The organism is Kastovskya adunca, assembly GCF_059505785.1.
Genome location: NZ_JCACLG010000052.1, coordinates 1 through 57,671, shown reverse-complemented (window position 1 = coordinate 57,671; position 57,671 = coordinate 1). Strand labels below are relative to the sequence as shown.

General features: G+C 46.7%; 44 protein-coding genes (1 of these 44 running past the window's edge). 20 read left to right on the top strand and 24 right to left on the bottom strand.

Translation table 11 applies throughout. The features are described from left to right. Positions 1-471: the start of a DNA repair protein RecN gene (recN, locus tag AC5JR3_RS20135; RefSeq protein WP_495848348.1), read on the bottom strand. Its footprint begins 1,392 nt before the window's first position; only the first 471 of its 1,863 coding nucleotides appear in the window; the start codon lies at positions 469-471; its stop codon lies beyond the left edge, outside the window. 64 nt (positions 472-535) lie between these two features. On the opposite strand from recN, the gene AC5JR3_RS20130 reads away from it, so the two are divergent. The 3 genes from AC5JR3_RS20130 to AC5JR3_RS20120 all read left to right on the top strand — a co-directional run bounded on the left by AC5JR3_RS20130 (position 536) and on the right by AC5JR3_RS20120 (position 5,936). Next, positions 536-700, top strand: coding sequence for a hypothetical protein (locus AC5JR3_RS20130; protein WP_495848347.1), 165 nt, complete (start codon positions 536-538; stop codon positions 698-700). 49 nt (positions 701-749) lie between these two features. Continuing rightward, complete coding sequence (locus tag AC5JR3_RS20125) at positions 750-2,810, top strand: ABC1 kinase family protein (RefSeq protein WP_495848346.1); 2,061 nt, start codon at positions 750-752, stop codon at positions 2,808-2,810. Between the two features lie 291 nt (positions 2,811-3,101). Further along, positions 3,102-5,936, top strand: a complete 2,835-nt coding sequence (locus AC5JR3_RS20120) for a tetratricopeptide repeat protein (protein WP_495848345.1) — start codon at positions 3,102-3,104, stop codon at positions 5,934-5,936. Positions 5,937-6,116: 180 nt separating this feature from the next. Here the strand turns inward: AC5JR3_RS20120 and AC5JR3_RS20115 are convergent, their stop codons facing one another. Further along, a complete protein-coding gene (locus tag AC5JR3_RS20115; protein WP_495848344.1) occupies positions 6,117-7,073 on the bottom strand; it encodes a hypothetical protein in 957 nt (318 codons plus the stop codon). A gap of 534 nt (positions 7,074-7,607) precedes the next feature. On the opposite strand from AC5JR3_RS20115, the gene AC5JR3_RS20110 reads away from it, so the two are divergent. Beyond that, positions 7,608-8,342, top strand: coding sequence for a glutathione peroxidase (locus tag AC5JR3_RS20110; protein ID WP_495848343.1), 735 nt, complete (start codon positions 7,608-7,610; stop codon positions 8,340-8,342). Between the two features lie 106 nt (positions 8,343-8,448). Here the strand turns inward: AC5JR3_RS20110 and AC5JR3_RS20105 are convergent, their stop codons facing one another. The 3 genes from AC5JR3_RS20105 to AC5JR3_RS20095 all read right to left on the bottom strand — a co-directional run bounded on the left by AC5JR3_RS20105 (position 8,449) and on the right by AC5JR3_RS20095 (position 17,887). After that, positions 8,449-15,522 carry an ATP-binding protein gene (locus AC5JR3_RS20105; protein WP_495848342.1) on the bottom strand — a complete coding sequence of 2,358 codons (7,074 nt, stop codon included), beginning with the start codon at positions 15,520-15,522 and terminating at the stop codon, positions 8,449-8,451. Positions 15,523-15,587: 65 nt separating this feature from the next. After that, complete coding sequence (locus tag AC5JR3_RS20100; protein WP_495848341.1) at positions 15,588-16,865, bottom strand: class I SAM-dependent methyltransferase; 1,278 nt, start codon at positions 16,863-16,865, stop codon at positions 15,588-15,590. Between the two features lie 110 nt (positions 16,866-16,975). Next, the gene (locus tag AC5JR3_RS20095) at positions 16,976-17,887 is read right to left on the bottom strand and encodes an acyl-CoA desaturase (protein ID WP_495848340.1); all 912 of its coding nucleotides are present in this window, start codon (positions 17,885-17,887) and stop codon (positions 16,976-16,978) included. Between the two features lie 387 nt (positions 17,888-18,274). Between AC5JR3_RS20095 and AC5JR3_RS20090 the strand changes: the two genes are divergently transcribed. From AC5JR3_RS20090 to AC5JR3_RS20075, 4 genes are all read left to right on the top strand, one after another. After that, positions 18,275-19,447, top strand: coding sequence for a pyridoxal phosphate-dependent aminotransferase (locus AC5JR3_RS20090; protein ID WP_495848339.1), 1,173 nt, complete (start codon positions 18,275-18,277; stop codon positions 19,445-19,447). A 116-nt stretch (positions 19,448-19,563) separates the two neighbouring features. Beyond that, complete coding sequence (locus AC5JR3_RS20085; protein ID WP_495848338.1) at positions 19,564-20,004, top strand: secondary thiamine-phosphate synthase enzyme YjbQ; 441 nt, start codon at positions 19,564-19,566, stop codon at positions 20,002-20,004. 111 nt (positions 20,005-20,115) lie between these two features. Beyond that, positions 20,116-20,535 carry a hypothetical protein gene (locus tag AC5JR3_RS20080; RefSeq protein WP_495848337.1) on the top strand — a complete coding sequence of 140 codons (420 nt, stop codon included), beginning with the start codon at positions 20,116-20,118 and terminating at the stop codon, positions 20,533-20,535. A gap of 128 nt (positions 20,536-20,663) precedes the next feature. Then, a complete protein-coding gene (locus AC5JR3_RS20075; protein ID WP_495848336.1) occupies positions 20,664-21,554 on the top strand; it encodes a fatty acid desaturase family protein in 891 nt (296 codons plus the stop codon). Here the strand turns inward: AC5JR3_RS20075 and AC5JR3_RS20070 are convergent. The 3 genes from AC5JR3_RS20070 to rpsF form a co-directional block, all read right to left on the bottom strand. Beyond that, positions 21,547-24,207: a DEAD/DEAH box helicase gene (locus AC5JR3_RS20070; RefSeq protein WP_495848335.1), complete on the bottom strand. Its 2,661-nt coding sequence runs from the start codon at positions 24,205-24,207 to the stop codon at positions 21,547-21,549. The genes AC5JR3_RS20075 and AC5JR3_RS20070 overlap by 8 nt on opposite strands. Before the next feature lie 290 nt (positions 24,208-24,497). Next, complete coding sequence (locus AC5JR3_RS20065; RefSeq protein WP_495848334.1) at positions 24,498-26,513, bottom strand: tetratricopeptide repeat protein; 2,016 nt, start codon at positions 26,511-26,513, stop codon at positions 24,498-24,500. Between the two features lie 586 nt (positions 26,514-27,099). Continuing rightward, on the bottom strand, positions 27,100-27,600 hold the full coding sequence (gene rpsF / locus AC5JR3_RS20060; protein ID WP_495848333.1) for a 30S ribosomal protein S6: 501 nt from the start codon (positions 27,598-27,600) through the stop codon (positions 27,100-27,102). 212 nt (positions 27,601-27,812) lie between these two features. On the opposite strand from rpsF, the gene AC5JR3_RS20055 reads away from it, so the two are divergent. Further along, positions 27,813-28,604 carry a fumarylacetoacetate hydrolase family protein gene (locus tag AC5JR3_RS20055; RefSeq protein ID WP_495848332.1) on the top strand — a complete coding sequence of 264 codons (792 nt, stop codon included), beginning with the start codon at positions 27,813-27,815 and terminating at the stop codon, positions 28,602-28,604. Between the two features lie 55 nt (positions 28,605-28,659). Here AC5JR3_RS20055 and AC5JR3_RS20050 read toward each other — a convergent pair whose 3' ends face one another. Further along, positions 28,660-29,133, bottom strand: coding sequence for a Tic20 family protein (locus tag AC5JR3_RS20050; protein ID WP_495848331.1), 474 nt, complete (start codon positions 29,131-29,133; stop codon positions 28,660-28,662). Between the two features lie 134 nt (positions 29,134-29,267). Continuing rightward, a complete protein-coding gene (locus AC5JR3_RS20045) occupies positions 29,268-29,465 on the bottom strand; it encodes a hypothetical protein (protein WP_495848330.1) in 198 nt (65 codons plus the stop codon). Positions 29,466-29,951: 486 nt separating this feature from the next. On the opposite strand from AC5JR3_RS20045, the gene glyA reads away from it, so the two are divergent. Together glyA and AC5JR3_RS20035 are read left to right on the top strand one after the other, a co-directional pair. After that, positions 29,952-31,235 carry a serine hydroxymethyltransferase gene (gene glyA, locus AC5JR3_RS20040; protein WP_495848329.1) on the top strand — a complete coding sequence of 428 codons (1,284 nt, stop codon included), beginning with the start codon at positions 29,952-29,954 and terminating at the stop codon, positions 31,233-31,235. A gap of 109 nt (positions 31,236-31,344) precedes the next feature. After that, on the top strand, positions 31,345-32,403 hold the full coding sequence (locus AC5JR3_RS20035) for a glycosyltransferase family 4 protein (RefSeq protein WP_495848442.1): 1,059 nt from the start codon (positions 31,345-31,347) through the stop codon (positions 32,401-32,403). A gap of 358 nt (positions 32,404-32,761) precedes the next feature. On the opposite strand, the gene AC5JR3_RS20030 is transcribed toward AC5JR3_RS20035, so the two are convergent. From AC5JR3_RS20030 to AC5JR3_RS19995, 8 genes are all read right to left on the bottom strand, one after another. Continuing rightward, positions 32,762-33,454 (bottom strand): TIGR04283 family arsenosugar biosynthesis glycosyltransferase, encoded by a 693-nt coding sequence (locus AC5JR3_RS20030; protein WP_495848328.1) that lies wholly within the window; start codon positions 33,452-33,454, stop codon positions 32,762-32,764. A 66-nt stretch (positions 33,455-33,520) separates the two neighbouring features. Then, the gene (locus AC5JR3_RS20025) at positions 33,521-34,114 is read right to left on the bottom strand and encodes a TIGR04282 family arsenosugar biosynthesis glycosyltransferase (protein ID WP_495848441.1); all 594 of its coding nucleotides are present in this window, start codon (positions 34,112-34,114) and stop codon (positions 33,521-33,523) included. Positions 34,115-34,143: 29 nt separating this feature from the next. Continuing rightward, entirely contained in the window at positions 34,144-34,416 is a 273-nt protein-coding gene (locus tag AC5JR3_RS20020; protein ID WP_495848327.1) for a DUF1830 domain-containing protein, read from the bottom strand. Between the two features lie 117 nt (positions 34,417-34,533). Continuing rightward, a complete protein-coding gene (locus tag AC5JR3_RS20015; protein ID WP_495848326.1) occupies positions 34,534-34,968 on the bottom strand; it encodes a pentapeptide repeat-containing protein in 435 nt (144 codons plus the stop codon). Between the two features lie 413 nt (positions 34,969-35,381). Continuing rightward, a complete protein-coding gene (locus AC5JR3_RS20010) occupies positions 35,382-35,975 on the bottom strand; it encodes a winged helix-turn-helix domain-containing protein (RefSeq protein ID WP_495848325.1) in 594 nt (197 codons plus the stop codon). Between the two features lie 83 nt (positions 35,976-36,058). Then, a complete protein-coding gene (locus tag AC5JR3_RS20005) occupies positions 36,059-36,736 on the bottom strand; it encodes a response regulator transcription factor (protein WP_495848324.1) in 678 nt (225 codons plus the stop codon). 341 nt (positions 36,737-37,077) lie between these two features. Continuing rightward, the gene (locus AC5JR3_RS20000) at positions 37,078-37,890 is read right to left on the bottom strand and encodes a superoxide dismutase (protein WP_495848323.1); all 813 of its coding nucleotides are present in this window, start codon (positions 37,888-37,890) and stop codon (positions 37,078-37,080) included. Positions 37,891-37,907: 17 nt separating this feature from the next. After that, entirely contained in the window at positions 37,908-38,102 is a 195-nt protein-coding gene (locus AC5JR3_RS19995) for a hypothetical protein (RefSeq protein WP_495848322.1), read from the bottom strand. Positions 38,103-38,285: 183 nt separating this feature from the next. On the opposite strand from AC5JR3_RS19995, the gene AC5JR3_RS19990 reads away from it, so the two are divergent. Next, positions 38,286-39,278, top strand: coding sequence for an ABC transporter ATP-binding protein (locus AC5JR3_RS19990; protein WP_495848321.1), 993 nt, complete (start codon positions 38,286-38,288; stop codon positions 39,276-39,278). Between the two features lie 416 nt (positions 39,279-39,694). After that, positions 39,695-40,108, top strand: a complete 414-nt coding sequence (locus AC5JR3_RS19985; RefSeq protein ID WP_495848320.1) for a fasciclin domain-containing protein — start codon at positions 39,695-39,697, stop codon at positions 40,106-40,108. 39 nt (positions 40,109-40,147) lie between these two features. Here the strand turns inward: AC5JR3_RS19985 and AC5JR3_RS19980 are convergent, their stop codons facing one another. Next, the gene (locus AC5JR3_RS19980; protein WP_495848319.1) at positions 40,148-40,339 is read right to left on the bottom strand and encodes a hypothetical protein; all 192 of its coding nucleotides are present in this window, start codon (positions 40,337-40,339) and stop codon (positions 40,148-40,150) included. 175 nt (positions 40,340-40,514) lie between these two features. Between AC5JR3_RS19980 and AC5JR3_RS19975 the strand changes: the two genes are divergently transcribed. From AC5JR3_RS19975 to AC5JR3_RS19960, 4 genes are all read left to right on the top strand, one after another. After that, on the top strand, positions 40,515-42,359 hold the full coding sequence (locus tag AC5JR3_RS19975; RefSeq protein WP_495848318.1) for an ABC transporter ATP-binding protein: 1,845 nt from the start codon (positions 40,515-40,517) through the stop codon (positions 42,357-42,359). 202 nt (positions 42,360-42,561) lie between these two features. Next, positions 42,562-43,233, top strand: coding sequence for a fasciclin domain-containing protein (locus tag AC5JR3_RS19970; protein WP_495848317.1), 672 nt, complete (start codon positions 42,562-42,564; stop codon positions 43,231-43,233). Between the two features lie 242 nt (positions 43,234-43,475). Next, on the top strand, positions 43,476-43,874 hold the full coding sequence (locus AC5JR3_RS19965; RefSeq protein WP_495848316.1) for a hypothetical protein: 399 nt from the start codon (positions 43,476-43,478) through the stop codon (positions 43,872-43,874). A gap of 446 nt (positions 43,875-44,320) precedes the next feature. Then, on the top strand, positions 44,321-44,944 hold the full coding sequence (locus AC5JR3_RS19960) for a DUF4352 domain-containing protein (RefSeq protein WP_495848315.1): 624 nt from the start codon (positions 44,321-44,323) through the stop codon (positions 44,942-44,944). Positions 44,945-44,989: 45 nt separating this feature from the next. Here AC5JR3_RS19960 and larE read toward each other — a convergent pair whose 3' ends face one another. The 4 genes from larE to AC5JR3_RS19940 all read right to left on the bottom strand — a co-directional run bounded on the left by larE (position 44,990) and on the right by AC5JR3_RS19940 (position 50,586). Continuing rightward, a complete protein-coding gene (gene larE, locus AC5JR3_RS19955) occupies positions 44,990-45,814 on the bottom strand; it encodes an ATP-dependent sacrificial sulfur transferase LarE (protein ID WP_495848440.1) in 825 nt (274 codons plus the stop codon). A 127-nt stretch (positions 45,815-45,941) separates the two neighbouring features. After that, a complete protein-coding gene (locus tag AC5JR3_RS19950) occupies positions 45,942-47,024 on the bottom strand; it encodes a hypothetical protein (protein ID WP_495848314.1) in 1,083 nt (360 codons plus the stop codon). Between the two features lie 49 nt (positions 47,025-47,073). Next, positions 47,074-50,202, bottom strand: coding sequence for a phosphoenolpyruvate carboxylase (gene ppc, locus AC5JR3_RS19945; RefSeq protein ID WP_495848313.1), 3,129 nt, complete (start codon positions 50,200-50,202; stop codon positions 47,074-47,076). A 153-nt stretch (positions 50,203-50,355) separates the two neighbouring features. Then, the gene (locus tag AC5JR3_RS19940) at positions 50,356-50,586 is read right to left on the bottom strand and encodes a hypothetical protein (protein WP_495848312.1); all 231 of its coding nucleotides are present in this window, start codon (positions 50,584-50,586) and stop codon (positions 50,356-50,358) included. A gap of 318 nt (positions 50,587-50,904) precedes the next feature. On the opposite strand from AC5JR3_RS19940, the gene AC5JR3_RS19935 reads away from it, so the two are divergent. Both AC5JR3_RS19935 and AC5JR3_RS19930 read left to right on the top strand, forming a co-directional pair. Beyond that, positions 50,905-53,958, top strand: coding sequence for a DUF1574 domain-containing protein (locus AC5JR3_RS19935; protein WP_495848311.1), 3,054 nt, complete (start codon positions 50,905-50,907; stop codon positions 53,956-53,958). A 67-nt stretch (positions 53,959-54,025) separates the two neighbouring features. Then, positions 54,026-55,546: an MBOAT family O-acyltransferase gene (locus tag AC5JR3_RS19930; RefSeq protein WP_495848310.1), complete on the top strand. Its 1,521-nt coding sequence runs from the start codon at positions 54,026-54,028 to the stop codon at positions 55,544-55,546. 72 nt (positions 55,547-55,618) lie between these two features. On the opposite strand, the gene tnpA is transcribed toward AC5JR3_RS19930, so the two are convergent. Next, positions 55,619-56,035: an IS200/IS605 family transposase gene (gene tnpA, locus AC5JR3_RS19925; protein ID WP_495848309.1), complete on the bottom strand. Its 417-nt coding sequence runs from the start codon at positions 56,033-56,035 to the stop codon at positions 55,619-55,621. A gap of 26 nt (positions 56,036-56,061) precedes the next feature. On the opposite strand from tnpA, the gene AC5JR3_RS19920 reads away from it, so the two are divergent. Further along, a complete protein-coding gene (locus AC5JR3_RS19920; protein WP_495848308.1) occupies positions 56,062-57,411 on the top strand; it encodes an RNA-guided endonuclease InsQ/TnpB family protein in 1,350 nt (449 codons plus the stop codon). Positions 57,412-57,671: the final 260 nt, after the last annotated feature.

The window sequence follows — 57,671 nt, the reverse complement described above, 5'->3', positions numbered from 1 at the left end:
TGTGGCAGTGCCCCCGTAGAGGTCGATCAGACCGCGTTGGAGGGCGGGAGCCATGAGTTGCACCGTTTGACCTTGGGCGGTGATTTCTACTAAGCGATCGCGCAATTGCTCCAGCAGTTGCCGATTGACTAAGACGCCATTGACACGGGATCGCGATCGCAAACTGCTTTGTCCAATTGCCAACTCGCGACTGCAAACCACTGATTCTTCATCTAGCCGTTCAATTTCCTGTTCGCTCAACCACGCCAGCAATGCCGGATCGCCACGAAATGTCGCTTCCACCATTGCCCGTTGGCTACCCGTGCGAATAAACCGCGAGCTGGCTTTTCCACCTAAGACAACATCAATTGCGTCCAAGATAATCGACTTACCTGCACCAGTTTCGCCAGTCAAAACGTTCAATCCGGCACCGAAGTCTAGTTCCAACTGGTCAATTAACGCAAAATTATTAATTCGTAGAGAGAGAAGCATGGAATAAAATTCACGACTGAGGGAAGAGGCAAGAATTGTTTGACTCAGTGAATACTTTTAAAGGATGAGTGTTGATGATATCAGCACCCAATGCGATCGCGTCCGACTATCCCAACTAAGTGTAGTTTTAGTAGCCAATTGCCAGCACACCCTAATTTTTACAGTTGAGGGCGATTTATGGCATCAACAAGGCACGCACCCGCCGGAATTGGAAGTAGTGCCAATCTGAGTTGACGTTACAATATGTTACAGAGTCGCCCTCGTCGAACCTTACATTTATGAATCCCAAAACCGTTTCTCAAAATTCTCATCGGTCAGACTCATCAGTTATTGTCACGGAGCCGATTACACCCGTGCCAGCCGAGTCAGTAGCCGAGCTGTATGAGTTAGATTCAATGCCGCTCCCAGCAGCACCCCCTAAGGCAGCTACCGTTGCTGAGCCAGCCGCATTGCGCTACGACCCTGTAGAGATCGAAGCCTACTATCGGCGGCGTCCCTTTGAGGTTTTGGCTCGATTAATCAAGATTATCTCGCGATTTCTCTGGTTTGTCGTGGGTATACGGTGGGACAAATTCACAAATCGAGACATTCAAAATAGGCGACGACGAGCGATTCAATTGCGGGAGCTGTTGACCAACCTCGGCCCGGCATATATTAAGGTGGGGCAGGCGCTCTCAACCCGACCTGACTTAGTACCCAGCGCTTACTTAGAAGAACTTGCCCTACTACAAGACCAGTTACCCCCGTTTCCCAACGAACTGGCGTATCAATTTATTGAAGAAGAATTAGGCGATCGCCCGGATCGGATTTACGCGGAACTCACTCCCCAACCTGTGGCGGCTGCCTCTTTGGGACAAGTTTACAAAGGCAAACTGAAAACAGGCGAAACCGTCGCGGTGAAGGTACAACGACCAGGATTAGCCGGACGAATTGCCCTCGATATTTATATCCTGCGGCGCTTGTCGCAGTGGACGCAAAATAACCTCAAGCAGGTGCGAAGCGATTTAGTGGCGATCATGGACGAATTTGGCAGTCGCATCTTTGAAGAGATGGACTACCAGCATGAGGGACAAAACGCCGAGCGTTTCGCCGAGCTTTACGGGCACTTGCAAGATGTCCACGTTCCCCGCATTTACTGGGACTATTCTGGGCGTCGCGTTCTCACCATGGAATGGGTGGCGGGGACAAAACTCACTAACATGGAAGCCATCAAAGAGCAAAACATTGATGCACGGCACCTGATTAATGTAGGGGTGCAATGTTCCCTGCGGCAGTTGTTGGAACATGGCTTCTTCCACGCCGATCCCCATCCGGGTAACTTGCTAGCGACAACGGACGGCAAGCTGGCTTATATCGACTTTGGCATGATGAGCGAAGTCAAGCCCTATCAACGCTACGGATTGATTGAGGCAGTGGTTCACTTAGTAAATCGTGACTTCGCCGGTTTAGCCCGTGACTATATAAATCTAGATTTTCTCACCCCAGACACTGACCTCACCCCAATTATTCCTGCCCTAGGCAATGTGTTTAACGATGCTTTGGGTGCCAGTGTGGCGGAACTGAACTTTAAAAGCATTACTGACCAGCTATCAGAGTTGATGTACGAGTATCCCTTCCGGGTACCTGCTTACTATGCGCTGATTATTCGCTCCCTCGTGACCTTGGAAGGGATTGCCATCAATGTTGACCCCGAGTTCAAAGTACTGAGTAAGGCTTATCCTTATGTCGCTAAGCGACTCTTAACTGACGATTCTCCCCGACTCCGGGCTTCTCTGAGGGACTTACTCTTCCGGGAGGGGCAATTTCGCTGGAATCGCTTGGAGAACCTCCTCCGCAATGCTTCCAGCGGTCAGGATTTTGACCTCAATCAGACTCTCAATCAAACGTTGGATTTTCTGTTTTCTGAACGCGGTACTTTCATCCGCGAACCCTTAATCGATGAAATTGTCAAAGCCATTGATCTGCTGGGGCGTCGTACCTTGCACAATGTCTCCTATTCCTTGCGGGAACGCGTAGGATTGGCGGTTAACGAGACACCCAATAGAACGCCAGAAACAGCGCAGACAGCAGAGCATATTCAACGAATTTGGGAAATCCTTAAAGACACTCCTGGCTTCGATCCTATGCAGTTGGTGCCAATTATTCCCCAGTTACTACTCAAGCCGGAAACACAACGCATGGGACAAAAGATTGCTAACGGTTTAGCCCAAAAGGCGATCGCCCGCCTAATCCGTGAAACCCTCCTCAAGGATGCCCCCCCAGAGGTGCCGCAGAATCGTTACAGAAAAACCGGGACATCACCTAGGTTAGTGTTGCCACCTGCGGCGGCAATTCAGTAGTAGGAGATGGGCTGAAAAGTGAAAGCCCATCACTAGTCTCTCCCCTTTTTTTGATGGGGGAGAGTAGAAAATATCTGATGGGATTCAGAGCCATTTGGGCGTCGAAGTACTAAACCTCTGGTACAGGGTTGCACTCAAAAATCAACATCAGCAATTATTGATAAGAATTTAGTTCAGCTACTATGTGGGGAAGATTGGAAAGAAGGTAGGCGATAAAAATTACTCTCGTGCTGCTTTGTTTGGAATCTAGGGTGGTTTGGTGCTAGCAGGACAAAAACCTTAAGTCGTGCAATGACGGATACGCTGGGCAAAATCAAAGAATTCGTTAATTATGCTCGTTATACCCTCAAAGGTGATGAAAAGGGTGAAGATCAGTTTTTCTACGAAGCCCTCTTCAAAGCTTTTGGACATAAGGGATGCAGGGAGGCGGGAGCACAGACGGAGTTTAGGGTTAAGTCACCAGGGCAGCACACAAAATTCGCAGACTTAGTATGGCGTCCACGGCTTCTACTGGAAATGAAGAGTCGTGGTGAGAAGCTTGAAAAACACCATCAACAAGTTTTTGAATATTGGGACAAGTTAATACCCCAGCCTCGATTTGTTGTCCTCTGCAACTTCGATGAATTCTGGATTTACGACACTACGCTTCAGATTGAGGAACCAGTAAATCGGGTGAAGTTGGAAGAGTTGCCGCAACGATATGCTGCTCTAAATTTTCTCTTCCCTGGAAATAGTGCTGTTGATGATGGCAAGGATAATTATTACGAGAATATTCCTTCCAGTGGTGCAGTGCAGTTGTTCGGGCGCGATCGCGAACTAGAAAGGCTGCGTCAGTTGTTGACTCCCTCTACTCACCCTATCAAGGGGACAGAACAACAGAATAAGCTGACAATTGCCGCAATTGTAGGCATGGGCGGCGTTGGCAAAACGGAACTGGCGATTCAATATGCGTGGCAACATTTACAGAGTTTGGGTGATGGTGCAGGTGGTGTTTGCTGGGTTGATGCCAGAGATGGCGATGTTGGGATTCAACTGGTTAATTTTGCGCGTAGCCTCTTAAACCTGAACCCGCCGGAGGATTGGGATTTACCAACTCAACTGAAGTACTGCTGGCGAAATTGGCAACCGGGAGACTGGCTGATTGTTATCGATGATGTCACCAACTACAGGCAACAGGTAAATCCTTATAAGCCGCCGGAATCATCCCAGTTTAAGGTGTTGATCACAACGCGGGAAGAGTTGGGGCGACCTGTAGAACACCTAGCGCTCGATAAACTGCAACCAGAGGCAGCACTGGATTTATTAACGTCGCTAGTTGGCGTTCAACGAATTCAACAGGAATCAGATATTGCTGAACAACTCTGTCAATGGCTGGACTATTTGCCTTTGGGGTTGGAGTTGGTAGGGCGCTATCTGGAACGCGATCCGGATTTGTCGCTTAAGGCAATGCTGTCTCTACTGGAGAAAAAGCGGCTCAGGCACAGATCGGTTCTCGAAGCTGACTCGATGATGACTGCTCGACTGGGGGTAGCTGACGCCTTTGAGTTGAGTTGGGAGCGATTAGATGAAGATGCTCAATTTTTGGGCTGTTTACTCAGTTTGTTTGCCTCGGCTGATATTCCTTGGGATTTGGTGAAACTGGCTTACAGCAATATGCCCTCCTCAGAAGAAGAGGAAATTGACCTAGATATCCTGGAAGAAGCCAGAGATGAGTTAGTGTATTTCAACCTATTACAGCGTACAGGGAAGAACACGTATCGGGTACATCAGTTGATTCGAGAGTTTTTTCGAGAGAAGCGAGAACAGCCAACTCAGGTCAATGATTTTAAGGGATGGTTCGTAACAACGATAGTGGCAGAGGCAGTTCAAATTCCAAAATCGTCCACTTGGCAAGAGATTAAAGACTTCGCTCCCTTAATACCTCATGTAATAGAGGTAGCCAAAGATAGAGATTTAACAGACTTTATAATTGATGAGCTTTTAATTTGGCTCTTTATTGGTTTGGGCAGCTTCTATGAACATCAAGGTTTATATGCACAAGCAGAACCTTGGTTTGAGCAATGTCTATCTGTTTCTCAAGCTCGCTTTGGAGCGGAGCATCCCGACGTGGCAACCACCCTCAACCACCTGGCAAATGTCTATCACCTTCAAGGTCACTATAGCGAGGCTGAATCCCTGTGTAGGCAAGCTTTGGAACTCCGCAAACGTCTATATGGAGATGAGCATCTTGACATAGTAGCGAGCCTGAACAACCTAGCAAATATGTACTACGCTCAAGGTCGCTATGGCGAAGCTGAATTTCTTTGTCTGCAAGCTCTAGAGCTGGGCACACACCTAATAGGTGAGGAGCATTCCATTGTGAGTACCAGCCTGAATACTCTGGCAGTTCTATATTATTCTCAGGGTCGTTATGATGACGCTGAACCTGTATACGTAAAAGCTTTGGAACTAGGAAAACGCTTGCTGGGAGAGAATCATCCTGATCTGGTTCTAAATATTACTAATCTGGGTACACTTTATGAATCTCAAGGTCGCTATGTTGAAGCTGAATCTCTGTATGGACAAGCTTTAGAACTGAACAAACGCTTCCTAGGTGAAAACCATCCTAATTTAGCTCAAAGTTTGAACTGTCTAGCTAATGTGTACGAATCTCAGAAGCGCTACACTGAAGCAGAAACTCTTTACAAAAAATCCCTAGAACTCCGCATTCGCCTACTAGGTGAAAAACATCCTGATACTGCAACTAGCTTAAATAACCTAGCATATCTTTACTGCGTTCAAAACCGTTATGAGGAAGCTGAACCCTTGCATCGCAAGGCATTAGAACTTAGAAAATATTTGCTAGGAGAGAATCATCCTGATGTAGCTCAATCTCTGAAAAATATGGCAGGATTATATCTATTTCAGAGCCGCTACAGCGAAGCTGAATCCCTATTGGTGCAAGCTTTAAAAATTTATCAGCCACTGTTAATGTCAGATCATCCTCATGCTGTTGATTGTCGTGAAAGTCTTGCTATGCTTCGTAGTCAAATCTTCAATTCCACAGCAACAGACTTGCCTAATTTTAAACAGAAAGCCAAGAAAGGTGGCTCTAAGAAGAAGCCCAAAGGTTTTGGTAAAGGATAAGTGCCTAAATGAAGAGGATTCAGACAAATAGCACTACAGCCGATCGCATATTCCCATCATGAGATTAGAACTACGACAACTGGTTGGTGAGGCGTTTTCCCAACTCTGGCTGGAATCTCAACAGTGGGATTTGCCTGAATGCGATCGCTCCTCCTCAGCAACGAAAAGAGCGATCGCTCATCACATAGCGTCAAATATTAAGTCTTTTTGCTCAATATTCTGTGTAAATTTTTCTAATTCCTTAGTAATTCCAAAAAGCTTATCGGCACGGCTGACGATTTCCCAAGCACGAACGCTCATGAATCCGATGCCAACAATTGCAAGAGGGATGGCAGCGTAACCAAGTAGGGCAGCAATGGGTGGAAAAATCATACAGATAGACATCAAAATGCCTGTAATTACACCACCAGCAACTCCAGCTTTTGCTGTTGCAATTGCCACCTCTCGAATTAGCTCGTCTTGAGTAATTTTACCTTCAGCTAAAGACAGCGAGTTTTCCAAAAGTGAGAATACAAGTTCAATAACTGCTGCTACCAGCGCACCTTGAATAACTGCTCCAGCCACTTGCTGCACACTAGTCTTGAAAGCTGCATCACCAAGTACTTTACGTGCTGCTGCAAGTTCTTCAGGAGTCATATCAACTCCACCACGAGCTCGGTTGATTCGGAAGTTCTCGAAGACCCCATTTGAAGCTTCCGCTCCTCCACCGTTGACGTGGGCTTTTATATGGCTCCAATCTTTATCGTTGCAAAACTCGCGAATCGCTTCATGTCCTTGAGCGCGAATTTGAGCTGGAATCGTCTCATAGACTTTAGCAGCTTCTTGAAAATTGCGAATACCTTCGCGTACTCCAGCTCGCGCAAATTTCAGTTGCAAGTTTTGAGGTAAGTTTTCAAATTTAATGTTGTAAGCAACTTTGAATGACTCTTGTACAGCAATTGTTGCAGCACCAACGACTGAGCTAGAAGCCTGTTGAGCCTCAATTATTACATTACTCGCAGCTTCTTGCGTCGTTGAGAACGCTTCTGATACTGCACTTTGAGTAGCCGACACAACTCCTGATGCTGTTTCTTGAAACGTAGAAGCTACAGATTCTATTTCTTTGATGTTAATTTTGAACATTTGCTTGTCAAACATAAAAATTATTTAGACAATTAGTAACGCTGACTAGTGACCGTACAAATCAGCTCAGATTTAATGGACGCGATCGCCTCTTACTCTTTCCTGAAACTACTATGCAATTACACTCTAGCTTTGTAGCTTTTAACATACGTTAAATCTATTGAAGGCTAGTATTTGTGAAGCAGTCAAGTACGGCAACCAGAACTTCATTAAAACTTCTAAAATATTGAATTTTGTAGGCAAATTTTCACATAAAGAGAATTGCGATCGCATCTCCCCTCTTGGGCAACGAAAAGAGCGATCGCTTCTTGTATAGGATGAGATTTTCTTTCCTTCCCCCCTCACACACTGCCATAGTCAAGTCCCAGCCGTTGGGGCATGCATTAAGTTCCTATCTGGAGCGAAACCAAAGATACTCCTAGACAACTCAGTCTCCGTCGGAAGTTTCAGATTTTATTTTTTGTATTGACATTTCATACTCATAATGACTACGCTTTAAAGAGTTACAATTACAATGCGTAACACTTAACCAACTGAGGAGCCAAATTCATGTTGCCTAATAAAGAAGGACAGAGAGTCCCCAATGTCACCTTCCGAATTCGTCATAACAATGAATGGATGGACGTGACCACAGATGACCTGTTTGCAGGTAAAACGGTGATTGTCTTCTCTTTACCCGGTGCATTTACGCCAACCTGTTCATCGACTCACCTACCGGGCTACAACGAGTTGGCTCCAGTGTTTAAAGAAAACGGAGTGGATGACATTGTCTGCATTTCCGTCAACGATACCTTTGTGATGAATGAATGGGCAAAGGCTCAAGAGGCAGAAAATCTCGCTTTGATTCCCGATGGCAATGGTAGGTTTTCTGAAGGGATGGGAATGCTGGTTGATAAAGCGGATCTAGGTTTTGGCAAGCGCTCGTGGCGCTATTCCATGCTGGTGAAGGATGGCACAATTGAAAAGATGTTCATTGAGCCAGAAGAGCCAGGCGATCCCTTCAAGGTTTCTGATGCAGAAACTATGCTCAAATACATTAACCCTGGGGCAGCAAAGCCTAAAACTATTTCTCTATTTACGAAAGAGGGTTGCCCATTCTGTGGGCGTGCTAAGGAGATGCTGAAGGAGCATGGCTTAAATTACGAAGAAATCATTGTCGGTAAGAATGCCAATATGCGCTCTTTGCGGGCGGTCAGCGGAGCAGATACAGTGCCCCAAGTCTTTGTTGATGGCAAGTTAATTGGCGGTTCTGAGAAGCTCGCAGAGTACCTAGGTGCTAGATAGATAGAGTTGGCAAGGGGGATTGCTCACCTAGATGAAAGTGGGTGAGCGATCGCATGTTGTTTAGTTCACGAAAGGGGAGCGATCGCTCCTCCTCTAACACGGGGTTTTATCCTTGCTGGAGTGGAATCTCAACTATAAATTCCGTTCCCTCTCCGGGTGCAGTTTGACAAGAAAGCTGACCCCCGTGACGCTCCACAACCACTGAATAACTGATACTCAACCCCAAGCCAGTTCCAGAACCCACAGGCTTTGTTGTAAAGAAGGGGTCAAAAATTTTCGCCAGCACCTCCGAATTCATCCCTGGGCCCTGATCAGCAATTCGGATTTGCACAGTATTATTATCTGTCAGTAAGGTGGTAATTCTAATAACTGGGGTTGCCAGGGTTTGATTATTTAGTATTGATTGTTCGTTGTCCGTTACTAGTATCTCTCTTAAAGCATCAATCGCATTAGCGATAATATTCATAAATACTTGATTGAGCTGACCGGGATAACACTCTACTTTGGGCAGGTCGCCATACTCCTTAATCACCTTAATCTCTGGAGTATTATTTCCTTTCAGTTGACCCTGCAAAATCACCAAAGTGCTATCAATTCCCTCATGAATATCTACCCGTTTCATTTGCGACTCATCAAGCCGGGAAAAATTCTTCAGAGAAACTACGGTTTGATTGATCCGTTCGGCTCCCATCTGCATGGAAGCGATGATTTTTGGTAAGTCGCCGCTGATATATTCTATTTCTATTGCCTCAGCTTCTGCTTTAATCTCTGGTACAGGATCGGGATAGTATTGCTGATACAACCTCAACAAATGAAGCAACTGTTGAGAGTATTGTTCGGCATAGTCAAGATTGCCATAAATGAAAGTAACGGGATTATTAATCTCGTGTGCCACCCCTGCTACTAACTGCCCTAAACTAGACATCTTTTCAGATTGAATAAGCTGTGCTTGAGTTTGTCGCAGTTTGCTCAAAACGAGTTCTAACTGAGTTGCTTTTTCTCGTTCTCGTGCTTCTGCCTGCCGTAATGCCTCTAAATTTGCTAGCTGAATATGCAGTTTAATTCTCGCTAGCAGTTCATTCTTGAGGATCGGTTTAACTAGATAATCATTGGCTCCACAATTAAATGCTTCTACCAAATCTGAGACTTGATTTTTGGCAGTTAGCATTAAAATTGGCAATTCATCAAGAGAGTACTGTTCGCGGATTTTTTGGCTAACTTCATACCCCGTCATCCGGGGCATCATCACATCAATTAGCATCAAGTCAGGTTTTAGTCCCTGCTCAATCATTGATAAAGCTTCCATACCACTGAACGCTTGTTCTAAATGATAGTTTTGCTCTGAAAGATAGTTAACCAACACCTGCACGTTAATCGGCTCATCATCCACAATCAAAATTGTCAGTTCACTGCTCGCCGCTGTTTTATTGGGTAGAGTGGGAAAAACTCTTGTCTGAGTTGAGGGGCTTTGGATTGCTAAGGCGAGTGTTTTTGATGGCTCTTGTAGTGTTTGTAGGGTTGGGGTTCTTGAAAAAGATGTTTTGGTAAATTCGGCATCCGCCGCTAGTGGCAAAGTAAAGGTAAATTGGGAACCAACGTTAAGGGTAGATTTGACGCCAATTGTCCCACCATGCAATTCTACTAACTGCTTGGTAATCGCTAAACCCAGTCCTGTTCCTCCATAAGCTCTACCTGTACTACCATCGACTTGTTCAAAGGATTCAAAAATGCTTTCTAGTTGCGAGGAGGGAATGCCGATTCCGGTATCAGAAACAGTAATTGCTAAATGATTTTTTTCGTCTGCTAGTGAGTGGCGATCGCTAACAATCTCAGCCGAAACTTCAACAGTTCCAGTATCGGTAAATTTAATTGCATTGCCGATCAAGTTATAAAGAATCTGTTGCACTCGGTCTTCATCCGCCGCAACAGGTGGAGTATCTGGATCAATTTTATTAACAAGCTGTAAAGGTCTCTGGTTGATTGAAGTCTGGCTGAGAGTCAGCACCATCTCTGTGGCTTCTCGCATCCCCACTGGCTTGATGTTCAGTGGTAGATTTCCATGTTTGAGTTTGGAAAAATCTAGGATGTCGTTAATCAAGTTTGACAATCGACGAGCGCTGGATACGATCATTAAAAGATTGGCGATCGCTTTCTGGGGAAGTTCGCCTGTGACACCATCAAGCAGCGACTCAGTAATGCCAATAATGCCATTGAGCGGGGTGCGGAGTTCGTGAGAAGTGTTGGCGAGAAACTCATCTTTGAGGGCTTCGATTCGCTTGCGATCGTTAATGTCAGTGAAGGCGCTGAGATACGTTTGTTCGCTATCAAATATTAGCGGACGCACAGATAGAGCGATCCATAATGGGGTGCCATCTGCCTTCTTTGTCAGTAATTCGTAATTTTGAAGAGAGCCATCTCTCGCCAACTTTTCTAGAAGCGGAGGTCTATCGGTTATCGGGTTGTAGTAAAAGTCTGGAGTCTTGCGACCAACTAACTCCTCAACAGATAAGCCCATAGTAGAGCCATAGGCTGGATTTGCATACACAATTGAGCCATCAGATACGCGGCTGATCATTACTGGGAGAGGAGAAGTTTCGGCGATCGCGCGAAAGCGTTCTTCACTCTCGTGCAATCGCGCTTGAGCTTTTTTGCGAGTACTAACTTCTTGTAAAAGTTCTGTATTTAAGCTTGTTAGATTTTCATAAAGTTTGGCATTTTCTAAAGAAATAGCAATTTGAGACGATAAGAGTTCCAAAACTTTTAGTCGATCTTGGGTAAAAGCATTGGGAGTCAAATTATTTTCAAGATAGAGCAGACCAATTAGCTGTTCTTGTTTAATAATTGGAGTACATAAAACCGATTTAGGTAGGTATTGTAAAATATAGGGATCAAAACGGAAGTGGTCTTCCTCCACTGCATTCCCTAAAACTAAAGGAATCCGTGTTCTTTTTACATAGTTAATAATGGCAGAAGAAATCTTTTGACTTTGCTTTACCTTCGGGAAAGGTTGAATTTTTATCTCATCCTGCTCAACAGTTCCCTCAACGGCAATGACTAAATTGTCAGATTCTTCTATAAGCAGAAAGCCTTTTTGAGCGCCAGCATTCTCAATCACAATCTGCATTAGTTTTTGCAGCAGTTTATCTAAAACTATTTCACCCGCTAGGGCTTGATTGGCTTTGACTACTGTTGTGACATCCAAGACGTCTGAGTTGCTAACGGAGGTGCTACCAATCGTTTCAGCCTCAGTTGTCTCTTGGCTCAAGGTGCTGGAAACAAGCTGGGGATATTTTTCCTCTAAGGCTTTGACTTTAGCGATCGCCCCCCACTTTGTGTAACCGTACTGGGCTTCTGTAAAGTAGGCTTTGGCGATTAAATCAAATCCTTCGGCTAAGTAAAATTTAGCGGCTAGTTCATTGGCGATCGCTTCTTTTTGAATATACTTATTTTCCCTCGCCGATTTGATCGCTTGTTCGTATAATTGCATCGCCTCTTGCTTTTGCCCGGAAATTCTCGCCATCTCCGCTGTTACCAATAAATATTTATGCTGAAAGTTTTCAGCACAGTTATCAGTCCAAATTTTTAGCTGTTCTTTATTTTGGGTTAAGGTTTCCCAATATTCTGCTTTTTTTTCAACACTAGCATTCTCAAAAACAGCCGTTAAAATAACCGAATAGTAAAAATAATGCTCTACTAATTGCGCTTGTCCCAGTGAAACCGATTTTATCTGCTCTGAGGCAATTGCCATTTCCAGAGCGGCATTATAATCTTCAAATAAATATAAAATTTTGGCTTTAGTAACGTAGTACCAGTGAAGAGCATTTTTGTTGCTACTTCTTTCTAACTCCGTCACAAACTGGCTTTCAGAAAAATCATCATCACTCAGACTAAAACAATCTTTAGTTTTTCCTTTTAGGTTTAAAACTAATCGTTGAGTGACTATATAATAATAGGTTTGATCTTTATATTTATTTTGATTAGCAAATGTCAGATATTGCGAAGCCTTTTTATAAACTTCATCTAGTGGAGTTCCTAAAATTAGCAACTGTCTAATAATGACACCCAGGCAAAAAGTAGCATAGACTAAATCACCACATTCTAGCCCCAGCTGATAGCCCTCTCGTAAAATTTCGATGCCGGTTTTTAGGTGTTTACGCCAATAATTAATAAAGCCACCAAATACTAAATTTATCTTGCTTTTTAAACTAACGTTATTAAATTTCTCATTAAGGGCTACAGCTAATCTACCCAGCTCATAAGCAGATTCAAACTCACCTAATCTTGCGCCCCAAATTATCCCTAGAGTCACATAACCAAAAGAAGAAACTCTTGAATTTCCATACTCCAAGGAAATCAGAGCCATCTTCAACACGATTAGAAAGAATAAGCTCGGATTAAAAAAATAGGCAGGTGCGCTCAACTCACCTAAAAGCTTTATTATTACAATCTTGTCCGGTTCAGACATTTCTGGCAACTGGATTAATGTCTCAATCTTCCTGTTATCCAGTTTTGCTTTTACCTGTCCAATTTCTAACTGGGTTGCCATTTGAATTTCTGCGACGTCTTCTGGTAAATAAATACCAAAAAAACCTAAACCTTTCTTTCCTTGTGCAATTGCTTCTCTGTAGTTCCCCTTCGTTGTGTACAATTGCATTCTTATACAGTAAACCTTCGCCTTGTCTTGATTACTTTTAGCACAAAGTAAGATTTTAGAAAATAAGCGATCTGCTTCATCGAAATTGGCAGCCAAATACTCGCACTCAGCAAGTTCAACATGCAAATTAAAGGTTAAATCATAGTGATTTTTCCAGCTATTTTCTGCTAATAATTGCCAAGCAGCTCTGAAGTAGTTTAAAGCGGATTCATAAGCGCTTGAGGATTTAGCTTTATTTCCCGCTATGAAATTTAAATTAGCAATTTTATATTTTTCGTCTCGATCAATAATCAGAGAGATGCCAAAATTTATATGATTAACAATATTAAAAACATTGTCTTCCAAATTATCAATATTAATTTTGCCTAAGAGCCTTTGTCCAATCTGAAGATGGATTTTTTGCTTGTTTGATTCTGGAATTAAAGAATAAGCCGCTTGTTGAATACGGTCATGAAGAAATTTATAAATGATTGTAAAATCATTAAAGTCTAGATTTTGATTACCAATATAAATCAAATCGTAAGAATCTTTAAGAGGAATAATCAATCCCTCTTGAATAGCCTCCCAAAGGGCATTAACAGTTTCACCTTCCGTTTTTTGAAAAGTAGCTGCAAGGCTTTGTACATCAAATGAGCTACCGATACAAGCGGCAAACTTCAAAACGGTTTGTGTCTCTAGTGAGAATTTTTGAATTTTGCCGACCATTAATTCGACAACATTATCTGTAATTTGTCTATCTTGAATTTGAGCTAAATCCCATTTCCACTCTCCCGGTACTCCCTCATCTTTAAGAGCTGCAAAATCAAAATATAAAAGTTCTTCGTCATAAAGCGACTGCAAAAACTGAGTTAAGAAAAAAGGATTTCCTTTTGTTTTATCTAAAACCAACTCAGCCAGGGGCATCGCTTTTTCCTGGTCACATTTCAGGGTGTCAGCGATCAGACAATTGATGTCCTCAATTGTCAAGGGATCTAAAACAATATTATTAAATATGCAGTTAGTTTTTTTAATTTCTTCTAAAATTAAAGTTAAAGGATGAGCCGCACTTACTTCATTTTTACGATAAGTCCCAATCATTAATAAATAATGTCGTTCTGAGTCTGTCATCAACAGCTCAATTAATTTCAGTGAGGCAGAGTCTGCCCATTGTAAATCGTCTAAAAATAGAATGAAGGGATGTTCTTTCGTGGTAAAAACGTTAATAAATTTTTGAAAGACTAAATTAAATCGGTTCTGTGATTCTGTTATTCCCAGTTCTGGTACAGGTTGTTGTTTGCCGATTATTAATTCAATTTCAGGAATAACATTGACAATTATCTGGGCGTTCGTGCCAAGAGCTTCTAATAGCTGGGCTTTTTTGGTCGCGATTTGTTTTTCGCTTTCTGTGAGGAGTTGTTGTACTAATTCTCGAAAAGCTTGGATCAGCGAATTGTAAGGAATATTGCGCTTAAGATGCTCAAACTTCCCCCAGATAAAGTAACTGTTTTTTCTGACAGCAGGCTTTTGAATTTCATTTACCAAAGCCGACTTGCCAATCCCGGAAAAACCAGAAACTAGCACCATTTCGGTTGAGCCAAGGCTAACTCGTTCAACAGCAGCGATTAGAGAGTTAACGGCGGCGTCTCGCCCATAAAGTTTTTGCGGAATCTGAAATTTGTCAGAGATATCTTGTCTAGCCAGGGAAAAGCTTTCAACCTTTCCCGTTGTTTGTAATTGGGTAAAACAGGCTTCTAGGTCAGCTTTGATCCCAAAAGCACTCTGATAGCGGTCTTCTGCATTTTTTGCCAGTAGTTTTGTGACAATGTCAGATACCACCTGCGGAACTGGAATTAAATTCTGGAGGGGTATGGGTTGTTTAGCAATATGACAGTGAACCAATTCCATCGGATCGTTAGACTGAAATGGCACTTCTCCGGTGAGCATTTCGTAGAAGGTGATACCGAGGGAATAAAAGTCGGTGCGGTAGTCGATTGCTCGATTCATTCGCCCCGTTTGCTCTGGTGACATATAGGCAAGGGTGCCTTGAAGGAAGTTAGGATTGCGGATAATGGGGTTTTCTCTTGATAAACGAGAGGCGATGCTAAAGTCGGTAACTTTTACTAATCCCTCTGAGTTGATAATGATGTTTTTGGGCTTAATGTCTTTATGAATAATATTATTTTGGTGAATTTGCCCCAGGGTTTCAGTAATCTGGAGTGCAAGTCGCAAAAATTCTTCTAGGGGGATAGGCTGATTTTTCAGAATATAGTTAAGGGACTCACCACCAATATCTTCTATGATTAGAGCTAAAGAGTTTTGATAATTTATTAGGTCTAATACTTTGATAATTCCAGGAATATCTAAGTTTTTAACCAGTTCATATTGCTGTTGAAATTTGGCAAGTTCCGTTAAGCCTGGATACTCGTTCCGAAGCGTTTTAATAATGACAGATTTTTGAGTTTGATTATCGTATCCTCGATAAACAGTAGTATGAATAGATTCGTTGATTTTGGCTACAAGTGTGTAGCCAGGAATAGTAAATACCATGGTTGATTTGAACAGAAAAAAGTACGGTTTTTATAAATTAATGAATGTCATGATAGGTTGACTGATTAGCATACCCAATTTTTACGGGTGAGGGGAAGATTCCAGGTTCTATCGGCTCGGCGTCGATGTAAGACTTGGTAGATACCCATTTGGTTCTGTTCAAAAGCAAGAGCGCAACCAATAAAATAAATCTGCCAAATTCGCACTCTTCGTTCTCCGATCAGTGCTATAGCCTGCTCCAGATTTTCATTGAGATTGTCCGCCCAGCACCGTAATGTTTTACCGTAGTGAACTCGCCACGCATCCACATCGACAATTTCAAATCCTTCTTCTTCTGCGCCTTGCAAGATCGTAAATAGCCGCGAGGCTTCTACATCTGGAAAGATGTAACGCTGAATAAAGCGCTCGTTCAGGGTTGAACCGTTCCAGGCTTCTGAGGCGGTAATGCCGTGGTTGAGAAACAGCCCTTCAGGTTTCAGTGCTGATAAAGCTCGTTGAAAATATATAGGATAATTTTTCACCCCAACGTGCTCAACCATACCGATTGAGACAATTTTGTCAAAGGTTGGTTTTTGGGGGATGTCTCGATAGTCTAAAAGCTGGACAGTTAGTTGTTGCTCTAAACCTTTGGATGCAATGAGTTGTTGATTAAAAGCAAGCTGTTCTTTGCTGAGGGTAATACCGTGAGCTTTGACGCCGTAATGGGTTGCAGCCCAGCATAATAAGCCTCCCCAACCGCAGCCAATATCTAATAAATAGTCACCGGGTTTTAATTGTAGCTTTTGGCAAATCAGGTCGAGTTTTGCCTCCTGAGCGGCTTGGAGGCTCATTTTCTCATGTTCAAAGTGAGCGCAAGAGTAGACGCAATTGGGATCGAGCCAGAGGCGGTAAAAGTCGTTCCCAATGTTGTAGTGATGCTCGATCACGGCTAAATCACGATCGCGAGTCCGAGCGGTTAGTTTTTGCCAGGGGGTTTGCGCTTGCAGGGAGAGGGGTAAACGGGGTAAGGCGATCGCTTCTAACCAGGCTTTAACAAGCAGAGAGCGTTTTAGGTGAGACAGGGAGAGCTTATCTAAGCACATCACGTCCTCGATTTCCCCGGTGAAGTCTAAAAAATTTTGCAGGTATGCTTCAGCGAGGACAAAGGGGTCTTGACTCAGAAATAGCGTTCGGATGACACCAGGATGGTGAATTCGCAACTGGATTTGGGGGAGGTCATCAAGGGTGTGATTAATCGCCAGTTGGTCTTTTCCCCAGCAATCAATGCTCAGTTTTAGGGGAAGGGGAGACAACATTTCACTCAAGACGGCTTTGATGCTGGGAGGAAGAGTGGAGTAGGACATAGTTAATCCAGTGTGCGAAACGAACCACAACAGAGACAGAGAACCCAGAATAGAGAGAATCAGCGAATTTTACAACCTTTTAGTTGCTATAAGGTTCTAAATTAACCGCCCTAGCTTCTTTTGAGTTCAATTTGTTTTTGGGTGGGAGCTTTGACATTCCAAACTAGCCCTAAACGCTCTAAAGCCATGATGCAGAGCCAACTCAGGTCAATTTCCCACCACATTAGCCCCGCTTTGGCGGAATTCGGGAAAGCATGGTGGTTGTGATGCCATCCTTCTCCGAAGCTAATCAAGGCAAGTAGCAGGCTGTTGGTACTCTGATCATCAGTAGCAAATCGGCGTTTTCCCCAAAGGTGACAAATGGAGTTGACACTGTAGGTGACTTGATGAACGAGAACAATCCGGATGATCCCCCCCCAGAGAAAGCCTCTGAGTGCTCCTTCCCAGGAATGGGTTAAGGTTCCCCCAACAATAGTAGGGATTAGCAGGGAAAGTATTACCCAGAGAAAGTAGAGGCGATCGACGGTTTGCACAACGCGATCGCTAAGGAGGTCAGAGACGTAAGGGAAGGGGGGCGTCCAATTGACTTTATTAAGCCAGCCGAGATGGACGTGCCACAGTCCTAAAATTTTTCCCCAAAATCCTTTGCCGTGCAGATTGGGAGAATGAACGTCTCCGTCTTTGTCTGCATAACGGTGATGAGCGCGATGGTGGCTCACCCAGCTGGTAACGGTTCCCTGGAAGGTCATGCAGGCAGCGATCGCCAGTAATGCCCGCAGCCATGCTCTCGTCTGAAAAGCAGCATGGCTAAACAGTCGATGATATCCCAAACCGATGCCAAAGATATTCAGGGTATACATCCCGAAAAGCAAAGCCAAGTCCAGAGGTTGAACCTGGCGTTCCCAAAAAATAATTACTCCAGCAGCGGTAATAAATACTACAACCAGCAGTGCGACAACAATGGCATTACGCAGTTGCTGCTGATCGTCGGTTTTACAATCGTTGTCAATGAAAAGTGACACTGGTATTCCTATCGTCCACTTATCGATTACTGAAAATACCGTTTCCCTCAAGCTGAAAACAGAAGTTTTGGGGAAAACTTTACTTATCTAAACGTTTATTGCTCTTACTTACATTCAACCGCAGATATTCAATTTTGATCTAAGTATCGATTAATACATTTCGTCCTGTATTCGGGACTTTTTGAGCAATAACAGCAGCTCACGCCTAGGGTTGTCGCCTGCTTTCAGATTCAGTATAGTCTGAAGCTACAGCCAGGATGAGGTATTAAGGAGGAAATTTTCTGCTCAATTTTCACTTTTAGTAAACCTTAAGCCGTAGCGAGTAAACTTTTCATCCTTTATACTTCATCCGTTCGGTCGAGACCTTCATTCTTCACTTGTTAGCCGATGTCAACTCTAACTTCTCGTATGCAGGCGGTGCAGTCGCCGCTGATTCCCATTGTTGGCGAACTGATTCGTCGCCACCCTGAAGCGGTTTCTTTGGGACAAGGGATTGTTTATTACGCTCCACCACCAGAGGCGATCGCGTTTTTGCAAAAATTCCTCGCTGATGCAGAAAATCACAAATATCAATCCGTCCAGGGGATTTCCCCCTTGCTAGAGGCAATTGAGGCAAAACTGCAAACGGATAACGGCATTGAGATCAATCGGCAAAACTGCGTTGTCGTCACCGCAGGTAGCAATATGGGGTTTGTGAATGCGATTCTCGCTATTACCTCTCCCGGTGACGAGATTATTATTCAGACGCCTTATTATTTCAACCACGAAATGGCGATCGCGATGGCAAGTTGTCGCCCAGTGATCGTAGAAACTGATGAAAACTACCAGCTACGTCCTGAAGCGATCGCCCAAGCGATTACGGAAAAAACACGAGCCGTGGTGACGATTTCCCCCAATAATCCCACGGGGGTAGTGTATTCAGAGGACGCCTTGCGGGAAGTCAATCAAATTTGTGGCGATCGCGGAATTTATCATATTAGCGATGAGGCGTATGAGTACTTTACCTACAACGGAGCAAAGCACATTTCGCCAGGAGCGTTTTCCGGAAGTAGCGCCCATACCATTTCCCTTTATTCCCTTTCCAAAGCCTATGGCTTTGCCAGTTGGCGCATCGGGTATATGGTGATCCCGGAACACTTGCTGGGTGCGATCAAGAAAATTCAGGATACGATTTTGATTTGTCCTCCAGTCGTCTCCCAGTATGCGGCTTTAGGGGCATTGCAAGCAGGAAGGGACTACTGCAAACAGAAGATTGAGGCGATCGCGTCTGTGCGACAGTTGTTTCTAGACAGCTTGAAGCGCCTAGATGTGTGTACAGTTGCGCCTGCTGATGGTGCATTCTATCTTTTCTTGAAGGTTCATACCCAACTTGATGCGTTTGAGTTGGTGAAGCAATTAATCTGCGAACATCAGGTAGCCGTGATGCCTGGTACAACCTTTGGGATGGAGAATGGATGCTATCTACGAGTTGCTTACGGTGCCTTGCAAAAAGATACAGCAGCAGAAGGCATTGAGCGATTAGTCGGGGGTTTGCAAATGATTTTAAATGGGGATAATTGAGGGAAAGTATTTTAAACAGAATGGCACTGATTTCTGGGTTTGTAGTAGACACTTCCTTAGACTGATGACGCCCTGTTATGTCAGTGCCCTAAGCAAGTAATTTAGTAGGTGAAGGAATGCCGATTATTAATCAGGTAATTGAGGTAAAAACTGACAAAGGAATTGGTATTTATAACATTACTCCTCAACTTAAAGAACTTATTGCCTCAACCTCCATTAAAAATGGACAAGTTTTAGTATTTTCTCGACACACAACTACAGCTTTGACAATTAATGAAAATGAAGAAAGGTTGTTAGAAGATGTCAAGATATATTTAAGAAAATTAGCACCTGAATCTGAACCCTATCTACATAACGACCTTCACTTAAGAGGTGATATTCCTGAGGATGAACCGATGAATGCTCATGCTCACCTCATGGCGATGATGCTGAGTAGCAGTGAAGTGATCCCGCTTGTGGAGGGAAAAATGATGTTAGGAACTTATCAATCTGTTCTATTTTTTGAGTTGGATGGCCCTAGGACAAGGACGGTATTTTTTCAAATATCGGGAGAATGAAGCCTAGGTAACGTGAGTTCTGGATAAGAAAAGGGGAGTACGCTGAAACGTATCAAACCCTATCTGAAACTCACGTTATCATTAAGAAGTGGTATAAACGGTCTATAGTAGATGACGCCATTTAAATTCTCTATCAAGTTTTTTATTATAGGCTTAGTAATTTTCTCCATTCTTGCTCGGATAGTGCCGCGCTTCTTCATTCAAAATGATATTGAAAAGCTTGCTGGCGGAGAATCTCAAGCCGTCGAGTATGCTGAGCAAGTGCTTTGGATGATTGGGCATGGACTCTGTTCGCAACTAGCAGCCTTGACTTGTACGGGCGTAAAAATCGTGGAATTGAAGCCTATAAAGACTACTTTTAGCAATAGTAAGAAGTTACCTGTAGCTTGTCGCTATCCTTACGAAGGCAAAGCCGAAGTCTATGGCTTATTTGGAATTCCATCGCATCAGATAATCATTGACTGTGACCTTCATTGGTATTCCGTTTCTGCAATGAATGGTGCTGAACTTAGTTTCACAAGGTCGTTGTAAATTACATTTTGCCCGTTAAGACTGATGTGACACTAAGACAAGTGCAACTGCAACTTAACTAATCTCATTGTGCAGTTTAGAAGATGGATGCCTAAGGATAAGTTAAAGCATTCTTGCTTCCTAATTTAATGATACTAAGGCTAAAATACGCCTCTGATTGGCGTGCGATCGCGTTTGTCGCGATTACTTATAGTTTGTTGCTATTGCCCTTGTTTTGGCAGATTCCACTAATTTTTGCTTGTTTTTGGATATTGCTGAGCAGTTTGTTTTGCTTTTGTGTAGGGGTGATTACACACAACCATATGCATCACGCCATGTTCCAGCAACGTTGGACAAATCAGCTTTTTAACATTGTGCTGACTCCGGCGATGGGACATACCGCTACTCAAATCGTCATTCCTCACAACTACAATCATCATGCTAGTCACGGTGGTGCTGAAGATTGGAGTCGCCCAGAACTTGCGGGGAGCGGGATTGGGTTGGTGCGCCTGTATCGGTATGTTGGCAGAATGCTGAAGAATGCGGCTGGAGGAACTTGCAGAGACAATGTCCCCAGTTTACCGTCGTACCTAGAGCAAAGCTTACCTGTAGAAAAGCTGGCTTTAAAAATTTTTGTAGTATTGCTGTTAGCGATCGCTCCCTTCAAGGCGTTAATGTTTGTCGGTATACCTTGGATAATCGGTATTTTTTTGATGCTGGGCGTCAATTTGATTCAACACGAAAGTTGCGATCCTACCTCTCGGTTTAACAACTCCCGCAACTTCACTGGAGCCTTGGCTAACTGGTTTTTCTTTAACAACGGCTACCACACGATTCATCATCTCAAACCAACGCTGCATTGGAGCCTATTACCCGCAGCGCACCAAGAGATTGTCAAACCCCATATAGCACAACAGTTAGAAGTGAGGTCGGTTTTCGGCTTTTTGGTGAATCAGTATCTATTTTGCGATCGCCCCAGCCCGGAACTCCCCAAAGAAACCACCGAGGAACACCGGGGATTAGTATCTCAAATCAGCTAACACTTTCATTCACCGGGAAACGATCGATGAGCTGAATCGCACGCAGAGTATTGTTGTGTAAGTTTTTTGTGACATTTGGTATGTAGGGAATTTGCGAAAGAATATCTACCGTTCGCCGCAGCATCCGGACGATATCGCCTTCGTCTAAACTGGTGTTTTCACAGAGTTCTGTCCACTCAACGCCCAACGCCCACTGTTCAACTATCCCAATCAAATCAGTCTCTAGCCAGACTGGGAGAGCAACCTGATAGCGACGTTGCACCTGAAACAGTTGTCGCCGCGTGCTTTTTAATGCCGACAAAGCTTCCAAAACACTATTGCTAGGAGCGTAGTTTGTCCAACTATCTGGTCGAGGGGTTTCCGTTACTAAAGCGCAAGCCGTCGCGGCCAGGTGGTGGGGGTCTAACAAGTCCAATTCTCCAGACATAAAGGCTAAACCCAGCCACAATTCGTTGTCTCCCCGCAACGCTGCTGCGGCTTGTCCTAGGGGGGTGGGGGTGAGATCCTCCAGACAGCCAAAGGCTCGAAGAATTTCGATTAAATTCAGGAATTCTTGCCAATTTTGACTAGAGTGCTCTCGAAACTCCGCTTGACGTTCGTTGATTTCTTCTAGCAGAGCGAGGCGTCGTCTTTGGCGTTTTAGTAAGGTGCTGGGATTGCCAAACTGCTTGAGGGGATGAGCTTCGAGTTCGGCTTTGACTCGATCGACTACTTCCTGCTGCGCGACTACTTCTGGAGCTACCGGGAGTTTTGTGGTAGCAGGTACCAAAGAGGCGATCGCCTGCGTCTCTTCTGTCCCTCGTCGGACTTGACCGGGTCTGAGCATCAGTTCCCCTGGTGGCTGCACCGCCCCTAGGTTTGGCACATTTAAGTGACCCTGCAAGCCTACTACATCCGCTGTTGTGGCGACATACCAACGATTTTCGGCGCTCACGCAGACTAGATAAGGCGACTGACCCCGTCCCTTTTCTTTTTTGACCAACATCGTCGCCACTGGCGAAGGGACAGATACATACTTGCCCTTGAGACAGAGAATTTCTCCCTCCGTCACATCTGGTAGCATCTGAGCCACTTCATTTATCCGCGTCTCATCTGCTTGAGTTTGCAGCGTCTTGAGCAGTCGGCGTTCTTCTTTGAGGCGCTCTTTAAGTTTTTCGTAACTGGCGATCGCGTCCCGGTTTATCGGAGCCAGTTGAATATCTAGTCTCGTCAGTTCCGTCGTCAGCTCAGTAATCGCCAGTTGCTGCGGTTTTAGGTACAGCGTCGCCAGATATTGAGCAAAGCTGCGTTCGACCAAATCTTTCGCTTCTGAGAGGGTGTGAGTTTGCAGCAAGTTCAGCACCATACCGTAGCTGGGGGTAAACTGGCTAACTAATGGATCGGGTTCTGTTGTTGCCAGGTACGCCCCTTCCTTTGCCCCTTCAAAAGGAGTCTGCAACGTCACAACATAACCCGTCGCATCCATCCCCCGTCGTCCAGCACGACCTGCCATTTGCAAAAATTCCGAGGGCGTTAACAGGCGGTGTCCCCGGTCAGTCCGCTTGGAAAGGGTGGAAATGACCGTGGTTCGCGCTGGCATATTGATCCCCGCCGCCAAGGTTTCTGTGGCAAACACCACCTTCACCAAGCCCATCTGAAACAGTTCTTCTACCAATCCCTTCCAAGCAGGTAAAATTCCGGCATGATGAGCTGCAATACCGCGATACAGGGGTTCGATCTGTCCCGCACGCCCTGCTTCCGGATTTTTCGCCAAAAATTTATCAATGATGGTTTTCAGCGATCGCGTTTCCTCCTCATTCACCAGCGACAGAGACTCCATCTCTGTCACCGCGCGATCGCAACCCCGACGACTGAAGATAAAGTAAATCGCCGGAAGCATATCCCGCTGTTGCAGTTGAGTGACAACGAAGGTAATCTCCGGGCTTTCGGGACGCCCGCTTGGTTTCTTACCTCCCTTGCGCTTGTTGGGAACAAGACGAGGGTTAATTTTTTCCTGCTCTTTATCCAGTAAGGGAAACAATCCCCTAGTGTTGCCAAAGTAAAACTGTAACGGTACAGGTCGAAAATTTGAGTAAATCAGCTCCGTTGAGCCATGCACCAGATTTAGCCAATCCGTAAGCTGACCGCTATTAGCAATGGTTGCAGAAAGTGCCAAAAGCTGGACTTCTGGCGGGCAATAAATGATCGATTCTTCCCAAACCGTCCCTCGCTGTCGGTCATTCATATAGTGACACTCATCCAGCACCACCGCTTCAACCCCAATCAACGAAGTCCCAACTTCCCCAATCGGCGTCCCGTAAAGCATATTGCGGAAGATTTCCGTGGTCATCACCACCACCGAAGCATCCCGGTTAATCGAAATATCCCCCGTGAGTAACCCCACATTTTCCATCCCAAACAGTTGGCGAAAGTCACGCAACTTTTGGTTCGATAACGCTTTCAGGGGGGTGGTGTAAAAGACTCGCCCACCTTGTGCCAAAGCGCGATAAATGACGTATTCTCCAAGCAAGGTTTTCCCAGAACCCGTAGGCGCACAAACCACCACAGAACGATCCGCATTCAAGGCAGCGATCGCTTGTTTTTGAAAAGGATCTAGCTCAAACGGAAAGAGAGTACTTAGATCAGTCTGGGAAAAGGTTGAGGGAACGTTCACGCAACTGAGAGGTAGGGGTTAGGGACTACGAAAAGTTCTTAATTTTTAGTTCTTAAGGAGTTAAAAGAAAAAGTTTTCATATAGCTCAAGTCTGAATGTACCAAAAAACGCTTGAGCATTACTTTTTAATCTTATTTTGACATACTCCCCTCTTGTTGAAGGGAAAGGGGGAGCAGGGGAGAGAAAAATTGACGACGATTAGCCATCACTCCAATCGCCTATTTCATACTTCATACTTCACCCTTCATACTTCACCCTTCCTCCCCGACTCAGCACTCAGCACTCTGTCCTCACAGCCTGGGTAAAATCTCTGGTAACAGTTGACCAGGAATTTTGGAAAGGGCGAGATTTTGTCCTGGCATGCCGCATTCGTGATAGAAGGCACGGATTGTTTTGACGATGTAACTGAGGGCGCTTTGATAGCTGTCTGTTTTGCCAACAGAACCTTGCAATGCCTGCAAATGCTGGTGCAGTGCGGCTTCAAGGTGAGCAGATTTTGTGCCTTGGGGGAGAGAAAATCGTGGCTCAGTTGCTAGCTGATAGTAGGCTAATCCGAGATTATTGTGGGTGGCGAAAACATCAAAGTTGACGGCAACAGGTGGGGTTTGGCTGCGGAGTTGGTGCGCGATCGCTAGTGCTTTTTCATAGATGCCAATGGATAGCTGTAAATATTCTGCCCTTGGCTGTGGTTCGTCGGGGAAGCGGTCGGCAAGATGCCAGTATGCCGTTCCTAAGTTATTCTGCGTAGCGGCACAGGCGGCAGGAGTCGCTTCGGGAGTGCGATATTTCAAGGCATCCGTGTAGGTAGCGATCGCCAGTTGCAACCACTTTTCAGGTTGTTCGTACTGAGCCAGATTCCAGTATGCCGTCCCGATGTTGTTTTGAATCATTGCCCAGTTGAGCGGTTCTTTGGTGCAGTCGTACTGAGCCAGGGCTTCTGTATAAGACGCGATCGCCGCACGTAAATTCTGAACGGGTGCGTGTTGCTGTGCCAGATGCCAATGGGCTGTGCCTAAGTTATTCTGCGTGGAGGCATACTTGAGGGGTTCCGTTTCTGCTGAGCGATAACGCAAGGCTTCTGTATAAGCCCGAATAGATAGCTGTAAGCTCTCCACAGGGTCTTTGTAGCGAGCTAAATCCCCATAGGCGGCTCCTAGGTTGTTTTGAATCATTGCGAAGGTTTGCGGGGCATTTTCCGCCGTTAGTCGCGACAAAGCTATCTGATAGGCTTGAATCCCTTGCTCCAGATAAGGTAGTGCCTGCTCTCCACTACTCGGAAGGCGAGAGATCATCCAGTAGAGGTTGCCCAGATCGTTCAAGATATCTGATACCACCGCCAAATCAGCATCCAGCCATTGCAGCGCCTGCTCGTAAGCCTGGATTGCCAGCATCAAGTTCTCTGCCGAGACATCGCCCTGTTCAATGATGTAGCGGTAGTGATTCCCTAGTTGCAGGTAAACATCAGCTTGGGATTGAGGAGAAATCGGTTCAGTTGTTTCTACATCCTGGCTGGACTCATCGAGTTGCGAGTCAGCAGCAGTAGGAGTTTCAGCAGGCAATAAAGTTGAAGAGGAACCGTTGGTTGGGGAGGCTGACTTCCCGTTGGGCACCACGCTGGGTGGTGAATCTTGCTGAAGTGGTTTTTCTTGATTGGCTGCTGTTGTCTTCGGGGAGACAGGCTTTTGAACAACCTGTAAGCTTTCCTTGGCAGGCGCGGCAACTTTCACGGGGGCGTGAGATGCTTCTGGGCTTTGCATCCTTGCCGGAGGTACAGGGGTCGGCTCACCTTCAAACTCAAAGACGCCCGTATGCCAGCGCCAAAATTCAGGTACAGACTGCTGGATGGTATTAAACCAAGGGCGCGGCAGCCAAAGCAACAAAGTCGATTCCAGGCGCGGTAAGTTAGCTTCGATTGCCTGGAGATGGCGCAAAAATTCTCTCTGGACGACGGGAGGTTGTCGCGTTAAGCGCTCCACTCCCACAATCTGAAAGCTAAATGTCAAAGGATCTGCTTTCCCTTTCCCCTGCTGGGCTAACCACTGAGTAATTTGAGCCAGGGGATTAGGGTTACGCAGGTTTAAGTTCAGGCTGACTAATCGGGGATAGCTATTGGTTTCTGCCGGGGTTTTGGCGGCAAGTGCGCCTAACTCAGCGTGTAATTTACCTGCAAGGCGATTTCGCAGGCTCAAGTCATCGCACACCGCCACAAAGATCTGGCGACGCAACCCTAGAGTCAGGGAAAGTTTCAATCGTTGGTAAGTTTGCCGATTCCAGCTAGAAACTTGAGCGGCGGCAGTGTCTATCACGATCTTGCTGGTAGATGAAAGGGCAACAGATGCAGGCAAGGTTACCACCACCAACCTCAAAAATGGGTGTCATCGGTTTGGTAGGATGGCTATTTTTCTTTTCTAGCGATCGCTGACTGAGTCAGGATTAGCTGGGGATTTGGAGGAGGAAGGCAGAGTCCTGAGTCCTGAGTCCTGAGTCCTGAGTGGGAAGAAAGTATGTTTGGCGAAGCCGTTGCCGGAGGCGCTTAGTGAAGTATGAAGTATGAAGGGTGAAGTATGAAGTATGAAATAGGCGATTGGAGTAATGGCTAATCGTCGTCAATTTTTCTCTCCCTCGCTCCTCTGCACCCCTGCACCCCGGCTCCCCATCCCCTCATCACCCCATCAGTTCTAGAACCGGGACTGGCTATGGGCAAGCTCGCTAGGAACTGTCAGCCTTTACTTAGATAAGCAAAAACAGTTGACTGGTGCCAACTGTTTCTACTCAGGGATTTTGCCGCTAGTTTGCCTTAATCTGCCTTTCTGGGTTTTGTCATTGAGCAATAACAATAGTCCTAACAACAAAAGACTATTGACTACTGACTACTGACTACTGACAAAAAGCTTAAGCCTCGGTTGCCGCTGGCTCGGTTGAAGCTGATTCAGTTGCTTCTGGCTCAGTTGCTTCTGGCTCCTCGGTTGAGGCTGATTCAGTTGCTTCTGGCTCAGTTGCAACTGGCTCGGTTGGAGTTGTCTCAATCCGGGTTGGGATTGGAGCTGGGACTGATGGGGTTTCGGCCCGGGCTGCGACTGGGGCTTCTTCCTCGCCTTCTGTTGGAGCTTCGACCCGGAGGGTAAGGTAGCGAATAACTTCCTCGCTCAGGCGCATCGTCCGCTCAATGACGGCGACGTGGGTGCCGGGAGCTTGGTAGTTCATTTGAACGTAAATTCCTTCACGGAATCGATCAATTTCGTAGGCAAGGCGACGTTTGCCGCGATGTTGGATGTCGATTTGATCGCCACCTTGCTCTTGCAGCAGATTTTTGTATCTAGCGATCGCGTTATCTACCTGCTCTTCTCCCAAATCTGGGCGCAGGATGTACATCATTTCGTAACTTTGGTTCACAGGTGTTAATCTCCTTTTGGACAACTTGGCTCCTTCCTGGCTGATGAGCAACACCCATCAAAGGGTGCCTCTTCATCCATTCTTCAAGAAGCAAGGACTTAAAATCTTACTACTTTCTGCTATTAATTCTAGCTAGCGATCAGGGTTAATCTATCTCCTCACACACTTCAACCAATGATTGATCTACGAACTGAAGGAACTAATACAACGCTATGGCACAGCGCTACGTCCGAATTAAAACGACTAAAGGACAAACATACTACGGTTTGTTACAACTGAGCCGCAATATCCAAGTGCTAGACGCACCACCTTGGTTACTCGGACAATCTACTGACTTGGAACTGGGGCCAGATGAGTATCAACTGCTGGCTCCCTGTGCCCCCTCCAAAATCATTGCGGTGGGGAAAAACTATTCGGATCATGCGGCTGAAATGGGAACGCCCGTCCCCGAAGAACCGCTGATTTTCCTCAAACCGCCGACGGCTGTGATTGCGGATGGACGAGAAATCAAGTATCCGCCGCAGTCGCAACACGTAGACTACGAAGGAGAGTTGGCGCTGGTGATTGGCGAGCGTGCCTGCGACTGTACGCCACAACAAGCCCAAAATAAGATCTGGGGCTACACAATTGCTAATGATGTCACTGCCCGTGATTTACAAAGAAAGGACGGTCAGTGGACAAGAGCCAAGAGCTTTGATACCTTTTGTCCCCTTGGCCCTTGGATTGTCCGAGAAATCAGTGCTGGGGCAAGATTGCAGACTTTCTTGAACGATCAACGGGAGCCTGTACAGTCCGCCTTGATTAATCAGATGGTGTTTCCGCCAGAAGTTTTGGTGTCCTACATTTCTCAAGTCATGACATTGCTTCCGGGTGACGTAATCCTTACAGGGACACCCCAAGGAGTCGGCTCAATGCAGGTTGGCGATCGCGTCCGCATTGAAATTGAGGGTATCGGTCAACTAGAGAACACCGTTATTGTCCGCCCTCCCATAAAAACCAGCTAACTATCAGGCGCAAAGACCTATCTTTTTGCCATCTACCTTTTCAAAAATGCTGACCTTAGCGGACTTGCGTATAAACTGCCTCGGAAAGAGTCGGAATTTCCGCATAGCGTCCCAACAGAGACTGGACAACTGAGTAGACGCAGGCAGTAACTGTTCCCAAAAAGATGATATTGAACAAGGTTTCGGTGAGTAAATTTACGCCTAAGCCTCGGAGCAAAATTGGTAAAAGCAGGTTGAACAAAACTAAAAGAATGTCTAATAGGATTGCCTGCATTGCATTGAAACGAATAAAATGAGCAATATTTTCGTTTCTTACTACTAATAAAAATAAGAGGAAAAAAACCGCCAGTCCTACAAAAGGAAGACTGTAAATTGCAATTATCGGTTGCAAAGGGATCAACAAAACCGTGATCGCAGGAAATTGTCTGAAGAGAAAAGTACCAAAGGGAAGGACAGAAACTAAGGGTAGTAAATAAGGAAGAGAAGCGAAAATTCGGTCTTTTACGGATGTTGACCCACGCCAAGTCATTGTGTGATCTCCTTTGAAATAAGCTGATTTTATGGGGATTGGTCTTTCCTCAATCCTAGCGTAGTTGCTGTCTCACGCCTAAGTTAGCCCTAGATAGGCTTTCCACACCCAGATACTTCCTGACACGATGACCGTTATTCTACATAGGCAACTCGGAACCCCATTTCACACTCATACTGTTCCGGTTGATTTTCTGTGAGCTTACGAACCAAATGACCACAGCCAAGCTTCCCTTGACGCCAACGCGGTTGACCGCTGCGATCGGCAAGCAAACAACTTTGACAAACTTGTTGAGGGGAAAGTATCTGCTCGTCCGTGAGAATAACCAACATCTCACACCTCCCGTGATTCCTTATACCTCTAAGTCAATCTTAAATTAAGCCTTAGTCAGAAGCGGTAAACTAACACACACCTTAATGGGGAATATTGAGTGCTAAGTCGGTGAGTCGGTGAGTGCTGAGTAATGAAGTGTTGATTATGGGTGTTTAGGTTAAAGAGTAGGGGAGATGGGGAGCAGGGGAGCAGGGGAGCAGGGGAGCAGGGGAGCAGGAAAGCAGGGGAGCGAGGAAGAGAAAAATTGATGACGATTAGCCATTACTCCAATCGCCTATTTCATACTTCACCCTTCATACTTCACCCTTCACACTTCACCCTTTATACTTTCTTCCCACTCAGGACTCAGGACTCAGGACTCTGCTAAAGGAGCAAACAGCGTTACCATAAATGATTTGGGGAAGTGCCAGTGTTATGCCATCGATAGCTCGTGGGGGTATAACATCACCAAACTTGTTTACTGACGATATAGGGATTGATTTACTGTGACGCAGACTAACTTAGATTTTCTCGCTCAAACTGACCCAGCGATCGCTGAGGCAATCAGCCAGGAACTTCAACGCCAACGCGACCATTTAGAGTTGATTGCCAGTGAAAACTTTACTTCAGCCGCTGTTCTTGCTGCTCAAGGGTCGGTTTTAACTAATAAGTACGCGGAAGGTTTACCCGGAAAGCGTTACTACGGCGGTTGTGAGTTTGTCGATAAAGTAGAACAGCTAGCGATTGACCGCGCCAAGCAGCTTTTTGGAGCCGCTCATGCCAATGTCCAGCCTCATTCCGGCGCTCAGGCGAATTTTGCGGTATTTTTGGCACTCCTAGAGCCAGGTGACACGATTATGGGGATGGACTTGTCCCACGGCGGACACCTAACTCATGGTTCCCCGGTTAATGTCTCCGGGAAGTGGTTCAAGGTTGTTCAATACGGTGTCAACAAAGAAACTGAGCAACTGGACTTTGATGCGATTCGGGAACTAGCCCTCAAAGAGCGTCCGAAGCTGATTATCTGCGGCTACTCTGCCTATTCGCGTGTGATTGACTTTGAGAAGTTTAGAGAAATTGCGGATGAAGTCGGGGCTTATCTATTAGCAGATATTGCTCACATTGCAGGTTTGGTGGTGACAGGTCATCACCCTAACCCGATTCCTCATTGTGATGTGGTGACGACAACAACCCACAAAACGCTGCGGGGGCCAAGAGGCGGTTTGATTCTTACCCGCGATGCAGAGTTGGGTAAGAAGTTTGATAAAGGCGTCTTCCCTGGCAATCAAGGTGGCCCTTTGGAGCATGCGATCGCGGCGAAGGCAGTGGCATTTGGTGAAGCTTTAACGCCGGAGTTTAAAGCCTATTCCGGGCAAGTAATTGAGAATGCCAAGGCGCTGGCAGCTCAGTTGAGTCAGCGGGGCTTAAAGACGGTGTCGAATGGTACAGACAATCATTTAGTGCTGGTTGATTTGCGCGGCATTGGGATGACGGGGAAACGGGCAGACCAGTTAGTTAGCGGTGTCAATATCACGGCTAACAAAAATACTGTGCCTTTCGATCCAGAGTCGCCTTTTGTTACTAGTGGCTTGCGTCTGGGTTCTCCCGCGATGACTACGAGGGGTCTGAAAGTAGCGGAATTTGAGGAAATTGCTAACATCATTGCCGATCGCCTGCTAAATCCTGAAGATGAGGCAGTCGCTAGTCAGTGTCAGCAACGGGTAGCGGCATTGTGCGATCGCTTCCCACTCTATCCTCATTTACGGATTCCCCTACCCGCATTAGTTTAAGTTCTGTTGTCTAAAGCTGACATGGCAGGCATTTGTGTTAACAAAATCACCGTAGTGAGTCATAAATATAGTAGACTCTGCGATGATGTCTCACTCTGTGCTTTTGGTGATGCCTGCCCAGCTGTACCATCTGATTGCCTTTCTTGTCTCGATGGTCGTTGTTCTCTGGAGTACACCAGTAGTGAGAACAATTGGTCTGAGAAGTGGACAAGTCGATCGACCCGAAGAACGAAAAATCCACCAGCGCCCAATGGTGCGTTTAGGTGGAGTTTCCATTTTTATAGGAACTTTAACCGCGCTCGCAATTGTGTGGTGGACGGGAGGATTTCGTCTTTTACCACAACATCAAGAGTGGGAAGTTTTAGGCGTAGCTTTGGGAGGGCTAGCATTTTTTCTCATCGGTTTAGCTGATGATCTGTTCAACCTCTCCCCCATCGCCAGACTATTGATGCAAAGCAGCGTTGCTGGAGTGGCTTGGTGGGTTGGCGTCCGTATTGATTTCATCTCCATTCCCTTTGACGGACTGGTGCAAATGAGTTGGTTGAGCCTGCCAATCACGGTGATTTGGTTGGTGGGAATGGCAAACGCCATCAACTGGATTGATGGGTTGGATGGGTTAGCTGCCGGAGTGTCAGGAATTGCCGCTATTGTCATGCTGATTGTGACGCTATTTATGCAGCAACCCGCCGCCGCCGTATTTGCTGCGGCACTAGCGGGAGGGGCTTTGGGCTTTTTGCGCTACAACTTCAACCCGGCTCAAATCTTTATGGGAGATGGCGGCGCGTATTTTATGGGATTCACCCTAGCCGGGGTTGGCGTCATTGGTTTAGTGAAAAGTACCGCCGTCACAGCAGTACTGCTGCCTTACCTAATCTTAGCCGTGCCAATTTTGGATATGTCAGCGGTGATTGTCTCCCGCCTGAGTCAAGGAAAGTCGCCCTTTGTTGCGGATAAACGTCATTTACATCACCGCTTGCTCAAAGCCGGACTCTCCCAACGTTTGACGGTTCTATTTATTTACGCCCTAACCTTCTGGGTAGGTAGTCTAGCCCTAGCCTTTTCCGGTCTTCCTAGTGGCGGTGCTTACGCAATTGGGGCAACCTTGTTGCTCGGTTACACCAGTTGGCAAGCTCGACGGATTGCTCGACAGTCTCAAGGACAGGAATGAAGTGTGAAGGGTGAAGGATGAAGGGTGAAGGATGAAGGGTGAAGGATGAAGGGTGAAGGATGAAGGGTGAAGCCGTTGTCGGAGGCTAGGGTGCTTGGGTTAGGGGTTATCACATCACCTCATCTCCCTCTCCTTCTCTTACCTCCGTGCCCTCTGTGTCTCTGTGGTTTATTAAAAAACGATCGCCTCCGTTTCCAGACGCGACATGGTTTCTACATTAGACCTCTTGCAAAAATGTACCAGACCCCTCCCCAACCCTCCCCTTAGTATGGGGAGGGGGCAAGATTTCAAGTCTCCCCCCTTACTAAGGGGGGATTAAGGGGGGTCTATTCGACTTATGCAAGAGGTCTATTCTTCCCTACTTCCCGGCTGCACTGTACCAGCGTCTCAATTTTGTGGGAGAAATACCTAACAAATAACTAGCAATAATTAGCTGATTAATCAGAGTTGTTTTCAAGACTCCTAACTTTTGCCAGCGGCGTCCTGAGGTGAGGACGGGGGTTGAGATGATGGCGATGCGTCCTTGGTGTTTCAGGTGTCGGATCAGTTCAAAATCTTCCATAATCGGCAAATTGGGAAAGCCGCCTAAGTCTTGAAAGGTGGTGGCTTTGAGGAAGATGGCTTGATCTCCGTAGGGTAGGGAAAGAAAATGCGATCGCCAATTTACCAATTTCTCTAGCAACCGCAGCCCTCGCAGGTTGGCGTCAATTTTTAACTCAAAAGCCCCCGCAACGGTTCCCGGTGTTTGTAAAGCTTGGCGCACTAAGCGGTCAAATTCAGCCGGAAGGCGAGTATCTGCGTGCAAAAATAGCAGAATGTCCCCAGAGGCAGCACAGACTCCAGCATTCATTTGATAGGCACGCCCAACAGCAGCCGTCGTCAGGACTTTCGCTCCGAAGGATTGGGCGATCGCAACTGTATCATCCTGACTTCCCCCATCAACAACAATCACCTCCACTGCTGGCACATCCTGAAGCTGATTTAAGCTTGCCTCAATCACTGCGGCTTCGTTCAGAACCGGAAGGATAATTGAGATAGTTGGTGCGTTCATGCCGCTGGGAAAAGTGGATCAGCTTATAAAATACGAGATTTAGCTGAGTCAAAGCTGAGAGACGACTTAAAGTTTACCAGACTCCCAATCTGCCAAATCCTCCGGACGGTCAATATCCCGCAGTTGGGGAAGATAAGCAACTCCTAACGCCAAGTTTTGAGCAATCTCCACTGTTTTTGGAAAAACCGCAGCCGTACTCCAGGCAATCCCGCTAAAGAGTTCCGGAAATAACTGTTTTAGCCCAATTAAATAATACCCACCATCTGCGGCTGGCCCTAGCACCAAGTCATGTTGATGCAGTAGCTGGAAGGCTTTCCCTAGCAACTCTGCATCCAAGTCTGGGCAATCTATCCCAATTAGCACCACACTCTCCATCCCCGCTTGGAAAGCCTGCTGAAACGCATCTGCCATCCGGGAACCAATATCTCCCTGACTTTGCTGCCGATAAGTCAATTTTGTCCCCAGCCACTCTTGCAGCCGTTGTTCATCGCCCCCGGTGAAATGCACTTCTACTGACAGTGAGTCGCTCGCTTGCAGCTTCTGCGCTTCTGCGAGCTTCTGTTCTGTCATCTGACGCTGTAGTGTAGCTGCTCCTTCTGCACCAAGGGCGGGGATTAAGCGTGTCTTTGTTTTACCCGCTTCGGGGTAGCGGGTAAAAATGATTAGCTGTTGTCGGCAGTGGGGGAAGTTTAGTGATGAACTAATTCTTTTTCTTCAACCTGTAGGCGATCGCACAAAATATTATCCCCTATAGTTGCACTAACCGCTTCTGTTGTATAGATTTGCAGCTTTGCCTCTGGTACTGCACTAAATAAGAGACGTTGCTGAGGGAAAACGACTCGCTCAAAATACCAGTGAGGAATATTGGTAATGCGAACAATTTGAACTTGGGTAGTCCCGTTGCAATAGCAGCAAAGAATTTGTCGAGATTCAGCCGGTAAATTATCAATGAGTTGAGTCATGGTTCTTCAATCCTGATGTTATTGGCTGTTTTGTCTTTGGTCAGGCTAGCAGCATCTATGGGTTTGATTCAATATTTTTTTAAAGGAAGGTAGGGGTGAAGCTAGCCAACAAAATTATTAATTAAATGCAGCGCTCGTTTCTTGAGGGAAGATTAAGGCACTTAGAACGGTTCGCCCCAATCTTGACTCACTCAAATTGGCTTTATCCAGGTTAGTGTTGGTGAACTTTGCCTGCTTCAAATCTGCATTAATCAGATTGGCTTCGCTTAAGTTGGCTTGGCTGAGATCCGTTGCTCTGAGAATTGCTTGAGAAAGATTTGCCTTTTTCAGGTTTGCCCCTGTGAGATTGGCGAGGGTGAGGTTTGCTTGACTCAGATTTGCCTCATCCAAGTTGGTTCCGCTCAAGTTGGCGCAAATCAAGTTGGCACCACGTAAGTCTGCGCCATGTAGATTTATTCCTCTCAGGTCTTTACCGATCAGCTTAAGGCGATGAAACTTTCGTTCTCCTGCTGCATAGCGACTGACCAGTTCTTGAACATCCGTACTTTTCACGCTGGTTCACGACCTCACTGCGTCAGGTTCAACATTAGAGACTTTATGAGAGCTTTATAATGCCTCTATATTTTAACGCTATAAGGAGAATGTGAAAAAGTCGGGAAGACAGATAAACAAGTTAAGGAAAGTTAATATTCTCTCATTTATCGCAATAAAGCATTTTTTGGAAACTCTAAGTGGTAGGGGCAAGGGCTGTGCATTGCCTCTACGGGTAGGAGAGAAACAATCATTCCCTGCTGGTGTATCTAGCTCCTAGGAGCCTAACCTGAAACGAGTCCGGAGTCTGAAGTGGTCTGGAAGGACTTATGTAGATGCATCTAAAAACTTTCTCTGGCAGGGGAAAGGGTTGTGACTTTGACCTGACTACGTGAGTTTTTTGTGAGTTCTACTCTAAAAAAGCTAATTAGGATTTATTTGAGCCGATAACCAACGCCGTAGACGGTTTCAATGAAGTCACTAGGTGCGCCTACAGCGTTTAGTTTCTTCCGTAAATGCTTGATGTGTGCCTTAACGGTATCTTCTTTGGGGGCAGTTTCGTCAGTCCACAAATGCTGAAGAATCTGCTCGCGGTTCAACACGCGGTAACCATGTTCTACAAAGAGCTGGAGTAAACGATACTCCTTTGCCGTCAAGGCTAGGGCTTTACCGCTATAGGCAGCTTGAAAGCTTTCTGTATCGAGCTGCAACTCTCCCCATGTGAGCTGGGAAGGGCTAGCCGATTTTGGAGTCATTAAACTCTCCATGTGGAGAACTGACTTTTTTAAATTATCGAGATTCTTATAAACGTGTTGGGAAAACTCGCGCATTTGTACCGCTCTAGCACGCATTTCTATCGCTTTTGAGCGCATTTGGAGGGCTTCTCTGCGGATTTTTCCAGAGGTTAAAACTCGTTTAAAGGTTTGTTCACTGAGAATGTTTTCCCTAGTCAATGTATCTTTGAGGGGAGATATCAGGTCAGTTTGTGGGAATCTCTCGACCTTAAGTACATTGTCCGTACTCTCCATACTTTTTGCTCTCACAGATAGAACTACATACTAGGATTGCTGATGTATAGTGCTACACCTGCCTTGAGGTAAGTCTAAGGACATTAAGACTTTTTTTGTAGGCGATAGCCTAAACCATAAACCGTTTCAATTAGGTGTTTTGGCGCACCAGCCTCATCCAATTTTTTGCGTAAGCGTTTAATATGCGCTCTTACGGTATCTTCTTGGGGAGCATCTGCCTCATTCCAGAGTTGGGAGAGAATGGTAGTGTTGCTAAAAACGCGATCGCGGTTTTTCAGAAACAACTGCAGCAAGCGAAACTCTATCGCCGTTAAGTTCAAAAAACTATCCTCATACCTGACTTCACAGGTTGCGGGGTTAAGGAGAAGATTTTGATACTCCAGTACTAGCGGTGCTAAAACCTTTGCCCGGCGTAGTAATGCCCGGATGCGAGCCGCTATTTCTTCCAAATCAATGGGTTCAATAACAAAATCATCTGCCCCAGCATCTAAACCTTTGACTTTGTCCTTCACTCCTCCTAAAGCACTCAAAATGAGAATAGGACTAGGGATGTCATTTTGACGCAGCTTTCGACAGAAGCTAAATCCGTCTAGTTCTGGCAAGTCTAAGTTTAGCAAAATCACATCATAGGGTAAATGTGTTGCCCATGTATAAGCGGTTTTTCCGTCATTGGCTACATCAACGACATAGTTGTGCCGCGTCAGATACCGGACTAATTTTTCTATCAAAGCTTGGTTGGTGTCTGCTACTAAGACTCTCATGAGGCTCAAAAGTGAAAAACTTGGGAAGACGTTACTAAAAGATTAACACCTTACTTTGTGATGGTTACCACTAAAGGTAATGATCAATCGAAAGATGGAGGGGTTTCGCCTCTAAATTGATAATCTTTTGACTACCGATTTTTCCCATGAGCCAAAGACACAGCGCCCCGTAAAAATTTCAGCTCCCTAAACCTTATAGGGAAACCCTGACTCCCAAGTTTCGGGAAGGGGAGCCAGGGTGAGAGAAAAATTCAGAGGTTTGAGGAATGTCCGCTTAAGTTAACACCCATGGACACAAAATCGGGTGTCGGCGTCTTGAGAATGAAACAGCCGTTAATAAACTAGACTGTAGCGCTAGCTTGCTCAAAGCGCCTGTTAATTTCTTCCCAGTTGACGACGTTCCACCATTGCTGGAGATATGCGCCGCGATCGTTGCGGTATTTGAGGTAGTAAGCGTGTTCCCAAACATCGTTCCCCATAATCGGATACATACCTTCCATCAAGGGACTGTCTTGATTAAGGGTGTTGAGCGTCTTTAGTTTGCCATCGCGACTCAGCACTAGCCACGCCCAGCCACTACCAAATCGGGAACTTCCGGCGGCGTTAAATTGTTCTTTGAAGTTGTCAAAGCTACCAAAGTTGGAGTTGATGGCGGTAGCGATCGCGCCGATTGGTTCTCCTCCCCCATCAGGACTCATGATTTCCCAAAACATCTTGTGGTTGACATACCCACCGCCGTTATTGCGGATAGTGGCGCGAATATCTTCAGGGAGACGAGCAATCTGACGCAGCAAGTCTTCTGCACTCATGTTTTTGAGTTCTGAGTGTTTATTGATAGCTGCATTCAGCTTTTTGGTATAACCTGCGTGATGCTTGTCGTGGTGGAACCGCATTGTCTCAGCATCAATGTAGGGTTCTAGGGCGTCATACTCATAAGGTAGCGGCGGCAGTTGGAATACCTCGCTATCCTCACTCTCTTCGTCTCCAGTCAGTAGTTGTAACGGCTGTGCGCTAGCTTTACTGGAAAAATAGCCCAATGACGCTGCTGTAGTTGTAGCACCTAGAAGAAACAGGAAATTGCGACGATTTAAAGCCATAATCGAAAATTTTGTCAGTAGCGGTAGCTTCTCCGGTAACTCTATAACAACCAACAACGAATAAATCCTCTACCTCAAGGCTTTATTAGTTGGTAGTTGGTGGGAACTAGCTGTACCACTGTGACTTCGGCTCCCGACGGTAACTGACTAGTCGGAGCTGGTAACATCTCACCTCGGAAGTCTAGTAGCTGGACAATAATTAGGTAGGCGATCGCCAGTAATATCGAAATTGCCCCAGTAATAATTGCCACAATTTTTTCGCGATTCATGCTCTTCTGCCTTTGCCACGACACGCCTGCGCCTAGTGTATCGTTGTCTCACCCCTTGCACAGTAGAGTCCTCATTCAACTTAAGATCTAGCAGCAGGCATTTTGACGGAATTTCAAACTGAGCGAAAACTCGGCAAAATAGGGAATCAATAGATTTAGTTGCTAGCGTCGCACTGAAAAGCCATGGATTCGACCGTTGATTTGCCTTTTGAAGGCGGGCAAGATGTCCCATACACTAACCAATCACCTGTAGTACAAACTTCTGAACTGAGGAAGGTGTATCGCACTGGCTTTTGGCTAAGTCAAAAAGTTGAATCTCTAAAAAGCTGCACGCTGACAGTGTATCCAGGGGAAACCTTTGGCTTATTAGGGCCTAATGGTGCAGGGAAAACGACGTTACTCAAGACTCTACTAGGAATTGTCCGCCCCACCTCCGGACGCGCCTTGTTACTGGGGCAACCTCTGGGCAATCCCCAGGTAAAGCAACGCATCGGGTATTTGCCAGAAAACGCCTACTTCTATGACTACCTGACTGGCTGGGAGTTTTTAAAATTTGTTGCTGGAATATTTAATCTCCCCTCATCCGTGCAACGCCAGCGGATTCCCTTCTTGCTGGAATTAGTTGGTTTAAGCCCGACGATGGTTCGCAAAAAGCAGCTACGCCAGTATTCCAAAGGGATGCTGCAACGAATTGGCATAGCGCAGGCGCTAATTAATGACCCGGAAGTAGTATTTCTCGATGAGCCGATGTCAGGGCTTGATCCTACGGGACGTTACCAGGTGCGAGAAATTATTCTCTCACTGCAAGCCCAAGGGAAGACGATTTTCTTTAATAGCCATGTGTTGGCAGAAGTCGAGCAAATTTGCGATCGCATTGCTATCTTGGCTCAAGGCGAACTCATCTGTGTGGGTTCTCTAGATGAACTCTTAGGCACTGCTGATACCTACCAAGTCCAAGGCGTCGGCGGCAATTTAGATGTTCTCAAGCGCTGGGTTCCCAATCTAGCATTTGAAGATGAATGTTGGTACGGCTACTTACAAGGCGATCCCCAAGAGTTTATCGGTAGTCTCCGCCTCATGGGTGCCCAACTACTAGGAATGAACCTCGCCCGCACTTCCCTAGAAGATTTCTTCATGCAGCAACTTCAGAAACGAGGAATTAGTTCCAGCCATTAGGGGAGCAGGGGAGCAGAGGAGCAGGGGAGCAGAGGAGCAGAGGAGCAGAGGAGCAGAGGAGCAGAGGAGCAGAGGAGCAGGGGAGCAGGGGAGCAGGGGAGCAGAGGAGATGAGGCGATGAGGAAAACTGATAACCTCCTTCATACTTCATACGTTCGGCTGAGCGTTCGACTGCCCTTCGGCAAGCTCAGGAACCGCGCTCACGCCGAAGTCTCACGTCGAAGTTTTCACCCTTCATACTTCATCCTTCACACTTCACACTTCATACTTCATCCTTCACCCTTTCTTCCCACTCAGGACTCAGGACTCAGGACTCAGCACTTCCTTCAGCCAATTCACCCCTTTGAAAGATGCTTAGGATGCCTAGTTGCTTGTATCCCTAAACAGGACACATAACGAGAGCAACAGAGAAATTCATGGCTGATATTGTAGAAACTGCCATCAATGCAGGTTCCTTCAACACCCTGACTCAGGCACTGGAAGCCGCAGGCTTGGTAGATGCCCTCAAAGGTGAGGGGCCTTTTACGGTTTTTGCACCTGTAGATGAAGCCTTTACCAGATTGCCAGAAGGAACGTTAGATTCTTTGTTGCAAGACCCTGGAAAGCTCAAGAAAATTTTGGCTTATCACGTTCTCTTTGGTGATGTCAGAAGCGATAATTTGCTGGAACTAGAGGAAGCCGAAACGATGGAAGGTTCAAGCGTTCAGATTGATACGTCCCACGGTTATAAGGTCAATCAGGCAATAATTGTGCAGCCAGATATCCTCACGGATAACGGTGTCATCCATGTGATTGACTCGATCTTGATGCCTGCAATCATGTCTCTTTAAGTCGAGGTTCAGTGAACTGTCAGGGCATCAATAAATCAATTAAGCGATCGCGTTGGAACTTACCGCACCCAGTAGAGTAACGACTAGGGAAGGGTCGGATTTTTTGTTGATGGCTCTGGCGGTGGATTCAAGATGAACAACGCCAATGTGGTGAAGCCAGATATTGAGGCGGACTAGCGGGTTAATAGAAAAGAAAAAAAGTCCCCAGCAGAAGCACCAGCAGGGACTCAAATTCCGTCAGATTTGAAGTAAAACACCTCTTTATAATTATTTGCTATTTAGGTTATCTACGGCTTAGAAGACGGTTAAGATCCTCTTCACCTGGAAAAAATATCTCTTTAGAAGACTGCGTTACAGTGTGAAAGCTTGGGCTTTTTTGTTACAAAGATTACCGCTGAAATTTTGAATGACTAGCTTATCCCCACGTAAAGAGGCGGCAGGAAGACAACGACCTCGTGAAAATGACTGGCGTCTGTTCCTGCGACTTGTACCCTATGGGCGTCGCAATAAACGACTGCTCTTTATTTCTCTAGGGTTGTTGATTCCTTTAGCTGCAGCGAGTGCAGTGCAACCGCTGATTATTGGGCAAGCCATCTCGCTGATTCGCCAAGAGGAGCAATCCTGGGATTTTTTGGCGGAACGTTCTTTAGCCGACGGACTAAATATCCTTGTCGGGTTACTGGTAGCGACGGTGGTGGTGCGGCTGATCTTCGTTGCGATTCAGGGATACCTGGTGGTGAAGGTAGGTCAGAAGATGACGGCGGAGATTCGTGAGGACTTATTTACTCACGTCACTTCGCTGGCAGTACGCTTTTTTGACCGCACCCCAGTAGGACGACTGATTACCCGCCTGACAAGCGATGTGGAAGCGCTGGGGGATGTCTTTTCCACGGGGGCGATCGGCATTATCGGCGATGTGGTGTCGATGTTGGTGATTGCCGTGACGATGTTTTTTTTGCAGTGGCAGTTGGCGCTGATGCTGGTGCTGATGTTGCTTCCGGTGACGGGGGTGATTATTTACTTCCAGCAGCAGTATCGCAAGGCGAACTACAAAGCCAGAGAAGAACTCTCATCACTCAACTCGCAGCTACAAGAAAATATTGTCGGGATTAATGTAGTGCAAATGTTTCGGCGGGAACGTTTCAACGCCGAGATGTACCGGACCGTGAACCAACGCTACGTTACAGAGGTTGACAAAACGATCTTCCATGATGCGGCTGTTTCAGCGACATTGGAGTGGATTGGCTTTGTGGCGATCGCGGGGGTCTTGTGGTTAGGTGGTTGGTTTGTCCTAGGCGATACATTGAGTTTTGGGGCGTTGTCGGCATTCATCCTGTACGCCCAGCGTTTGTTTGACCCCTTGCGTCGTTTTGCCGAAAAGTTCACCATGCTGCAAGCCGGATTCACGGCGGTTGAGCGCATCAGCGACATCATGGATGAGCCGATTGAAATTCGCGACCCCGGACACAAGACGCAGCAAAGCCTGTCTCAGACGACTTTCCATAATGGCGATCGCGTTGGAGAAATTCGCTTCGAGAAGGTTTCCTTTGCCTACAAGGACGACGAATACGTCCTCAAAGATTTGGATTTCACGATTCAGCCGGGGGAAAAAGTCGCTTTAGTCGGGCCCACTGGTGCGGGGAAAAGTTCAATTATTCGCCTGCTTTGCCGCCTGTATGAGCCTACGCGGGGACGGATTTTAGTCGATGGCATCGACATTCGGGACTTACCCCAGGCGGAGCTGCGGCGCTATATGGGTGTGATTTTACAAGAAGGGTTTCTGTTTGCGGGAGATGTGAAGAGTAACATTACCCTAGGAGAAACCTACTCCTTTGAAGAAATCCAGAATGCCGCGCAGGTGACAAATGTTGATAAGTTTATCCAGCAGTTGCCTCAAGGTTACGATACTCAGCTACGGGAACGAGGAACAAACCTCTCTGGGGGGCAGAAGCAGCTTCTAGCCTTTGCCCGTGCGGCAATCCGTGACCCCCGGATTTTAGTGCTGGATGAGGCAACGGCGAGTCTGGATGTGGTAACGGAAGCGCTGGTTCAAGAAGCGCTTGACCATTTGTTGGCAGAGCGGACAGCAATTATCATTGCTCACCGCCTCTCGACAATTCGGAATGTAGACCGGATTTTGGTAATGAAGCGGGGTGAGTTGATCGAGTCGGGAAGTCATGAGGAGTTGTTGCAGCAAGGGGGGCTGTACGCAAGTTTGTATCAGTTGCAGATGATGGGAACTGAGGTTTGATTTCCTGTTAAAAAGTAGAGTTTTATCTTCCCTAGGGGAAATAAGGGGGATAGTTTAGGCGATCGCTTTTTTTTGGCGCTATTCCTTGCTGCCCTAGGGGAACTCTGCCTAAAGTCGTACTCCCATTACAGGACGACAACTTAACATATCTTCACTATTGTGAAAGGCAGATAACCTTTCGTAATTGGAGATTTAAAAAAGTATGAAGACTGATTATTTAAATCGCTTTAAAAAGCAGATTGCTGTTCTGAGTGGTGTTATCGGCATCAGTGCTTTTGCTGGCGTTCCAGCATTGGCACAAGCTCCTGCTACCATGCCAGAATCCTCAACGGGTGCAGGTTACAACCAAGAGAACATGATGGATGGGACAAACCCAGGTGCCCAGCAAACAAGAGAGCAAATGATGAACCGCACCACAGCTGGTGCCGAGTCCAACATTGTTGAAGTGGCAGCAGGTAGCGAATCCTTTGACACCCTGGTACAAGCTGTACAAGCCGCAGAACTTGAAGGCACCCTCGCAAGTGGTGGCCCCTACACTGTCTTTGCACCTACCGATGAAGCCTTCGCCGAATTACCAAATGGCACCCTAGAATACTTGCTGAGACCTGAGAATCGGGGCTTATTACGGCAAGTTCTCAGCTATCACGTTGTACCCGGTGAAGTGACGTCTAACGAAATCCAAACCGGATCTGTAGACACACTGGCTGGTGGCATCGCCGTGCGTGTGGCTGAAGACCGGGTGATTGTGAATAACGGTAGTGTTGTTCAACCAGATATTCAAGCCAGCAACGGTGTTATCCATGCCGTTAATCGGGTATTGCTTCCTAGAGAGCTTCGCAATACTCTGATTTCTCAAGTAACAACACAGCAGTAAAGAATCGAATTATAGAATTCATCACTTTCTGTAGGGGCACTATCCCTGGAGGTGTCTGAAAAAAATCGGGCACTCCTGGGGGTAGTGCCTCTTAATGTGCTTATTCATAACTTATATCTCCAAAAGGGAATATATCGTATAGAAGAGAACCTTTTGTTGAGCGATCGCACCCTAGGATAGAAGAAAAAGCTACTGGCTTTAGAAATACTCGAAAGTAATAAACTCTTATTTGGAAAAAGCCAATGGTATACAAAGCACTTGCTGTCTTGGGAATCTTCGCGGCGATCGCTGGTTCTACTAACTCGGTTCATGCCCAGTCAACTGTGAGAAGCTCATCCACTGGAGAATACACTCTGTCTGGTGACTCTCTTTTGGATATCGAAAGTAGAACCTTAAACAAGGACTACCCAATATTCTTTTCAGACGATGCCACTGTTTTCTTGAGTAATGGAACTAACAACGGAGCGCCGTTAGTCCCTCAAGCAGCAACACCAACAACCGTTATAGAACTAGATGATAGTCCTGCCGAAATCGTGATTAGAGACCCCCTCTTCTCTCCACTGGCTGCTCCTACATTTTTTCCTCCCAACGAATCGCCTACCGGGATCGAAAGAGTACAGTTTCAGCTCAATCGACAGTAGATTGACTGTCTGCTCACCAGCGCTAAATGAGGAACGCGATCGCCTATGCGTAGAAACTGCCGTCAGCCAAAACCCGTGTTAGTTAATAAATTTTTAGCAACTTAATTATTTTGAACAGGAGTAGCACCAAGAACTTTTAGAGGATGGGGATATTAGGGGAGGAGATTAGATGTAAGTATACCTTGCACCTCTAACCCCTAACTTCTAATCCTATGTACTTAAATTGAGTTAAGTAGAGCCGTCTAATTGAACCTTGCTCACCCAATAGCTAAGTTTGGTTTATTTAAACGCACTTCCTTCTTTGTTTTAGATGCACGGCAGCTTATAACTGGGAATGTTAACAAAAAATACTTCCCATTATTGGCAACAAAAGACTCTGTCTTACCGTCAAATCTAACAGACTTCAAGGGTCATTGAGAGCCAAGGTCTAATCATCAAGAGGGGAAATGCATTCAATATTCAAAATACTTAGGGCTAAAACAGTAACATTTATTTTACTGAGTTTAGTTATTGGTTGTTCTCCAGAACGGCAACAAACTCAAAAAAGCATTCAGCAAACTCCTACTGAAACTCAAAATACAAATTTGCCCAAAAATGTAGATTCAAAAGCATCAAAAATTACTCGCTCTAACTATAGCCTGGGTGAAGCGATCGCTATCAAACAAAATAATACTCAGGTACAAATGATAGTTAATAAGAGCTGGGAGCATCAAGGCAAAGGAATCATTAAACCAAATCCAGGGCAAAAGTGGATTGCTGTTGATACCACGCTCACGAATCAAGGAAAAGAGCCGCAAACATTTTCCATCGTCTCTTTTGTGTTGGAAGACAACCAAAAGAATCAGTACGAGGTGGCTTTGATCGCCAATGCCTTAGATGATGTAGAACCCCCTACAGGGACAATTCTTCCTGACGAAGAAGTACAAGGGGAAGTGGTTTTTGAGGTTCCCCAAAATGCCGCAGGATTGCAGCTAATTTTTCAGCCCGATTTGGCTTGTGAGCCTCTAAATGAGGAGCAAAAAGCAACACAACCTGAAAATTGCCAGCAGATTGCTGTCAAGTTAGATTAATGCTGTTTCACGGGAAGAGAGCAAGATAACTGCCAATAGGCATTTTTAGACTTTGCTCAAGGCTTCTTTCGCCAACACCTGATTGAGTTTACCGCTGCGGTAGCCTTCCAAGTCGAGGGTGACGTAGAGGAAGCCGTAGTTCTGGAAAGCAGATACTAGGGTAGGTAAATCGGTGGTGAGGGCAAATTCTTTGATTTGCGCTGGTGGTAACTCGATTCGCGCGGTGTCGCCTTCGGAACGCACCCGCAGATCAGAGAAGCCGAGCTTGCGGAGGTAAATTTCCGCACGTCCGACACGTTGCAGTTTACTGACGGTGATTTCTTCGCCGTAGGGGAAGCGGGAACTCAGACAGGGTTGGGCGGGTTTGTCCCACCAGGGTAGTCCGAGTTGTTTGGAGAGTTGGCGAACTTCGGCTTTGGTAAGGCTGATTTCAGCTAAAGGCGATCGCGCCCCTCGTTCTTTCGCCGCCTGGATTCCTGGGCGATAGTCCTGCAAGTCATCCGCATTCACCCCATCAACAACATAGGGATAGCCCCGTTGCATTGCCAAGGGTTTGAGGGTGTCATGAAGTTCACTTTTACAAAAGTAGCAGCGGTTAACGGGGTTAGCGGTGTAGTTGGGGTTATCCATTTCATGGGTTTGGATCACCTCATGGGGAATGCCAATTGTAGCGGCTTGGATGCGGGCGTCTTCTAGTTCTTCTGGCAGCAGGGAGGGAGACTCGGCTGTAATTGCCAGGGCGCGATCGCCCAAAACATCATAAGCAATCTTGGCAACTAAAGTACTATCCACACCTCCGGAATAGGCAATCAATGCCGTTTCCATTTCTGCAAATAACGTTTTTAACTGCTCTAGTTTTTGCTCTAACATTTTTGATTTTTGGTCGGTTGTCGGTTGTCGATTGGGAGCGGTCAATTGCATGGGAGACAACGGACTACACCCATCTATCCTAGCGAGGAGTTTGGGGGAGTGAAGCTATAACCTCATCCTTATGTCACTAACGGGAAGGGGAGGGAGATTCAATAGAAAAAGACCATTGGTAGGATTGGGGTGTGCCGTTTAACGTCTGGAAACGCAATTGGGCGTAGTGGATACCTGGCTGAGAAAAAACAGGATTGTAAGAGATGCGGAGACTACTCGGAGGCCAGTCTCTGGTGCCAGCAATTGTGGATTGTTTGGTGACATCTACTCCATCAACCAAGAGCTGTAAGGATGCCGCATCAGCGCCTCCCGCTAATTTAAAGTTGAAATCAGCGCAGACAGACTGCACGAAGGTCTGTGTTGACTCCTCTGGGGGAAACACCTTCAGCAACTGGGGAGGGTAAGTGCCAATTTTGTTAGCGTTAACGACTCCCATTGCCCCACTTTCAGGAAGATCCCTGCCATTTTCTGTATTAGCTGGGAAGGCGGCTTGCGCTTCGTCTGCTTTGGGAGTGCATACATGCTCAAGGGAAATCCGCTCTACATCAGGACGCTCAACAATCCTCCGGAGTACCGAGGGAGTAACGTCTGCCCCTACAACTGCTGTATAAGAAGGCTGATAGATAACCTGCTGACCATTTGCCTTGAGCAGGTTCACCAGAGGTTGTTGAATGGCGGCATAGCGAGACCTAAGGTTCACAAGATGAGCCTGATGCTGTTCGCGGGTTTGTGGGCGAAGGGGAGGAACATCTGTTTCCTGGTTCAACCGAATCATCACCCGTATTGGGCTATCCGTTCCCTGGTTAAGCAGTACAGCCAATTTAGCTTCCAGCTTGCCGACATAAACTCGATCATCAATGGCTTGAACAGTCTGCCCTAAAATTTCAGGATTGACGGGATTGCCAGCCACATCCAGGGAGATTCCGTGGACGTTGCCGTGAGAATCCCTAATCTTAAACCGACTAATTCCCGTATCCGCTAAAGCCGCTTCATTAACAATGGTGAGTTCGCTAGGAGGGATGCCTGTCAGTCGGAAAAGTTCTAACTTTGCCCTTTCAGTCTGGGTATCGATTAGGGTTTGAGCGGTGGTTTTCAGGGTGGGGAAAATTAGCCCAAGCGCTAAACCCACTAGGACTATTGCCGATCGCTGAACGTGCATAAGCTACTTGACACAAACTAACATTAGTGGTAAGCAGCGACGCAACAAATCAACCCGTGTTCCGCATCCCCGCTGCAATCCCGTTAATCGTCAACAACGCCCCCCGCAGCAACTCGCCTTTGCTGTAACGGGAGTGAACGACTCCCGATGCGGCTTGGTTGCTGTGCTGACGCAGACGCTTTAGCAAAGAGACTTGCAAGAAGCCGAGGGGAACAATAGTGCCGTTCCGCAGGTGGACGGAGCGCTGTAAGACAGGATCGCCATCCAACAAACGTTTGTGACAGGTAATGTTAAGAACCATATCGCGGGTGAGGTTAAACTCCTGCATAATCTGCTCGTACAAGCTCTGAAAGCGTTCCTGGTCTTCCGGCTGGGACAATTCCCGCACGTAATGCTGGGCAATTTGCATATCTACCTTTGCCAGAGTCATTTCTACTTTGGAAATCGCCATCTTAAAGAAGGGCCACTTGAGGTAGAAGTAACGCAGCAGTTTGATATTTTCCTCCGATTCTTCCTCCACAAAACTGTTGAGTGCTGTACCAACACCGTACCAGGAGGGTAGCAAAAAGCGGCTTTGAGTCCAGCTAAAGACCCAGGGAATTGCCCGCAGACTATCTAAGTCTTTCTTGCCACCGCGACGAGCAGGGCGAGAGCTAATTTGCAGTTGGCTGATTTCTTCGATCGGTGTAACTTGGTGAAAGAAATCTACTAAATCCGGTTGCTCGTAAATCAGCGCCCGGTAGTGAGAACGCGATCGCGTCGCCAACTCCTCCATAATTTCGTTCCATGGCTGAATATCATCAAACCCATTCCGCAACAAACTCGCTTGAATAACGGCGGTTGTTACGGACTCTAGGTGATAGAGTGCCAACTCCGGCAAAGAATACTTCGATGCCAGCACCTCGCCTTGTTCAGTAATCTTGATGCGTCCGTCAATGCTGCGTCCGGGTTGCGCCAAAATCGCTTCATAGGCAGGGCCGCCCCCACGACCGACGGAACCGCCACGTCCGTGAAAAATCCGCAGATGGATGTCGTAGCTTTCCGCAATTTCCTCAAGGGCTTTTTGGGCTTTGTGAATTTCCCAGTTGCTACTCAAGAAACCGGAATCTTTGTTGCTGTCAGAGTAGCCCAGCATCACTTCTTGGAGGGCGTGCTGCGATACCGGAGTCAGAGAAAGGGAGTTGTCTTTTGCCTCACCGTCTTGGGATGGCAATTGCTCTGGCTTATAGCCGCCGTTGATGCAAGCCCGATAAAGGGGTAGCTCAAACAGCGCTTTCATTACAGAGGGTGCCCGCTTCAAGTCATCTACCGTTTCAAACAGTGGCACCACTTGAATGCTGCTGATCCCCGTTGCGGGGTCATACAATCCCGCTTCCTTGGCAAGTAGCAGCACTTCCAGTAAGTCACTAACTTCATGACTCATGCTGATCACGTAAGTTTGGCAAACCTGGGGGCCAAACTCTTGCTGCAATTGCCGCAACATCCGAAAGGTTTCAATCGTTTCGCAGGCTTTTTCAGAAAAGGGCAGTTCTCCGGGAATCAAAGGACGCCGCGTTTGTAGCTCTGTGGCTAACCAGCGTTCGCGTTCGCCTTCTGATAGCTCGTTGTAGGGCTTAGGGAGAATTTGCAGGTATTGAACAATTTCATTAATGGTGTCGGAGTGACGAGAGCTTTCTTGGCGGATATCCAGGTTTGCCAGATTAAACCCATAAATATCTACCTGGCAAATCAGATTATCCAAATCACGACAGGTTAGCCCAGTTTCTTTAAGGTTGCGGTCAATTAGTTTTAGTTCTTTGAGAAACTCTGCCCCTGAGTTATAAATACAAGGATTTTTGTTGTCTATGTCTAGCAGTTCCCGCTGGAGTCTTTCACCCTGGTAGAGATGACGGTTGCGATCGCGTGTATTTTCCAAGCGCTGCTGCACGTAAGCCAGCTTCAGGCGATATGGCTCTTGACGATAGCGAATCGCTAGCCGTTCGTACACCCCTGGCATCTGGGAGCGGTCTTGCTCTAAAGAGTCTAGTAGTTCCGGTAAAACATCACTCCAGTGCAACGACAAACTCAATAAGTTAGTCATCTGTCCCACAGACTGGATATATTTCCCTAGCACCAAATCCCTCTGATAGCAAGCCGTAGACCAAGTGACTGGCGGAGTTACTGACGGGTTACCATCCCGGTCTGACCCCACCCACGAGCCGAACTTACAGAAATTGTTCAGCGGCGGCTTTAGCCAGGGAAACGACATCTTTAATGCCTGATTCAAGCGGCTATAAAGCTGGGGAATCACATCAAACAATACTTCCTGGAAGTAGTGCAGCGTGTAATCCACTTCATCCAGCACCGTTGGCTTAAATTGATGCAGTTCATCTGTACGCCACCAAAGACGAATTTCCTCAGTCAGTTGGTTGGTATATTCCTCAACTTCCCAGGACTCGCTCAGCCCCAGCGCTCTTGAAGCTTCCTCCGCTTGGTCGAGTTGTTGCAAAACCTTGGCAATGCGTCGCTGTTTGCCTCGAATGGTATGGCGAACAATTTCGGTGGGGTGAGCCGTGAAAACTAGGCGAATATCTAAATCGTTAATCAGGCGCTGAATTTGCTGAGGTGGCACATTCAGCTGCCACAGGTGAGGAAACAACCAGCGAAACGTTCCTACTTCGCGAGGCGGTGTATCGACCTCCTGCCAACTTTTTTCTAACAAATCAGCCACTGGATCGGCATTGGTTCCTTCTGCGTCCATCGGCTTTGCCGCTGCAGTGGTTGAATCCCCGTTGTTTTTTGGGCTAGCAGAAATTGCAGTTGAAGGCTTAGTTTTATTTGCCGTTGGACGATTACTTGTCCGTCGCAAGAGTTGTTGATCGCGCTGCTCGTAGTGCTGCTCGACAATATTAATCAATTGAAAATAAAGCGCAAACGCGCGGACGGCGCGGATGGCCGCGTTGAGGTCAAGCTTTTCAATCACCTTTGGAACAGAGGATTCGGGAAAGTCGGTTGCCTGTCCTTCTGGCGAACAAAGGTCGCGCAGTTGTTTGAGCAAATCAACTAATTCCTGACCGCATTCTTGTCGAAGAACAGACTCCCATAATTCCTCGACAATATTGAGGCGATGACGTAGAAACAAGTCAGAGGTAGAAGGGATAGCCAAGTCCCGATCGGACGAATGGAGTACCGAACTCATAAGGTCTGTTCTTTCTTTAAAGATGATCTATTGTAGGGGTTTATGTTAGGGGCGCGCCGTTGCATAGACAACTAACTGAGGGGTTGATCTATGAGATCATGAGCACCCCAACTCTTGTCAAAAATGTCTAAAGTTGCAGCTAATGCACTTGAATTATTCTTCACAATGAGAATCTGGAAAATTTAACATCGGTAGGCGATCGCCTCGAAAGACTTCTTCGCTTGCTTTTCCCAATTCTTCTATAAGTGAGTAGGTGGCTTTTGCGCCCACAATGCCCAAGAGCAGAGAACCTGTTGCCAAGCTTAAAAGAAATTCTGTGGGAAACTGGGATGTTGAGGTGGGCAGAGGGGTTGTTTTCGAGGATTTTTGGTTAGGAGATGTCATTAGTTAGGATAAAACTATTGCTACGAGTATGTTTAATGGGTAAGTGTTGCCATGTCGTTGGCTGATCCCTCGCTGCTCCAGGCGCTGATCCGTTAGAAGAGAAAGAGATCGTAGCGTTGCCTAAACAGTTACACTACACCGCAGGGAATGCTCTTGTGTTAGATGTATTTGGATGCTTCTATTGTACTTATCTTATTGGTTGAGTCAGCAATTGCAGCGTAACGAGAGAAGGGGAGCAAAGGCAATTAGGCAATTAGATGTACCATTACCCCTGCCAAAAATTAGTCGTCTGTTGTCAGTTGAGGTGACAGGTTTGTGATGTTGGATGTCGATCAGCGCTCTCCACAGAACCGTCCTTCTTCCTTAGCCCAATGGGCTTATCGGGCGATCGGTCAACCGGGCGTACGCCTGCGCGTCCGATTGCGGGGCAATAACTTGCACGTTCTTTGTGAAAGCCTCAACAGTTTGCAGGCAGAAACAATTGTTCAGAAATTTTCCCACGCTCTCCAGACAGACGCGGGGCGATCGCTACTGGCGATTAATCCCAAAGCACCGATTTACCAGCTAATTATTTATGGGCGGAGAATTGGGCATCCTCAGCCAGATTGGATCAAGTCGCTTCCCCTCAACTCTTTTGAACCCTCTTTGGTACCGCCGCCATTTAAAGAGGAACCGGAAGACCTAGAAATAGAAACGAACCCTGAAAGGCTGCTGATCTCAAATAAAAGCCTTGCCCTATCAGGTGCCACCACAGCGATCGCCCGCTACCTTGGTGACACTCTCATGCCCTTGGGCGTCAGCGTCAAAGTCACTGTCAAAAAGCTTCCGAATGCCGCCAAGTTAGGCAGAAGCCGACAAGAGTTACGGGAACAAGAAAGAAACCTAACTCCTCAAAAAAACTCAGAACTTCCTTCCAAGCGGCTCTGGGTTATTTGTACCTCCGACTATAGCCCTGACTCCTCCTTATTGGCAGAACCCATCATCCAGAAGCTACGGGACTTGCAACTGCAAGGCTTTCAAGATGCAGCTATTTGCAGCCAAGTAAGAGGGGAAGTCTCTCCGGAGTGGATATTACGGGTTGATTTAACTCCCCCCGAAGCCATGCTCAAAGATTGGGCAAGTTGGGGAGATGTGCAGGCAATCTCCCGGCTGATCAATAAAGCCTTGGCAAAATCGGAAATATCCGCGCGAACGGTGCTCAAAGATGTAACGTTGCACTTGTTTTGTAGCGCCCTTGACGATCGCCGCGCTGCTCTTCCCGAGCAAGAAACCGCTGTTAATATTATTGCCTCCGTTTTGGAGAGGCTCGCCCCCCAAGGCATCGAAGCGGCAACGATTTATGGCGTAGAAGCTCACCATCAGGAGGTCTCGTCCGAACCAGAAGTTCTCGGCTGGATCGATTGGCTAAAATTACCTGCCTCCAGCGAACCCGCCTTGGCAGAGCCTACCTTCTCCCTGGCACAACAGGGCAATCTCGACGCCTTGACTTTTCTGTTGCAGCGACTCCTCAACCCTAACTTAGACCGACGATTGGCAACCGGTGGCATTCATCTAAAAATTCGCCGTAAGCAAGACCTGCTGCACATTATGAGTGAAGCCCCCGTTTGCCCTCCCCAGGCAAAGGTGGGTTCCCCGATCGCTAAATTCCTGCGTCAGATGGAAATCCCTGGCATTGCTGGCGTGCGCGTATACGGGCGGCGCGCAGGTCAATTGTCCCCCTTATGGAACTACGGCAGTGATTTTGTCCATCGGCGACCTCTCGTACCGGAAGCTACGCCAGAATTTGCCGCCTCCGATACCTCCATTGATGAACTGCTGACGCCGCCGGAAGACGCGATCGCTCATCCCAACGTCCAGCCCGACGACCTAAAAACGGTTCTGGAACGAACAGGACGGAGGCTCCAGCAGTGGCTGTGTTACTCCCAATTATTTGTTCCCAGGATCGAGAACCAAGAGCCTGCCTCTTCCCCTAGCCAAAAAGTTTCTCCGACCCGTCACGGGGGAAAAATTGCGGTGATTTGGAGTGCGTTGGGTTTGCTGCTTTTAGTACAAGCTGATTTGCTGATTGGTCAGCAGCTACGATCGCAACCGCAATCGATTCCAACGACAAACGCCGAAGGCTCTCCAACTGATTTATCCTTACCCCAGCTCTCTTTACAAAAAGAGGATGGCAAGAACTCAGAAGGATTTAACTCATCAGGGTTTACCCGCGAAGGAGAAAAGAGTGTCATTGTCGATAACTCTGGGCGTTCTAGCGCGACAACCGCCGCCATTTTAGCCGCCGCGCGATCGCCAAATCCTACCTTCAACAATCGCTTGCTAGACGAAAAGCTGGCGCTCTACCAACAACGCCTGCTCCGCAGTGGTGTTCCAGATGTCCTGATTATCGGCAGTTCTAGGGCATTACGAGGAGTTGACCCGATTGCCTTACAAGATACTCTCGCGGCGGAAGGGTATCTGGATGTTGAGGTGTTCAACTTTGGCGTTAATGGAGCAACGGCACAGGTTGTAGACTTGATTGTCCGCAAAATCCTGACGCCAGAACAACTACCCAAGCTAATTATTTGGGCAGATGGCGCGAGAGCATTTAACAGTGGTCGGGAGGATCTTACCTATAACGCGATCGCAACATCCCCGGGTTACCAGCAACTTGATGCGGGGACGTTCCCAAATTCCCAGTCGAATGCTGGTAGTGGGGGAACTCCTGAAAACACTTCCGAACCAGCCGAGCAATTCCTGGCTGCATGGGGAACTTTGTATCAATCCCTGAATGGCTGGTTGAGTCAATCTCTATCTCAAATCTCCTCAACCTATCCCCTCCGAGAACAACTAAAGACAAACCTACGCAATCAATTTGTCTCCTGGCTAGCTCCGATAGCCCCCACTCCAGAGCAGACAGAAACGGATAAAGACGCCACTGCTCCCATGGGCGAGGCGATTGACTATGATGGCTTTTTGCCCCTCTCCGTTCGCTTTAATCCCGCCACTTACTACAACGAATACGCCAGAGTACCAGGAGCGTATGACAGCGACTATGACTCCTTTCAACCCACCGGAAAACAAGACACAGCCCTCGCGGCACTGCTGCAATTTACTCAGGCAAACGACATTACCGTCGTCTTTATCAACCTTCCCCTCACCGATGAGTACTTAGACCCCGTCCGCACCCAATACGAGCAAGAATTTCAGGAGTACATGCTCTCCTCAGGCATGTCAAAGGGATTGATTTTCCGCAACTTAACAACGTTGTGGCCAACCAAATATGATTACTTTTCTGACCCTAGCCACCTCAACCGTCACGGTGCCTATGAAGTCTCAAATAAGATTGCTCAAGACCCGATGATCCCTTGGTCTAATGTCAGCAAAAACTAATCCCATTTTTGCTAATGGCTAGTTGTTTATCGCATTAGTCATTAGCTATTAGCTATTAACCATTAGCATGACGTTTATTTCGCTGGTCTACGGTCTTTTCTTGCTGATTGTCTTAGCCACTTATTGGTTAGGGCGCTCGCCCCAATGGCGGTTGTGGACGTTACTGATTGTCAGCCTGATTTTTTACTCATCACTACAACTGCAATACATTCCTTTGTTGTTGGTTATAACGCTGATTACCTTCCGCTTAGGGCAGGCAATGGAAGCCAACACAGCCTTAGGAGGATTGCAAGCCAAAGACCAAAATCTTTCTAATCAAGAGTGGCAGCAAGGACAAGAAAAGTGGAACGGTCGGCGCTTGAGGCTTTTGTGGTTTGGCATTTTTATCAATGTCATCTTGCTGTTTGGCTTTAAGTACATTCCCTTTTTCCTGACGGCAATTGCCGCACCGCTAAATTTACCTGTTGCTCAAAACACTGCCGTCTGGATTAGCGATCGCTTAATTGGCCCTTTAGGATTATCTTTCTTTACCTTCGAGTGTATTGCTTACCTCATTGATGTCTATCGCGGTGCCCCCGCCTCGCAACAACTGCTCAAGTTTGCCAGCTACAAATTATTTTTCCCTAAACTAATTGCTGGCCCAATTACTCGCTATCATCCCTTTGCTATTCAGTTCAAAGGGCTAAAGTTTCCTACCCTTGAGCAGAGCACAGAAGGACTCTGGCTGATTGCCTGTGGTGCCATTAAAAAGGCGCTGCTTGCCGATCGCTTGGCGATTTTTGTCGATCTGTGTTTTGGCAACTTAGAACGGGCAGGTAGTGCTGATTTGTGGTTAGCGATCGCGGCTTATGGATTGCAACTGTATCTCGATTTCAGTGGTTATGTAGACATCGCCCGTGGAAGCGCAATTTTATTAGGCTTTAATCTCCCGCACAATTTCAACTTTCCCTACTTCAGCATCAGCATTGCTGACTTCTGGCGGCGCTGGCACATCACCCTCGGAGACTGGATTCGTAATTATCTCTACTTTCCCCTAGGCGGAAACCGCAAAGGGCTGGCGCGTACTTGCTGGAATTTATTGATGGTGATGCTCATTGCTGGCATCTGGCACGGAGCAGCTTGGGGATTTGTCGTCTGGGGCGGATATCACGGTCTGGCGCTGGCTATTCATCGCCTGACGGAAGCGCTATCAAAACGCTTTGAAAGGATGAAAAACTGGTGGCAAAGTCTACCCGGCGTCTTGCTTGCCTGGTTGTTAACACAATTAATGGTGTTCTCTTCGTGGATTTTCTTCCGGCTTCCCAATCTCCAAGACTCCGGTTTAGTCCTACAGCGCCTCTGGGGTCATACTGCTGACGTTCAGTTTGCCCAAAAAGTCTACCAAGAAGCACTTGGTCTACAGCGTTTTGAAGTAGCTGTGTTGTTAGCAATAGTGATAGCAATCATGGGGATTATCTATGCCTTCTACCAGGGACTAAAAATACAGCTCAATTGGCCCCTCAAGCTTCTATTGGTGCCCATATGCTTATATATGGTTTGGGTCTTTGTTCCCCCAGGTAGCTTGCCCTACATCTATTTTGATTTCTAAGAAGATGCCTCTTGAACAATCTTCCGCCGCGCATTCCCCTTGCTAGCATGACAGGGAGGGGGAATGCGGCGGTCAGCCCGTTGGTTGTTCTTGAGACTGGATGTAGGTTTTGAGAACCTCTAGCGGAGCACCTCCAGCAGAAATAATGCAGTAAGCCTGAGTCCAGAACACGGGCTGGCTGTAGAACTGGTTAACGTGTTCAGCGAATTGCTGACGAATTAGCTTGCTTGATACCGCCTTGAGATTGTTGATGAGCTTGGATAGGGTGACATTAGGTGGGTAGCTGATTAATAGATGTACATGGTCGGTCTCTCCACTAAACTCCACTAGCTCACACTCCTTGGCTATTGCAAGCCGATTAAGAATGCTGTGCAGTTCTTGGAGAATATCTGCGTTAATCACTTTTCTTCGATACTTAGTGACAAACACAACATGAGCATGGAGGTTGTAAACGCAATGGGCACGGGACTTTAACTTTGTTGATTTCATCTAAAACTTAATGGTAAACTCAAGGCATGAGTATAACCCGTCGCGTTACTTATCGCTTGTACCCAAACCGCCAGCAGGAGCAGAAGTTGCACTACTGGCGGCGTCTTCATGGGAGTTTGTATAACGCGGCAGTCTACAACCGGAAGACTCAATACCAAAAGTTCGGCAACTCGGTTAATTACCTTGAACAACAAAACAGCCTGCCAGCATTCAAGGAAGTATGGCCTGAGTATAAAGAACTAGGGAGCCATGCTTTGCAAGCCACCTTAAAACGGGTCGATTTTGCATTTACTCGTTTCTTTAAGGGTTTGGGAGGCTATCCTAAGTTCAAAGCGTTCCGTCGCTACAGTGGCTGGACTTATCCGTGCGGCGCTGGATGGAAAGCAGAGACCGAAGGGAAGCATGGTCATCTTAATCTGTCGAACTTAGGGCGGATACAGATGAGAGGAAAAGCCCGGACTTGGGGTAAGTCAACAACTTGCACGATATTGTTTCGTAATGGTCGTTGGTATGCCTCTATTACAGTTCAGTGCCAACCTCAACGCCAAACGGGTACAGGGTATATTGGTATCGACTTAGGCTGCAAGGACGCTATTACGCTTTCTACTGGAGAGAAAATCAGTAAGCCTGATTTCCTAAAAGTTGGTCAGCAAAAAGTTAAAGCTGCATCCAAGTCCCTAAGACGCAAACGCGCTCCCAACCGCAACAAGCGAGTCAAAGGCTCAAGGCGGTGGAAAAAAGGGAGGGCAAAAGTTTCTCAACTACAGCGTCAAGTTACTCGTCAGCGAGAAGATTGGCTGCACAAAACCACCAGCAATATAGTTAGCGGTAATAGCCTAATTGCTGGTGAGCAACTTAATATCAAAGCCATGACGGGTAAAGCTAAAAAAGGAAACAGAAAGAAACGTTCGGCTGACCCTTCGGCAAGACTTCGGCGTGACCCTTCGGCAAGCTCAGGGCGGAGACGCTCAGTCGAACGCTTAGGGCGGGGACGCTCACGTCGAAGCCAAAAAGCTGGACTCAATCGCTCAATTTTAGAGGTAGGGTTTGGGATTATTGGGGGTTTCCTTGAGTATAAAGCGGCCGAAGCTGGAGGCTTTTACTTGGAGTCGCCAACCCGGACGCTTAAACCTACCCAACGGTGTGCCAAGTGCTGGGAACTAACCCCAAAAACCTTGAGCGACCGAATCCATGTTTGCTCTCACCCTAACTGCGGTCATACAGAAGACCGAGATGTTAACGCGGCTCAAGTCAACGAGATTTGGGTGCGCGGATTGTGGAGTTCACCTCCAGAATTAGGCAGCGCACCCGTAAGGGCAAGGGGGCAGGAACTGTCCTCTTTACACGTCGAGTCGCCTAGCTCTACTTCCTGCTAAGAGTCAAGCGGCAACTAGGGGCGAAGAAGCGTGAGAAACTCCGACCTAGCAACCCAGGTCGCGAGTAGTTCATAAGCTTATTCACAGCACTGACAAGCAGAGTTTAGGCAATTCATAACAAAAATTAATCAAGATTTAGTGGCGAATTTATAGAAATGTAAATAGTATTGAGTCAAGTGAATAAACTTCACTTAATAATTCATATCCAAATCATTGCAATTATCTCAACCATGACAACCACACTACAAAGACGCGAAAGC

What these genes read in the sequence shown, in the direction of transcription:
- AC5JR3_RS20130 (WP_495848347.1), top strand. Translation starts at nt 536, where the DNA reads ATGAGTGTTGATGATATCAGCACCCAATGCGATCGCGTCCGACTATCC.
- AC5JR3_RS20125 (WP_495848346.1), top strand. Translation starts at nt 750, where the DNA reads ATGAATCCCAAAACCGTTTCTCAAAATTCTCATCGGTCAGACTCATCA.
- AC5JR3_RS20120 (WP_495848345.1), top strand. Translation starts at nt 3,102, where the DNA reads ATGACGGATACGCTGGGCAAAATCAAAGAATTCGTTAATTATGCTCGT.
- AC5JR3_RS20115 (WP_495848344.1), bottom strand. Translation starts at nt 7,073, where the DNA reads ATGTTTGACAAGCAAATGTTCAAAATTAACATCAAAGAAATAGAATCT.
- AC5JR3_RS20110 (WP_495848343.1), top strand. Translation starts at nt 7,608, where the DNA reads ATGTTGCCTAATAAAGAAGGACAGAGAGTCCCCAATGTCACCTTCCGA.
- AC5JR3_RS20105 (WP_495848342.1), bottom strand. Translation starts at nt 15,522, where the DNA reads ATGGTATTTACTATTCCTGGCTACACACTTGTAGCCAAAATCAACGAA.
- AC5JR3_RS20100 (WP_495848341.1), bottom strand. Translation starts at nt 16,865, where the DNA reads ATGTCCTACTCCACTCTTCCTCCCAGCATCAAAGCCGTCTTGAGTGAA.
- AC5JR3_RS20090 (WP_495848339.1), top strand. Translation starts at nt 18,275, where the DNA reads ATGTCAACTCTAACTTCTCGTATGCAGGCGGTGCAGTCGCCGCTGATT.
- AC5JR3_RS20085 (WP_495848338.1), top strand. Translation starts at nt 19,564, where the DNA reads ATGCCGATTATTAATCAGGTAATTGAGGTAAAAACTGACAAAGGAATT.
- AC5JR3_RS20080 (WP_495848337.1), top strand. Translation starts at nt 20,116, where the DNA reads ATGACGCCATTTAAATTCTCTATCAAGTTTTTTATTATAGGCTTAGTA.
- AC5JR3_RS20075 (WP_495848336.1), top strand. Translation starts at nt 20,664, where the DNA reads ATGATACTAAGGCTAAAATACGCCTCTGATTGGCGTGCGATCGCGTTT.
- AC5JR3_RS20055 (WP_495848332.1), top strand. Translation starts at nt 27,813, where the DNA reads ATGGCACAGCGCTACGTCCGAATTAAAACGACTAAAGGACAAACATAC.
- AC5JR3_RS20050 (WP_495848331.1), bottom strand. Translation starts at nt 29,133, where the DNA reads ATGACTTGGCGTGGGTCAACATCCGTAAAAGACCGAATTTTCGCTTCT.
- AC5JR3_RS20045 (WP_495848330.1), bottom strand. Translation starts at nt 29,465, where the DNA reads ATGTTGGTTATTCTCACGGACGAGCAGATACTTTCCCCTCAACAAGTT.
- AC5JR3_RS20035 (WP_495848442.1), top strand. Translation starts at nt 31,345, where the DNA reads ATGCCTGCCCAGCTGTACCATCTGATTGCCTTTCTTGTCTCGATGGTC.
- AC5JR3_RS20030 (WP_495848328.1), bottom strand. Translation starts at nt 33,454, where the DNA reads ATGAACGCACCAACTATCTCAATTATCCTTCCGGTTCTGAACGAAGCC.
- AC5JR3_RS20020 (WP_495848327.1), bottom strand. Translation starts at nt 34,416, where the DNA reads ATGACTCAACTCATTGATAATTTACCGGCTGAATCTCGACAAATTCTT.
- AC5JR3_RS20010 (WP_495848325.1), bottom strand. Translation starts at nt 35,975, where the DNA reads ATGGAGAGTACGGACAATGTACTTAAGGTCGAGAGATTCCCACAAACT.
- AC5JR3_RS20005 (WP_495848324.1), bottom strand. Translation starts at nt 36,736, where the DNA reads ATGAGAGTCTTAGTAGCAGACACCAACCAAGCTTTGATAGAAAAATTA.
- AC5JR3_RS19995 (WP_495848322.1), bottom strand. Translation starts at nt 38,102, where the DNA reads ATGAATCGCGAAAAAATTGTGGCAATTATTACTGGGGCAATTTCGATA.
- AC5JR3_RS19990 (WP_495848321.1), top strand. Translation starts at nt 38,286, where the DNA reads ATGGATTCGACCGTTGATTTGCCTTTTGAAGGCGGGCAAGATGTCCCA.
- AC5JR3_RS19985 (WP_495848320.1), top strand. Translation starts at nt 39,695, where the DNA reads ATGGCTGATATTGTAGAAACTGCCATCAATGCAGGTTCCTTCAACACC.
- AC5JR3_RS19975 (WP_495848318.1), top strand. Translation starts at nt 40,515, where the DNA reads ATGACTAGCTTATCCCCACGTAAAGAGGCGGCAGGAAGACAACGACCT.
- AC5JR3_RS19970 (WP_495848317.1), top strand. Translation starts at nt 42,562, where the DNA reads ATGAAGACTGATTATTTAAATCGCTTTAAAAAGCAGATTGCTGTTCTG.
- AC5JR3_RS19965 (WP_495848316.1), top strand. Translation starts at nt 43,476, where the DNA reads ATGGTATACAAAGCACTTGCTGTCTTGGGAATCTTCGCGGCGATCGCT.
- AC5JR3_RS19960 (WP_495848315.1), top strand. Translation starts at nt 44,321, where the DNA reads ATGCATTCAATATTCAAAATACTTAGGGCTAAAACAGTAACATTTATT.
- larE (WP_495848440.1), bottom strand. Translation starts at nt 45,814, where the DNA reads ATGTTAGAGCAAAAACTAGAGCAGTTAAAAACGTTATTTGCAGAAATG.
- AC5JR3_RS19950 (WP_495848314.1), bottom strand. Translation starts at nt 47,024, where the DNA reads ATGCACGTTCAGCGATCGGCAATAGTCCTAGTGGGTTTAGCGCTTGGG.
- ppc (WP_495848313.1), bottom strand. Translation starts at nt 50,202, where the DNA reads ATGAGTTCGGTACTCCATTCGTCCGATCGGGACTTGGCTATCCCTTCT.
- AC5JR3_RS19940 (WP_495848312.1), bottom strand. Translation starts at nt 50,586, where the DNA reads ATGACATCTCCTAACCAAAAATCCTCGAAAACAACCCCTCTGCCCACC.
- AC5JR3_RS19935 (WP_495848311.1), top strand. Translation starts at nt 50,905, where the DNA reads ATGTTGGATGTCGATCAGCGCTCTCCACAGAACCGTCCTTCTTCCTTA.
- AC5JR3_RS19930 (WP_495848310.1), top strand. Translation starts at nt 54,026, where the DNA reads ATGACGTTTATTTCGCTGGTCTACGGTCTTTTCTTGCTGATTGTCTTA.
- tnpA (WP_495848309.1), bottom strand. Translation starts at nt 56,035, where the DNA reads ATGAAATCAACAAAGTTAAAGTCCCGTGCCCATTGCGTTTACAACCTC.
- AC5JR3_RS19920 (WP_495848308.1), top strand. Translation starts at nt 56,062, where the DNA reads ATGAGTATAACCCGTCGCGTTACTTATCGCTTGTACCCAAACCGCCAG.